The organism is Azospirillum isscasi, assembly GCF_030849505.1.
Taxonomy (GTDB): Bacteria; Pseudomonadota; Alphaproteobacteria; order Azospirillales; family Azospirillaceae; genus Azospirillum; species Azospirillum isscasi.
In genome coordinates this window covers 1-56,741 of sequence record NZ_JAUJFI010000008.1, presented here as the reverse complement: position 1 = coordinate 56,741, position 56,741 = coordinate 1, and the positions used below count along the sequence as shown (strand labels likewise).

Annotated in this window: 50 protein-coding genes and 1 tRNA gene (1 of these 51 running past the window's edge); 22 read left to right on the top strand and 29 right to left on the bottom strand. The window is 69.2% G+C overall.

All coding sequences use genetic code 11. The features are described 5' to 3' along the window. The 3 genes in view from hpnE to QSG27_RS03600 are tightly spaced (at most 45 nt apart) and all read right to left on the bottom strand, a layout consistent with a single transcriptional unit that may run on beyond the window. Positions 1–125, bottom strand: the 5' portion of a protein-coding gene (gene hpnE / locus QSG27_RS03610) for a hydroxysqualene dehydroxylase HpnE (RefSeq protein WP_306703782.1). Its footprint begins 1,186 nt before the window's first position; the window shows 125 of its 1,311 coding nt (coding positions 1–125); it begins with the start codon at positions 123–125; its stop codon lies beyond the left edge, outside the window. Between the two features lie 9 nt (positions 126–134). Next, positions 135–1,055: a presqualene diphosphate synthase HpnD gene (hpnD, locus tag QSG27_RS03605; RefSeq protein WP_306703781.1), complete on the bottom strand. Its 921-nt coding sequence runs from the start codon at positions 1,053–1,055 to the stop codon at positions 135–137. A gap of 45 nt (positions 1,056–1,100) precedes the next feature. Next, entirely contained in the window at positions 1,101–1,973 is an 873-nt protein-coding gene (locus QSG27_RS03600; protein ID WP_306703780.1) for a squalene/phytoene synthase family protein, read from the bottom strand. A gap of 120 nt (positions 1,974–2,093) precedes the next feature. Here QSG27_RS03600 and QSG27_RS03595 point away from each other — a divergent pair, with 120 nt between their 5' ends. After that, positions 2,094–2,948, top strand: coding sequence for a phytoene/squalene synthase family protein (locus QSG27_RS03595; protein WP_306703779.1), 855 nt, complete (start codon positions 2,094–2,096; stop codon positions 2,946–2,948). A gap of 32 nt (positions 2,949–2,980) precedes the next feature. On the opposite strand, the gene QSG27_RS03590 is transcribed toward QSG27_RS03595, so the two are convergent. The 5 genes from QSG27_RS03590 to uvrA form a co-directional block, all read right to left on the bottom strand. Further along, complete coding sequence (locus tag QSG27_RS03590; protein WP_306703778.1) at positions 2,981–5,041, bottom strand: methyl-accepting chemotaxis protein; 2,061 nt, start codon at positions 5,039–5,041, stop codon at positions 2,981–2,983. Between the two features lie 137 nt (positions 5,042–5,178). Next, positions 5,179–6,543 carry a methylenetetrahydrofolate--tRNA-(uracil(54)-C(5))-methyltransferase (FADH(2)-oxidizing) TrmFO gene (gene trmFO / locus QSG27_RS03585; RefSeq protein ID WP_306703777.1) on the bottom strand — a complete coding sequence of 455 codons (1,365 nt, stop codon included), beginning with the start codon at positions 6,541–6,543 and terminating at the stop codon, positions 5,179–5,181. A gap of 142 nt (positions 6,544–6,685) precedes the next feature. Then, complete coding sequence (locus tag QSG27_RS03580; RefSeq protein ID WP_306703776.1) at positions 6,686–7,162, bottom strand: SRPBCC family protein; 477 nt, start codon at positions 7,160–7,162, stop codon at positions 6,686–6,688. Positions 7,163–7,363: 201 nt separating this feature from the next. Then, a complete protein-coding gene (locus QSG27_RS03575) occupies positions 7,364–7,564 on the bottom strand; it encodes a hypothetical protein (RefSeq protein WP_306703775.1) in 201 nt (66 codons plus the stop codon). Positions 7,565–7,679: 115 nt separating this feature from the next. Next, positions 7,680–10,532: an excinuclease ABC subunit UvrA gene (uvrA, locus tag QSG27_RS03570; RefSeq protein ID WP_306703774.1), complete on the bottom strand. Its 2,853-nt coding sequence runs from the start codon at positions 10,530–10,532 to the stop codon at positions 7,680–7,682. A 482-nt stretch (positions 10,533–11,014) separates the two neighbouring features. Between uvrA and QSG27_RS03565 the strand changes: the two genes are divergently transcribed. Then, the gene (locus tag QSG27_RS03565) at positions 11,015–11,506 is read left to right on the top strand and encodes a single-stranded DNA-binding protein (RefSeq protein ID WP_306703773.1); all 492 of its coding nucleotides are present in this window, start codon (positions 11,015–11,017) and stop codon (positions 11,504–11,506) included. A 125-nt stretch (positions 11,507–11,631) separates the two neighbouring features. Here the strand turns inward: QSG27_RS03565 and QSG27_RS03560 are convergent, their stop codons facing one another. The 4 genes from QSG27_RS03560 to QSG27_RS03545 form a co-directional block, all read right to left on the bottom strand. Beyond that, positions 11,632–12,084: a hypothetical protein gene (locus QSG27_RS03560; RefSeq protein ID WP_306703772.1), complete on the bottom strand. Its 453-nt coding sequence runs from the start codon at positions 12,082–12,084 to the stop codon at positions 11,632–11,634. A gap of 138 nt (positions 12,085–12,222) precedes the next feature. After that, complete coding sequence (locus QSG27_RS03555) at positions 12,223–12,849, bottom strand: calcium-binding protein (RefSeq protein ID WP_306703771.1); 627 nt, start codon at positions 12,847–12,849, stop codon at positions 12,223–12,225. A gap of 244 nt (positions 12,850–13,093) precedes the next feature. After that, positions 13,094–13,282, bottom strand: a complete 189-nt coding sequence (locus tag QSG27_RS03550) for a hypothetical protein (protein WP_306703770.1) — start codon at positions 13,280–13,282, stop codon at positions 13,094–13,096. 56 nt (positions 13,283–13,338) lie between these two features. Next, positions 13,339–13,491 (bottom strand): entericidin A/B family lipoprotein, encoded by a 153-nt coding sequence (locus QSG27_RS03545; protein WP_109069550.1) that lies wholly within the window; start codon positions 13,489–13,491, stop codon positions 13,339–13,341. 196 nt (positions 13,492–13,687) lie between these two features. On the opposite strand from QSG27_RS03545, the gene QSG27_RS03540 reads away from it, so the two are divergent. The 6 genes from QSG27_RS03540 (at position 13,688) to QSG27_RS03515 (ending at position 22,888) form a co-directional block, all read left to right on the top strand. Then, a complete protein-coding gene (locus QSG27_RS03540) occupies positions 13,688–15,067 on the top strand; it encodes an MATE family efflux transporter (RefSeq protein ID WP_306703769.1) in 1,380 nt (459 codons plus the stop codon). A 174-nt stretch (positions 15,068–15,241) separates the two neighbouring features. Continuing rightward, positions 15,242–18,052, top strand: coding sequence for a DNA gyrase subunit A (gyrA, locus tag QSG27_RS03535; RefSeq protein ID WP_306703768.1), 2,811 nt, complete (start codon positions 15,242–15,244; stop codon positions 18,050–18,052). Between the two features lie 21 nt (positions 18,053–18,073). After that, complete coding sequence (coaD, locus tag QSG27_RS03530) at positions 18,074–18,622, top strand: pantetheine-phosphate adenylyltransferase (RefSeq protein WP_306703767.1); 549 nt, start codon at positions 18,074–18,076, stop codon at positions 18,620–18,622. 128 nt (positions 18,623–18,750) lie between these two features. Continuing rightward, entirely contained in the window at positions 18,751–18,924 is a 174-nt protein-coding gene (locus tag QSG27_RS03525; protein WP_167525352.1) for a hypothetical protein, read from the top strand. A 241-nt stretch (positions 18,925–19,165) separates the two neighbouring features. After that, positions 19,166–19,729, top strand: a complete 564-nt coding sequence (locus QSG27_RS03520; protein ID WP_306703766.1) for a carbonic anhydrase — start codon at positions 19,166–19,168, stop codon at positions 19,727–19,729. 255 nt (positions 19,730–19,984) lie between these two features. Next, positions 19,985–22,888 (top strand): PAS domain S-box protein, encoded by a 2,904-nt coding sequence (locus QSG27_RS03515; protein ID WP_306703765.1) that lies wholly within the window; start codon positions 19,985–19,987, stop codon positions 22,886–22,888. Between the two features lie 27 nt (positions 22,889–22,915). Here the strand turns inward: QSG27_RS03515 and tyrS are convergent, their stop codons facing one another. The 5 genes from tyrS to QSG27_RS03490 form a co-directional block, all read right to left on the bottom strand. Next, positions 22,916–24,187 carry a tyrosine--tRNA ligase gene (gene tyrS, locus QSG27_RS03510; RefSeq protein ID WP_306703764.1) on the bottom strand — a complete coding sequence of 424 codons (1,272 nt, stop codon included), beginning with the start codon at positions 24,185–24,187 and terminating at the stop codon, positions 22,916–22,918. A 269-nt stretch (positions 24,188–24,456) separates the two neighbouring features. After that, complete coding sequence (locus QSG27_RS03505; protein ID WP_306703763.1) at positions 24,457–26,073, bottom strand: hypothetical protein; 1,617 nt, start codon at positions 26,071–26,073, stop codon at positions 24,457–24,459. Positions 26,074–26,303: 230 nt separating this feature from the next. Continuing rightward, positions 26,304–26,966, bottom strand: a complete 663-nt coding sequence (locus tag QSG27_RS03500; RefSeq protein ID WP_306703762.1) for a metal-dependent hydrolase — start codon at positions 26,964–26,966, stop codon at positions 26,304–26,306. Positions 26,967–27,176: 210 nt separating this feature from the next. Next, positions 27,177–27,596, bottom strand: a complete 420-nt coding sequence (locus QSG27_RS03495; RefSeq protein WP_306703761.1) for a hypothetical protein — start codon at positions 27,594–27,596, stop codon at positions 27,177–27,179. 26 nt (positions 27,597–27,622) lie between these two features. Then, positions 27,623–27,922: a cupin domain-containing protein gene (locus QSG27_RS03490; protein WP_306703760.1), complete on the bottom strand. Its 300-nt coding sequence runs from the start codon at positions 27,920–27,922 to the stop codon at positions 27,623–27,625. A gap of 230 nt (positions 27,923–28,152) precedes the next feature. Between QSG27_RS03490 and QSG27_RS03485 the strand changes: the two genes are divergently transcribed. After that, on the top strand, positions 28,153–30,012 hold the full coding sequence (locus QSG27_RS03485) for a DEAD/DEAH box helicase (RefSeq protein WP_306703759.1): 1,860 nt from the start codon (positions 28,153–28,155) through the stop codon (positions 30,010–30,012). A gap of 90 nt (positions 30,013–30,102) precedes the next feature. After that, positions 30,103–30,486: a response regulator gene (locus QSG27_RS03480; RefSeq protein WP_306703758.1), complete on the top strand. Its 384-nt coding sequence runs from the start codon at positions 30,103–30,105 to the stop codon at positions 30,484–30,486. Between the two features lie 17 nt (positions 30,487–30,503). Here the strand turns inward: QSG27_RS03480 and plsY are convergent, their stop codons facing one another. From plsY to QSG27_RS03450, 6 genes are read right to left on the bottom strand one after another with little or no spacing between them, the layout of a single operon-like run. Continuing rightward, positions 30,504–31,121 carry a glycerol-3-phosphate 1-O-acyltransferase PlsY gene (gene plsY, locus QSG27_RS03475; protein ID WP_306703757.1) on the bottom strand — a complete coding sequence of 206 codons (618 nt, stop codon included), beginning with the start codon at positions 31,119–31,121 and terminating at the stop codon, positions 30,504–30,506. A gap of 4 nt (positions 31,122–31,125) precedes the next feature. Beyond that, positions 31,126–32,430 carry a dihydroorotase gene (locus QSG27_RS03470; protein WP_306703756.1) on the bottom strand — a complete coding sequence of 435 codons (1,305 nt, stop codon included), beginning with the start codon at positions 32,428–32,430 and terminating at the stop codon, positions 31,126–31,128. Further along, positions 32,423–33,385, bottom strand: a complete 963-nt coding sequence (locus QSG27_RS03465; RefSeq protein WP_306703755.1) for an aspartate carbamoyltransferase catalytic subunit — start codon at positions 33,383–33,385, stop codon at positions 32,423–32,425. The genes QSG27_RS03470 and QSG27_RS03465 overlap by 8 nt, the downstream gene beginning before the upstream one ends. Positions 33,386–33,441: 56 nt before the next feature. Beyond that, positions 33,442–33,948 (bottom strand): DUF6644 family protein, encoded by a 507-nt coding sequence (locus tag QSG27_RS03460; protein WP_306703754.1) that lies wholly within the window; start codon positions 33,946–33,948, stop codon positions 33,442–33,444. Between the two features lie 12 nt (positions 33,949–33,960). Beyond that, entirely contained in the window at positions 33,961–34,317 is a 357-nt protein-coding gene (locus tag QSG27_RS03455) for a DUF6152 family protein (protein WP_306703753.1), read from the bottom strand. Positions 34,318–34,334: 17 nt separating this feature from the next. Further along, entirely contained in the window at positions 34,335–35,300 is a 966-nt protein-coding gene (locus QSG27_RS03450) for a transcriptional regulator GcvA (RefSeq protein ID WP_306703752.1), read from the bottom strand. Positions 35,301–35,468: 168 nt separating this feature from the next. Here QSG27_RS03450 and QSG27_RS03445 point away from each other — a divergent pair, with 168 nt between their 5' ends. Both QSG27_RS03445 and QSG27_RS03440 read left to right on the top strand, forming a co-directional pair. Then, positions 35,469–35,699 carry a DUF1127 domain-containing protein gene (locus tag QSG27_RS03445; RefSeq protein ID WP_306703751.1) on the top strand — a complete coding sequence of 77 codons (231 nt, stop codon included), beginning with the start codon at positions 35,469–35,471 and terminating at the stop codon, positions 35,697–35,699. Between the two features lie 59 nt (positions 35,700–35,758). Then, on the top strand, positions 35,759–36,172 hold the full coding sequence (locus QSG27_RS03440; protein WP_306703750.1) for a GFA family protein: 414 nt from the start codon (positions 35,759–35,761) through the stop codon (positions 36,170–36,172). 3 nt (positions 36,173–36,175) lie between these two features. On the opposite strand, the gene QSG27_RS03435 is transcribed toward QSG27_RS03440, so the two are convergent. Beyond that, a complete protein-coding gene (locus QSG27_RS03435; protein WP_306703749.1) occupies positions 36,176–37,093 on the bottom strand; it encodes an AEC family transporter in 918 nt (305 codons plus the stop codon). A 10-nt stretch (positions 37,094–37,103) separates the two neighbouring features. After that, positions 37,104–37,646, bottom strand: a complete 543-nt coding sequence (gene ruvX, locus QSG27_RS03430) for a Holliday junction resolvase RuvX (protein WP_306703748.1) — start codon at positions 37,644–37,646, stop codon at positions 37,104–37,106. A 133-nt stretch (positions 37,647–37,779) separates the two neighbouring features. Here ruvX and QSG27_RS03425 point away from each other — a divergent pair, with 133 nt between their 5' ends. The 5 genes from QSG27_RS03425 (at position 37,780) to QSG27_RS03405 (ending at position 43,886) form a co-directional block, all read left to right on the top strand. After that, the gene (locus QSG27_RS03425) at positions 37,780–38,322 is read left to right on the top strand and encodes a GNAT family N-acetyltransferase (protein WP_306703747.1); all 543 of its coding nucleotides are present in this window, start codon (positions 37,780–37,782) and stop codon (positions 38,320–38,322) included. 109 nt (positions 38,323–38,431) lie between these two features. Continuing rightward, positions 38,432–38,719 (top strand): Asp-tRNA(Asn)/Glu-tRNA(Gln) amidotransferase subunit GatC, encoded by a 288-nt coding sequence (gene gatC, locus QSG27_RS03420; RefSeq protein ID WP_306703746.1) that lies wholly within the window; start codon positions 38,432–38,434, stop codon positions 38,717–38,719. After that, entirely contained in the window at positions 38,719–40,200 is a 1,482-nt protein-coding gene (gene gatA / locus QSG27_RS03415) for an Asp-tRNA(Asn)/Glu-tRNA(Gln) amidotransferase subunit GatA (RefSeq protein ID WP_306703745.1), read from the top strand. Before gatC ends, gatA begins: the two co-directional genes overlap by 1 nt. Positions 40,201–40,221: 21 nt before the next feature. Beyond that, complete coding sequence (gene gatB / locus QSG27_RS03410) at positions 40,222–41,673, top strand: Asp-tRNA(Asn)/Glu-tRNA(Gln) amidotransferase subunit GatB (RefSeq protein WP_306703744.1); 1,452 nt, start codon at positions 40,222–40,224, stop codon at positions 41,671–41,673. A gap of 98 nt (positions 41,674–41,771) precedes the next feature. Next, entirely contained in the window at positions 41,772–43,886 is a 2,115-nt protein-coding gene (locus QSG27_RS03405; RefSeq protein ID WP_306703743.1) for a PAS domain S-box protein, read from the top strand. A gap of 36 nt (positions 43,887–43,922) precedes the next feature. On the opposite strand, the gene QSG27_RS03400 is transcribed toward QSG27_RS03405, so the two are convergent. After that, on the bottom strand, positions 43,923–44,156 hold the full coding sequence (locus QSG27_RS03400) for a hypothetical protein (protein WP_306703742.1): 234 nt from the start codon (positions 44,154–44,156) through the stop codon (positions 43,923–43,925). Positions 44,157–44,353: 197 nt separating this feature from the next. Between QSG27_RS03400 and QSG27_RS03395 the strand changes: the two genes are divergently transcribed. Then, positions 44,354–44,447: transfer RNA gene (locus QSG27_RS03395), tRNA-Ser, on the top strand. Between the two features lie 248 nt (positions 44,448–44,695). Here the strand turns inward: QSG27_RS03395 and QSG27_RS03390 are convergent. Continuing rightward, positions 44,696–46,510 carry a tetratricopeptide repeat protein gene (locus QSG27_RS03390; RefSeq protein WP_306703741.1) on the bottom strand — a complete coding sequence of 605 codons (1,815 nt, stop codon included), beginning with the start codon at positions 46,508–46,510 and terminating at the stop codon, positions 44,696–44,698. 3 nt (positions 46,511–46,513) lie between these two features. Then, a complete protein-coding gene (locus QSG27_RS03385; RefSeq protein ID WP_306703740.1) occupies positions 46,514–46,981 on the bottom strand; it encodes a glycosyltransferase in 468 nt (155 codons plus the stop codon). Between the two features lie 92 nt (positions 46,982–47,073). Here QSG27_RS03385 and QSG27_RS03380 point away from each other — a divergent pair, with 92 nt between their 5' ends. The 3 genes from QSG27_RS03380 (at position 47,074) to QSG27_RS03370 (ending at position 51,592) form a co-directional block, all read left to right on the top strand. Next, the gene (locus QSG27_RS03380) at positions 47,074–47,637 is read left to right on the top strand and encodes a hypothetical protein (protein ID WP_306703739.1); all 564 of its coding nucleotides are present in this window, start codon (positions 47,074–47,076) and stop codon (positions 47,635–47,637) included. 200 nt (positions 47,638–47,837) lie between these two features. Then, the gene (locus QSG27_RS03375) at positions 47,838–49,703 is read left to right on the top strand and encodes a tetratricopeptide repeat protein (RefSeq protein WP_306703738.1); all 1,866 of its coding nucleotides are present in this window, start codon (positions 47,838–47,840) and stop codon (positions 49,701–49,703) included. After that, entirely contained in the window at positions 49,700–51,592 is a 1,893-nt protein-coding gene (locus tag QSG27_RS03370; RefSeq protein ID WP_306703737.1) for an O-linked N-acetylglucosamine transferase, SPINDLY family protein, read from the top strand. The genes QSG27_RS03375 and QSG27_RS03370 overlap by 4 nt, the downstream gene beginning before the upstream one ends. Here QSG27_RS03370 and QSG27_RS03365 read toward each other — a convergent pair. Next, positions 51,570–52,943 (bottom strand): tetratricopeptide repeat protein, encoded by a 1,374-nt coding sequence (locus tag QSG27_RS03365; RefSeq protein WP_306703736.1) that lies wholly within the window; start codon positions 52,941–52,943, stop codon positions 51,570–51,572. The two genes, QSG27_RS03370 and QSG27_RS03365, sit on opposite strands and share 23 nt — an antisense overlap. Positions 52,944–53,352: 409 nt before the next feature. Between QSG27_RS03365 and QSG27_RS03360 the strand changes: the two genes are divergently transcribed. Continuing rightward, a partial coding sequence (locus QSG27_RS03360; protein WP_306703735.1) for a beta strand repeat-containing protein occupies positions 53,353–56,741 on the top strand: 3,389 nt, incomplete at its 3' end.

The window sequence follows — 56,741 nt, the reverse complement described above, 5'->3', positions numbered from 1 at the left end:
GAGCGGCAGCGTCCCCCCGCCTGCGGAGCGGCCTCGTACAGGACGACGCGCCGCCCGGCCTCGGTCAGGCGAACGGCGGCGGACAGGCCGGACAGACCGGCGCCGACGATGTGGACGGTGCCCAAGGACGCCCGTCAGGCGGCGGGCGGGTAGCCGAGCGCGCAGCGCACGGCCACCAGGGCGCATTCGCGTTTGCCGACCCGCACCCGCCGGTCGAGATCCCGCCAGCCGCGGGCCCGCAGCCGCACCAGAAGCCGGTGGTACAGCACCATCATGGCGACCGCCGCCCACAGCGACCCACGCCGTCCGGCGGACTGCCCTTCGGCCAGCGCCCGCCGCGCTTCGGCGAAGCGCTCCTCGGCGAGGTCGGCCAGCGCCTCGCAGGCTTGGGGCAGGTTGGGGTGGGCGAGAACCCCGGCGGGGTCCGAACTGCCGATTCCGGCATCGTCCAGCAGCTCGCGCGGCAGGTAGAGGCGTCCGATTCCGGCATCCTCCGTCAGGTCGCGCAGGATGTTGGTCAGTTGCAGCGCCTCGCCCAACGCCAGGGCGAAAGCCTCGGTGGAGGCGTCGGCCCGGTCGAACACCCGGATCGCCAGCATGCCCACGGCTCCGGCCACGCGGCGGCAGTAAAGCCGCAGGGTCGGCAGCGCCGGGCCGGTCATGCCGCCGCTTTGCCCATCGGCGGGAATGTCCATCGCCATGCCGTCGATCAGCGCTTCCAGTTCGCCGCGCGGCAGGCCGTAGCGCTCGATGGCGCCCTTCAGCGCCGCCCCCAGGGAGCTGGACGGAGCGCCGCCGCCATAGAGGCCGCGGATTTCCCGTCTCCAGGCGTCCAGGGCGGCCCGCTTCTCCGCCGGCTCGCCGGGTTCGTCCGCAATGTCGTCGATTCGCCGGCAGTAGGCGTAGATGGCGAACATCGCCGCCCGCTTGGAGCGGGGCAGAAGCAGCATCGGCCAGTAGAAGGTGCTGCCCGACCGCCCGGTCACCGCCGCCGCCGCGGCAGCCGGACTTCCGGCGGTGTCGCTCTGCGTCGAGTCCAGCGATGGCTGCGGCATACGTCGGTCCTGTGTCGGGTCGGTCTGGGGGCGGGGGAGGGGAGTCTATTTGCTCCCGATGGCGCGCGCCAGTCCGCGTGCGGTGGCGAACAGCTTGTGATGCGTGCCCAGCACCACCCGCTTCTTCAGCGGGTCGCGGGTGCGCAGCCGCTGCGCCAGCGATTCGGCGAGGCTGAGGATCACCGACGCCTCCATCCGCAGGCCCCGGTGCTGGATCAGGCCGGGCAGGGGGGCGGCGCGCTCCAGCAGCCGTTCGGTGTGCTCCAGCGTGCGGTCGAAGATGGCGCGCAGCTTGGCGTCGCTCTCCGTCTCCACCAGCCGCTCGACGCTGATGGCCGAGTCGTCGAACCAGACCAGCGGAATGTAGCAGCGCCCGAGCTGGGTCCAGTCGTCCCGGCAATCCTGAAGATGGTTCAGCACCTGCAAGGCCGTGCACAGCGCGTCCGAGGCCGGTCCGGCGGCCACCCCCTCGCCATGCAGATCCAACAGATAGCGCCCGACCGGGTTGGCCGAGAAGCGGCAGTAGAGCAGCAGGTCGCTCCAGCTGTGGCAGCGCGCCCCCACCGCGTCGCGCCGGAAGGCGCGCAGAACCTGCCGGGGGTGGCGGTCGCTGACCCCCGTCGCCTGCAGGCTGGCGCGCAGGTCCAGCGCCGGCTTCAGGTAGGCGTGCTTGGCCTGACCGGTGGTCAGGGAGCGCTCCAGCGCCTCCAGATAGGCGAGCTTGGTCTCCGGTTCGAGATCGGGATCGTCGGCGATGTCGTCGCCCAGCCGGACGAACCGGTAGAAGGCCATGACGTGCGGCCTGAGATGCTTGGGGAGCAGGCGCGAAGCGACCGGAAAATTCTCCGAGTCCGCGTCCTTGCGGGCGACCGGGCTGGGTTTGCGGGGCTTGGTGGGGGCGATGTTGAAATCGGCCATAGTTCCGCCTGCTGCGCGTCGGGGCTGGTGTGGAGAGCCTGTCTGCCTAATATAAGGCGCAAGCGGGCTTTGCCCCGCTTCCAAACTGTGCCACCCCCATTTTTCCAGAACAGGCATCACATGGCGAAGGCGACCCCCGACCTGTCCTATTGCGGACGGGAGGTGCGGAAATATGACAACGACCGCTTCCTGACCTGCCTCTTTGCCCCGACTGAGCATCGCGAATCGCTGTTCGCCCTCTACGCCTTCAACCTGGAGATCGCCAAGACCCGCGAGGTGGTGACCGAACCGGTGCTGGGCCAGATGCGGCTGCAATTCTGGCGCGACGGGCTGGACAAGGTCTATGGGGGCGGCGCCGTGCCCAAGCACGCGGTGATGGAGCCGCTGGCCGCCGCCGTCCGGGAAGGCGGGCTGAGCCGCAGCCTGTTCGAACGGCTGATCGACGCACGGGAAGCCGACCTGGACGACACGCCACCGGCCAACCTGTCCTGCCTCGTCAATTACGCGGAAGTCACCGGCGCGCCGCTCGTCCAGCTCGCGCTGGAGAATCTGGGGGTGAAGGATGCCGGCGCGGCGGAGGCCGGACGGCAGGCCGGGATCGGCTATGCGTTGGCCGGCATCGTCCGGGCGGTGCCCTTCCTCGCGCGCCAGCACCGCCAGCTTCTCCCCGCCGACCGGATGGAGGCGCACGGCGCCAAGCCGGGCGACCTGTTCGAACTGCGCTCCACAGCGGAATTGCGGCCCGTGGTGCGGGAGGTGGCGGAGGCCGCCCGCGACCATCTGGCCAAAGCCCGCGCGCTTCGCCGCTCCGTGCCGCGCGCCGCTCTGCCGGCCCTGCTGCCGGCGGTGCTGGCCGGGCTGCATCTGGACGCGCTGGAACGGGAAGGCAACGACCCCTTCGCGGCGCGCGTGCTGATGCCGCACCCGCTGCGCCACGCCAAGCTGGTCTGGGCGGCGCTGCGCGGGCGTTACTGAGAGAGGGGGGCGCTGCCGCCCCCCCCCAACGGTCAGGCGGCGCGGATCATCGTCACGAAGCGCTCCACCTCCTGACGGAGCTGGTCGGCCTCCCGCGACAGGTCGCCGGCGGCGTTGAGCGCCTGATCGGCCATGGAGCCGGTGGAGCCCGCCGCCTGCGTCACCCCGCCGATGTTGGTGGACACCGCGGCGGTGCCCATCGACGCCTGCTGGACGTTGCGGCTGATTTCCTGGGTGGCGGCGCCCTGCTGCTCCGCGGCGGCGGCGATGGCGGTGATCGTCTCGTTGATGCCGATGATGCTCCGCCCCACCGCCTGGATCACGCTGACCACCGCGCCGCTGACGGTCTGCATGTCGGCGATCTGCCGGGAAATGTCCTCCGTCGCCTTCGCGGTCTGGTTGGCGAGGTTCTTCACCTCGCTGGCCACGACGGCGAAGCCCTTGCCGGCCTCGCCCGCGCGGGCCGCTTCGATGGTGGCGTTGAGCGCCAGCAGGTTGGTCTGGCCGGCGATGCCCTGGATCAGGTTCACCACGTCGCCGATCTTCTGCGCGGCGGAGGCCAGCCCTTCCAGCGTGCTGTTGGTGCGCTCCACCTCGGCGACCGCTTCCGTCGCCATCTGGGAGGAACGCCCGATGCGCTCGTTGATTTCGCGGATCGAGCAACTCAGCTCCTCCGCGGCGGCGGCCACCGTCTGCACGTTCTGGCTCGCCTCCGCGGCGGCGGTGGACACGGCGGCGGCCTGACGGTCGGTCTGCGTGGCGATGGCGGACAGGTTCTGCGCGGTGGAGCGCATCTCCCCCGCCTGATCGGACACGTTGCGCACGACGCCACCCACCGACGCCTCGAACCGGCTGGCGATCTCCGCGAGGTCGCGCTTGCGGCGTTCCTCGGCGCGCTGCTCCTCGCGGCGGCGCTCCTCCTCCAGGCCGGCCATGCGGATGGCGTTGTCCTGGAAGAGCTTGAGCGCCTTGTTGATGGCGCCGATCTCGTCGGCGCGGTCGGTGTCGGCGATGACCACGCTGCGGTCACCGGCGACCACGGCGTTCAGCGTGGCGATGGTCCGGCGCAGCGGCACCCCGATGATGCTGCGGCTGGCGATCAGCAGCGCGGCCACCAGGGCGGCCAGCAGGACCAGCCCGCCGGCGATGGTGGCGTTGCGCAGATCGCGGACCGGCGCGTCGATCTTGTCGAGCGGCAGGTTGACGAGCAGGGACCAGGGCGTCTGTGTTCCGATAACGGTCACCGGGATGAAGAGCTGCTTCACGGGCTGCCCCTCGGCGACCGAGACCTGTTCGAAGCCTTTGCCGGAGCGGATGGCCGGCTTGGCGGCGTCCATCGCCGGGTTCACCTTCCCGATCGGCTGCCCCATCTGCTCGGCGTCGGGATGACCGGCCCAGACGCCGTCGTTCGAGATCAGTTGGACGGACCCGCTGTCGAAGGGCTTCACCGTCTTCAGCATGGACCAGATGCCGTCGGTGGACAGATCCACGCCGGCCACGCCGATGACCCGGCCGTTCTCGACGATCGGAACGGCCATGGAGACCATCAGCACCTTGCGGCCCGCGACCTCGTAGGAATAAGGCTCCACCACCATGGCGCGCCCGCTGCGCTTCGGGGCTTGGTAATAGATCCCGTCGGGGCCCGGATCCTCATAGCCGACGAGGGATTCCAGCGCGACCTTGCCGGACGCGCGGTTCCAATAGGGGATGAAGCGCCCCGAGGCGTCGGAGCCCGGTTTGCCGGTGAACTCCGCGTCGCGGCCGTCCAGAGCGTTGGGTTCCATCCCCACCCACACGCCGAGGAAATCCGGATTGGCCTCGGCCACGCCCTTCAGCCAGCCGGAAAGCTGCTCGCGGTCGGCGCGGCCCGCGGCCTTGAGGCTGACCAGGGAGGTCGCGACGAAGCGGCCGACCTCCATCGCATTGTCCAGGCGGGCATGCACCATCTCACCGTAGCGGTGGCCGAGCTGTTCACCGCTCTTGAGCGCCAGGGCTTCGATGTCGGAACCACTTTTGGTGGTAAGGGCCGCAACCCCTACCGCCAGGGCAAAGACGGTGACCATCACGATGACGATCACCTGTTTGACAACCAATGATTTTGTTCGAATCATATACCAGACCCGCCGTAAGACTATCCCGTTCTTGGAGGGAAAGTGTTTCACGACGTTGGTTAAGTGTCACTTATGACCTTTATTATAGTTTTATGATATCCGTCCGAGTCGCCCGGGGTTCAAGCGGCGACACCGGGTGCGGCCTTTAGCCACTCCCCCAGATCCTCCATGGCGCGGCGGGTGTAGGCCAGCTTGCGGTCGCGCCCGCGGATGCGCTCGTCCACCGGCGGGAACAGGCCGAAATTGACATTCATCGGCTGGTAGGTGTCCGCGTTGGCACCGCCGGTGATGTGGCCGAGGATGGCCCCCAGCGCGGTGGTGGCCGGCGGAGCGGACGGCTCCCCGCCCAGCCGCTCGGCGGCGGCGAAGCGTCCGGCCAGCAGGCCGACGGCGGCGCTTTCCACATAACCCTCGCAGCCCGTCACCTGTCCGGCGAATCGGATGCGCGGCTGCGCCTTCAGCCGGAGCGCGCCGTCCAGAAGGCGCGGGCTGTTCAGGAAGGTGTTGCGGTGCAGGCCGCCCAGCCGGGCGAACTCCGCCTTTTCCAGGCCGGGAATCATGCGGAAGATCCGCGCCTGTTCGGCGTGGCGCAGCTTGGTCTGGAAGCCGACGAGGTTGTAGAGCGTGCCCAGCGCGTTGTCCTGGCGGAGCTGCACCACCGCGTAGGGGCGGCGTTCCGGCTTGTGCGGGTTGGTGAGTCCGACCGGCTTCATCGGGCCGTAGCGCAGCGTGTCCACCCCGCGCTCCGCCATCACCTCGATGGGCAGGCAGCCTTCGAAATAGGGGGTGTTCTTCTCCCACTCCTTGAAATCGGTCTTCTCGCCGGCGATCAGAGCGTCGATGAAGGCGCGGTACTCGTCCTTCTCGAAGGCGCAGTTGATGTAATCCTTGCCGGTGCCGCCGGGGCCGGGCTTGTCGTAGCGCGACTGGAACCACGCCTTGGACAGGTCCACGCTCTCCAGATAGACGATGGGGGCGATGGCGTCGAAGAAGGCCAGCGACTCCTCGCCCGTGAAGGACCGGATCGCCTCGGCCAGCGGCGGGGAGGTGAGGGGGCCGGTGGCGATGACGACGCTGTCCCATTCCTCCGGCGGCAGGCCCGCCACCTCGCCGCGCTCCACGGTGATGAGCGGATGTCCGGTGATCGCTTCGGTCACGGCGCCCGCGAAGCCGTCGCGGTCCATGGCGAGCGCGCCGCCCGCCGGCACCTTGTGCGCATCGGCGCAGCGCAGGATCAGCGAGCCGCAGCGCCGCATCTCCTCATGCAGCAGCCCGACCGCGTTGTACTCCGCATCGTCCGACCGGAAGGAGTTGGAGCACACCAGTTCGGCCAGCTTGTCCGTGCTGTGCGCTTCGGTCGGGCGGACAGGCCGCATCTCGTGCAGCACCACGGGCACGCCGCGCGACGCGAGCTGCCAGGCGGCCTCGGAACCGGCGAGGCCGCCGCCGATGACGTGAACGGGGGAAAGGGACGTGTCGACCATATCAGCAGCTTTCACAAAGTTGCCGAACAAGTAGACCGTCATCGTTCCGGCGGCAAGGCCAACCCGGACCGCGGCGCGGAATCGCGAACACGATCGCCCCCACGTTCCGGCGATCGTGTTCGCTGCGCCGAGAGGCGGTGATTTACCGGGAGGCGAGCTTCTGCTTCAGGCCATCGAAGCCGGAGGTGAAAATGCCCGAGATCGCCTTGCGTGTTTCCTCGTCGCTGGCGCCGTTGGAGGTGTAGCGCGCCTTCCACACGACGCGCGTGCCCTTGCCGGCGGGTGCCGCCGACAGGGAGGCCGAGTAGTCCTTGACCGGCAACGGGCTGGCCAGGATCGAGTACCGGATGCGGTGGCTGCTGGCGGAGGAGGAGAGCAGGCGCTCCTCGATCGCGCCGCCGCCCTTGAGGGCCAGCACGCGCTCCTGCGCACCGTCCCTCTGCCGCAAGGTGCAGCTTTCCACCGCCGGGTGCCAGGCGCCGACGTTGCAGAAGGGACCGATCTGTTGCCACACCTTGTCCACGGGGTAAGGCAGGGTGACCGATTCCGTGACTTCGACGGCCATGGCCGGGCTTGCCAGCGCGATCAGCATGGCGGCGACCGCGATCAGGGTGCGCATGGGTTTCCTCCGTTTTTCGGCTGTTCCGGCGCGCGTCATGGAATCGCGCGCCTTGAAAGCGTAGCCGAGCGGGGAGGGCTTGAAACCTGTACGTTGGTAGGACGGAGCGCCGGGTCCGGCGGGGCGGGTGGGCATCCACCAAGACAAAGGCCGGTCCCGCCCTTGCGGAACCGGCCATTTCTCTTTGGACGGCGTGCGCCCTTACTCGGTCTTGGTCGTCGTCGAGCGCTCGGTGGTGGTCGAGCCGCTGACCGGCGGCGTGGTCAGCGTGGAGCCATAGCCGGGCGAGGTGGTGGTCGTGGTGGTCGTGGTGCTGCTGGTGGTGTCGTCGGTCCCGCAGGCGCTGACCAGCAAGGCCGCGCCGAAGGCCAGCGCCACACCGGACATCATGGTCCTGGACATGCTCCGTCTCCATCCTGATTGGCGAAAGATGGAATAGGAACGCGCGTCCGCGGGCTTTGTTTCCGGGGCAAAAAATGGACCGGAGAAAAGGGCTGGGGATGCCCCCGGCCCGTCTTCACGCCCTCTTCCGGCTTTTCGGCTTCGCCTTCAGGTAGGGGGCCAGATACTGGCCGGTGTAACTCCGGGCGACCTTCGCCACGTCTTCCGGGGTGCCCTCCGCGACGATCTCGCCGCCGCCGGTGCCGCCTTCGGGGCCGAGGTCGATGATCCAATCGGCGGTCTTGATGACCTCCAGATTGTGCTCGATCACCAGCACCGTGTTGCCCTGGTCCACCAGCGCGTGGAGCACCTCCATCAGCTTCTCCACGTCGGCGAAATGCAGGCCGGTGGTCGGCTCGTCCAGGATGTAGAGCGTGCGGCCGGTGGCGCGGCGGCTCAATTCCTTGGACAGCTTCACGCGCTGCGCCTCGCCGCCGGACAGGGTGGTGGCGGGCTGGCCGATGTGGATGTAGCCGAGGCCCACCCGCTCCAGCGTCTCCAGCTTGTCCCGGATGCCGGGCACGGCCTTGAAGAACTCCTTGCCCTCCTCGACCGTCATGTCGAGCACGTCGGCGATGGTCTTGTCGCGGTAGGTGACCTCCAGGGTCTCGCGGTTGTACCGCTTGCCGTGGCAGACGTCGCAGGTGACGTAGACGTCAGGCAGGAAGTGCATCTCGATCTTGATGACGCCGTCGCCCTGGCACGCCTCGCAGCGCCCGCCCTTCACGTTGAAGGAGAAGCGTCCGGGGCCGTAGCCGCGGGCCTTCGCCTCCGGCAGGCCGGCGAACCAGTCGCGGATCGGGGTGAAGGCGCCGGTGTAGGTGGCGGGGTTCGACCGCGGGGTGCGCCCGATGGGCGACTGGTCGATGTCGATGACCTTGTCGAGATGCTCCAGCCCGAGGAGTTCGTCGTGTTCCGCCGGATGCTCGCGCGCACCCATCAGCTTGCGCGCCACCGCTTTGTAGAGCGTCTCGATGATGAGGGTGGACTTGCCGCCGCCCGACACGCCGGTGACGCAGGTGAAGGTGCCCAGCGGGATGCGCGCCGAGACGTTCTGAAGGTTGTTGGCGCGGGCGCCCTTCACCTCCAGGAACTGGTCCTTGTGGCCGGGACGGCGCTGGTCGGGGACCGGCACGAAGCGGGTGCCGGTGAGGAACTGGGCGGTGACGCTGTCGGGGTTGGCCTGCACCTCCGCCGGGGTGCCCTGGGCGACCACGGTGCCGCCGTGCTGGCCGGCGCCGGGACCCATGTCCACCAGATAGTCGGCGGTGCGGATGGCGTCCTCGTCATGCTCCACCACGATCACGGTGTTGCCGAGGTCGCGGAGCCTTTTGAGGGTGGCCAGCAGCCGGTCGTTGTCGCGCTGGTGCAGGCCGATGGATGGCTCGTCCAGCACATAGAGCACGCCGGTCAGGCCGGACCCGATCTGCGAGGCGAGGCGGATGCGTTGGCTCTCGCCGCCGGACAGCGATCCGGAGCCGCGGCTGAGCGTCAGATACTCCAGCCCCACCGCGTTGAGGAAGCCGAGCCGCTCGTTGATCTCCTTCAGGATGCGGTAGGCGATCTCCTTGTCCTTCGGGCGCAGATGGTCGTTCAGCGTGCTGAACCACGCCGCCGCGTCGGCGATGGACATTTCCGCCGCCTGGGAGATGTGCTGGCCGTGCACCTTCACGGCCAGCGCCTCCGGCTTCAGGCGGGCGCCCTTGCAGGTCTCGCAGGGCTGGGAGGACTGGTACTTGGACAGCTCCTCCCGCATGTAGGCGCTTTCCGTCTCGCGATAGCGGCGCTCCAGGTTGTTGACGATGCCCTCGAAGGGCTTGTGCGTCTGGTAGCTGCGCAGCCCGTCGTCGTAGGTCATCGTGATCGGCGCGCCGTCGGAGCCGTAGAGGATGGTCTGGCGGACCGTCTCCGGCAGCGTCTCCCACGGCGTGTCCATGGCGACGCCGAAATGCTGGGCGATGCTCTCCAGCGTCTGCACGTAATACTGGGAGGAGGAGCCGGCCCAGGGGGCGATGGCGCCCTTCTTCAGCGACAGCCGCTCGTCCGGCACGACCAGCATGGGGTCGAAGTAGATCTTGCTGCCCAGCCCGTCGCAGGCCGGGCAGGCGCCGAACGGGTTGTTGAAGGAGAACAGCCGCGGTTCGATCTCCGGGATCGTGAAGCCGGACACCGGGCAGGCGAATTTCTGCGAGAAGACGGTCTGCTCGTGCGACTCGGCGTTCTCGACGAAGACGATGCCGTCGGCGAGGCCGAGCGCCGTCTCCAGCGAATCGGCCAGACGGTTGCCCAGCCCCTCGCGCACGACGATGCGGTCCACCACCACGTCGATGTCGTGCTTCAGCTTCTTGTTGAGCGCCGGAACCTCGTCGATCTCGTGCATCGCGCCGTCGACGCGGACGCGCTGGAAACCGCGCTTGCGGAGGTCCTGGATCTCCTTCCTGTACTCGCCCTTGCGGCCCCGGATGAGCGGCGCCAGCAGCAGCAGGCGCGTGCCCTCCGGCATCGCCAGGATGCGGTCGACCATCTGGCTGACCGTCTGGCTTTCGATGGGCAGGCCGGTGGCCGGCGAATAGGGGATGCCGACCCGCGCCCAGAGAAGGCGCATGTAGTCGTAGATCTCCGTCACCGTGCCGACGGTGGAGCGCGGATTCTTGGAGGTCGTCTTCTGCTCGATGGAGATGGCCGGCGACAGCCCCTCGATCGAATCGACGTCCGGTTTCTGCATCAGCTCCAGGAACTGGCGCGCGTAGGCCGACAGGCTCTCGACGTAGCGCCGCTGGCCTTCCGCGTAGATCGTGTCGAACGCCAGCGAGGACTTGCCCGATCCCGACAAGCCGGTGATGACGATCAACTCGTCCCGAGGCAGATCGACATCGACGTTCTTGAGGTTGTGCTCCCGCGCGCCGCGGACACTGATGTGCTTGTTCATGGAGTGTTCTTAGCCGAAACGGGTGGGGAAGGGAAGCCGCCAGAGAAGATCCAGGAAGGGCGTTGAAGCCCGGACAGATATGTGCCACGCGCAGGCGCATTGCCACCAGCGCGCGTTCGTTTCCATCCGTGCGGGCCGTGCGGGCCGTGCGGGGTGTGGGCCGCCCATGGGAATGCAGGGGAACCGCCAAGGAAACTGTTTGCACCGCGGACTCTCCCTGCTATATTTGTTCATGGAGTGTTCTCTTTCGCGCGGGCCGGGCGGGTGTGACCGGGCGGAAGAGGCGAAGCGCTCCGGTGGCGGCGGTTGACCCGTGCCTGTCCCCCGTGCTTTGTGAGGCGCGGGCGGGGCAGGGGACATGGACCGATCCATGAATCAAACCGGCCCTGCGAACAGACATCCCCGGTATCCGGACGCCCTTCCGCCGGGCGCCCGAACGGGTCGGATGGGGTACCGGGAACCCGCGCTAGGAGACACGTGCGATGAATGTATGGACGTTTACGGGGCGCCTCGGCGCGGATGGCGAGCTTCGCTCCACGCAGAGCGGCGAGAAGGTTCTGGGCTTCCGCGTCGCCAACGACGTCGGATTCGGCGACCGCAAGACCACGCAGTGGGTGGACTGCTCCATCTGGGGCCGCCGTGCGGAGGCGCTGGCGCCGCACCTGACCAAGGGCAAGGCCGTGGTCATCTCCGGCGAGGTGACGATCCGCGAGTTCGAGAAGCGTGATGGCACCCGCGGCGCCGGCCTGTCGGTGCGTGTCAACGAGATCGACTTCACCGGCGGCGCCCGCGAGGGTGAAGGCGGCGGCGGTTACGGCGGTGGCGGCGGCGGTTACGAATCGCGCGGCGGCAGTGGCGGTGGTGGCGGCGGCTACGGCGGCGGCGGCGGTGGCTATGGTGGCGGTGGTGGTGGACGCAGCGGCGGCGGCGCCCCGCCCAAGCACGACGATCTGGACGACGAAATTCCGTTCTGAAGCGCACGGGAATTCGTCGCCCGGTTCTTGTCAGCCCGGTTAAGTGTGAGGGAGGGGGTGTTGTCCCCTCCCTACCTGCCGTTGCCCGCTCAACCGGATCGGCAGTCCGGTGGCAAAGCCTCCGCTCAGCGCGGGGCGGTGGCGCGGTTCCAGTTGGTGGCGTTTGCCGGATCGCCGGGGAGAGGGGTGAGGACCGGGACCGCGGCGGCGGGCGCGGCGAACAGCGCGTCGAATTGATCCGCCGTCATGCCGGTGAGCACCAGCGCCTGCCGCTCGCCCGAATAGCGCAACTGGCTGGATTCCAGCGTCACATGACGCTTTACCGGGTGGACCGGCGCGCCGCTTGCCACGACGAGCTGGACCGGTTCGCGGTCGGGTGTGAGGACGACGTCCTCCACGGCACCCAGGATGCGGTTTTCCGGGATGGATTGCACCGTCAGCCCGACCAGCTCCAGCGGCGACATCCGCGCCATGGGCCGTTGCGGGTCGCCGGTCTCCGCGCAGGCGCCGAGCGCGGCCAGCGCGCAGACCGCCAGCAGCCGGATGGCGGGGCGGGGGGTGGGACGTGGATGGTTCATGCGTGGGCTCCTCCGTCGCGTGGGCAAGGCTATAACGCGGCAGCGGAGCGGCGGGACCGTGGGAGGAACGGAAAAGGGCGCGGCCAGCCGCGGCCACGCCCCTTGCGCCGTCAGACCCTCATGCCCGCGGTACTTCGTTCAGGTGAACACATAGTCCCGTCCGGAGACCAGACCGACCGCGTCCACGGTCAGCGACGACCCGTCGCGGAAGCCGAAGGCCGTGCCGGTGGCGGTTGTGGAGACGGTCAGGTCGGCGGCGGCGAAGCCGCGGAACTCGATCCGGTCGGTCCCCGCCTCGAAATAGCCGACGTCGTCCGTCCCGAAGCCCCCCGCCACCACGTCGAAGCGGAAGATGTCCGTAGCACCGTCGTGGTAGCTGACCATGTGGTCGTTGCCGGCACCGGGCAGGAAGATGTCGGACCCGTCGTCGCGCAGCGTGTCGATCAGCCAGTCGTCGCCGGTGTTGCCGACCAGCGTGTCGTCGCCGCGCCCGCCCTTCACCGTGTCGTTGCCCGACCCGCCGTCCAGCCAGTCGTCGCCGGCCCCGCCGAAGAGCTGGTCGTCGCCCTGGCGCCCGTGCATGTGGTCGTCGCCCGGATCGCCGGCGTAGGGATCGCCCAGCCAATCGTTCCCAAGCCCGCCGTCCAGGGAGTCGTTGCCGAGACCGCCGGACAGCGAATCGTTCCCTCCGTTGCCATAAACGGTGTCGGCGGAGTCGGTGCCGAGATAGCGTTCGGCGGCGCTGGTTCCCGAAAACCTGGCCATGATTGCCTCTCCTCATTGGTTAAAGAATTGTTAACATCGAGGCGGAGAGAGGAAAAGGTGAAAAAACACTTAACGCCGTTCCGCCGAATTTTGCCACGGTCCCTTGGCTGTTGTTGCCCTTGTGTTTCGGTGTTGTTTCCAGATTCGAATCTTCGACTTCCAGGTACGGGTGTCGGGGGCATGAAAAAAGGCCGGCGCTCTGTGGCGCCGGCCTTTCCTGACGATGGTCGCCGTGTCCGGCGCCTTACGCCTGGGTCGGCGACGGCATGCCGGGGACCGGCTGCTCCGCCGGCGGCGGCATTTCAGGCGGCGTGTCCGGGTTCGGGGGAACGGGGTAGGGGTCCGGCGTGGTCGGACGGTCCGGCTGGGGCGTGCTCGGGGTGGTCGGAGGCGGCACTTCGGTGGGGCGCTCCGGCTTCATGGGGTCGCTCATGCGGATTGCTCGTTCTGGTTTAACGGATTGGGGTTTGAACGGAATGGGGCCGCGCGTCACTCGGCGGCGCGTTCGACGGCCCGTCCGCCTGCCTGGACGTCCTGCCCGGCTCCTTCGATGGTGTTGCAGCCGGCCAGCAGGGCCGCGAAGGTCAGAACGAAACTGGCGAGGGCGATCTGGCGGACGGGGAACGGCATGGCGCGGCTCATGATCCCGAACTCCTCAATGGATGCTGTTGTCTCGTCAACGCGGCGCCGCGGGCGTTGGTTCCGGTCCGTTCGGCGGATTTGCAACAGGGCGGAAGGAGAATCCGCCGCCACTTGACGTGGTACGCCGCAAGGTCAAGATGGCCGGCTCCGCCCGCGGCGGGGACGACCTTTCAAAAGAACCACCGGCACCGTTGTTATGACCGAACGCGCGATTCCCGCCCTTCGCCTGACCGACCGTCTGCGCACCCACGCGGGCGACCTGCTGCGGCTGGCGGCCCCGGTGATCGTCTCGCGCGCCGGGCTGGTCGTCATGATGGCGGTGGATACGGCCATCGTCGGCCGCTACAGCGCGCAGGAACTGGCCTATTACGGGCTGGCCCATCTGCCGGCCAACCTGCTGGTCACCACCGGGGTGGGGCTGATGATGGGCGTGGTCGCGGTGACCGCCCACGCCCTGGGCGCCGGTCAGGACGCGGAGTGCGGGCGGGCCTGGCGCCGGTCCGTTCCCTACGCCCTGCTGCTGGGCATCCTGTTCGCCCTGGCCTCGCTGGCCGGGGAGCCCTTCTTCCGCCTGACCGGCCAGTCGCCGGACCTGGCGGCGGGCGGCGGGGAGGTGATGGCGGTGCTGGGCTACGGCATGCCGGGCATGATGCTGTACGTTGCCACCGGCTTCTTTCTGGAGGGGCTGAAACGGCCCGTGCCGAGCATGGTGGCGATGATCCTGGGCAATCTGGCGAACGCCCTGCTGGCCTGGGCGCTGGTCTGGGGGTACGCCGGATTCCCCGCGATGGGGGCGGTCGGGTCGGCCTGGGCGACCACCGCGGTGCGCTGGGCCATGGGGCTGGGCCTCGTCCTCTACGCCTGGAGCATGAGCGACCACGCGCGCTGGGCGGTGCGGGAGCCGGTCCGCGACTGGTGGCGCGGCAGCCGGAAGCAGCGCCATCTCGGCTACGCCGCCGGGGTCAGCCTGGGGGTGGAGAGCGGGGCCTTCGCCACGCTGGGGCTGTTCGCCGGGATGATCTCGCCGTTGGCGCTCGGCGCCTACACGGTCGGGCTGAACCTGACGGCTCTGCCCTTCATGGCGGCGGTCGGGCTGGGCTCGGCCACGGCGGTGCGGGTGGGGGTGGCCTATGGCCGGCGCGACCCGCTGGACATGGCGCTGGCCGGCTGGACCGGGCTGGGCGTCACCAGCCTGATCCTGGCCGGAGTCGGGGTTCTGTACCGCTGGATGCCGGAAACGCTGGCCTCGATTTACAGCGCCGACCCCGCGCTGATTGCCGCAGTCGCCCCGCTGATCGCCTTCACCGCCTGGGTCCTGGTGGCGGACGGCGGACAGACGGTGATGGCGAACGCGCTGCGCGGGCGCGGCGACGCCTGGGTTCCCACCGCCTTGCACTTCATCTCCTACGCGGTGGTGATGATTCCGGTGTCGGCCTTGCTCGCCTTCGGACTGGAGCGCGGCGCCCGCGGTCTTTTTGAGGGAATTCTGATCGCCAGTGTGGTATCCGTGACCGTCCTTTCGCTGCGCTTCGCGCTGTTGAGCCGCCCCCGGCCAGCAAAGGCCGAAGGCCGTTGACCTGCATAAGGCCAAAGAACGTTGGACCGCCGGAGCGTTGTGTGCACATGCGAAAGCTGATAGGAATTCTTATATTACATGCAGCGGCCCGCAGGGCCGTGCGGAAGTGCCACCGTTGAACAGCAAGCGTTGGACTCTGAGCATCGCCGCAGCCCGTAGAATGAGTTTGTCTCCTTGAGCACGACGCCCCTTCCTCCCGCCTCCGACATCGCGCCGGTCACCATCGAAGACGAGATGCGCCGGTCCTATCTCGATTACGCGATGAGCGTGATCGTGAGCCGCGCCCTGCCCGACGTCCGCGACGGGCTGAAGCCGGTGCACCGCCGCATCCTCTACGCGATGAAGGAGGGCGGGTACGACTCGACCAAGCCCTACAAGAAGTCGGCGCGCATCGTCGGCGACGTGATGGGTAAATACCACCCGCACGGCGACAGCGCGATCTACGACGCCATGGTCCGCATGGCGCAGGACTTCTCCATGCGCCTGCCGCTGATCGACGGGCAGGGCAACTTCGGTTCGATGGACGGCGACCCGCCCGCGGCCATGCGCTACACTGAGGCGCGGCTGGCGAAGGCGGCGGAGGCGCTGCTCGACGACATCGACAAGGACACCGTCGATTTCCAGGCCAACTACGACGATTCGGGCAAGGAGCCCACGGTCGTCCCGGCGCGCTTCCCCAACCTGCTGGTCAACGGCGCGGGCGGCATCGCCGTCGGCATGGCGACCAACATCCCCACCCACAATCTGGGGGAGGTGGTGGATGCCTGCTGCGCCTACATCGACAACAACGACGTCACCGTCGAAGAGCTGATGGAGATCGTGCCCGGCCCGGATTTCCCGACGGGCGGCATGATCCTGGGCCGGTCGGGCGTCCGCTCGGCCCTGATGACTGGCCGCGGTTCGGTCATCATCCGCGCCAAGACCGAGATCGAGGAGGTGCGCAAGGACCGCCTCGCCATCGTGGCGACGGAAATCCCGTACCAGGTCAACAAGTCCAAGCTGATGGAGCGCATCGGCGAGGTCGTCAACGACAAGACGATCGAAGGCATCTCCGACCTGCGCGACGAATCCGACCGTGACGGCGTGCGCGTGGTGATCGAGCTGAAGCGCGACGCCGTGCCCGACGTGGTGCTGGCCCAGCTCTTCCGCCACACCCAGCTCCAGACCTCCTTCGGCGTCAACATGCTGGCGCTGAACGGCGGCCGTCCGGAGTTGATGAACCTGAAGGACATCATCGCGGCCTTCGTCCGGTTCCGCGAACAGGTCATCACCCGGCGCACCGAGTTCCTGCTGGGCAAGGCGCGCGAGCGCGCGCACACCTTGGTCGGTCTGGCCGTCGCCGTCGCCAACCTGGATGCCATGATCGCGCTGATCCGCAGCGCCCCGGACCCCGTCTGGGCGCGCGAGCAGATGATGGAGCGCGAGTGGCCGGCGCTGGACGTCGCCCCGCTGATCGCGCTGATCGACGAACCGGGCCGCGGCGTGTCGGAGAACGGCACCTACCGGCTGTCGGAGGAGCAGGCCCGCGCCATCCTGGATCTGCGCCTGCACCGCCTGACCGGGCTGGAGCGCGACAGGATCGGCGCCGAGCTGAAGGACGTCACCGACCAGATCGCCGATTACCTGGAGACTCTGGCCAACCGCGTGAAGCTGCTGGGTATCCTCCGCGAGGAACTCGTGGAGATGAAGGAGCGGTTCGGCACCCCGCGCCGCACCGAGATCCAGGAGCTGGAGTTCGAGGCCGACATCGAGGACTTGATCCAGCGCGAGGACATGGTCGTCACGGTCAGCCAGTCCGGCTATGTGAAGCGCGTGCCGCTGTCCACCTACCGCGCGCAGAAGCGCGGCGGCAAGGGTCGCTCGGGCATGTCGATGAAGGCGGAGGACGCGGTCAGCGACCTGTTCGTCGCCAACACCCACACGCCGCTGCTGCTCTTCTCGTCCCGCGGCATGGTCTACAAGCTGAAGGTCTACCGCCTGCCGCTGGGCAACCCGCAGGCGCGCGGCAAGGCTTTCGTGAACCTGCTGCCGCTGATCGACGGCGAGACGATCACCACCGTCCTGCCGCTGCCGGAGGACGAGGCCGTGTGGGCGGACCTGCACGTCGTCTTCGCCACGTCGAAGGGCAACGTGCGGCGCAACCGTCTGTCGGACTTCGCCAACATCCGCTCCAACGGCCTGATCGCCATGAAGCTGGAGGAGGAGGGCGAGCGTCTGATCGCCGTCCGCACCTGCTCCGAGGCGGACGACGTCCTGCTGGCCACCGGCGGCGGCAAGTGCATCCGTTTCGAGGTGGCCGACGTGCGCGTCTTCGCGGGCCGCACCTCGACCGGCGTGCGCGGCATCCGTCTGGCCGACGGCGACGAGGTCATCTCCATGACCACGCTGCACCATGTGAACGCCACGCCGGAGGAGCGCGCCGCCTTCCTGAAGAGGAAGCGCGAGGAAGGCGTGGACATGGAAGGCGAGGCGGCGCCGGAGGCCGACGAGGTGCCGACCGAGTCCGTCACGCTCAGCCCCGAACGCTACGAGGAGTTGAAGCGGCAGGAGCAGTATGTGCTGACCGTGACCGAGCGCGGCTATGGCAAGCGCACCTCCTCCTACGAGTACCGGGTGACCGGCCGCGGCGGCCAGGGCATCTGGAACATGGAGATGGGCGACCGCAACGGTGCCATCGTCGCGGCCTTCCCCGTGGAGGACACGCATCAGGTGATGATGGTCACCAACGGCGGTCAGGTCATCCGCATGCCGATCCACGACGTGCGCATCGCCGGCCGCAAGACGCTGGGCGTCACCCTGTTCCGCGTGGGGGCGGAGGAGCGCGTGGTCTCCGTCGCGTCCATCGCGGAGGACGACGACACCAACGGCAACGGAAACGGCGGTCTGGGCGGCGGCCTGGGCGGCGGTTTGAACGGTGGCGATCCGAACGCTGCCGGGGACGATGCCGGCGGTGGCGATGCCGGCGCCGGGGACACGATCGAATAAGAAAAGGCGGAAGGTACTCCTATGGCCAAGCGCCGCATCGGTGTCTATCCCGGCACCTTCGACCCGATCACCAACGGGCATATGGACATCATCCAGCGGGCCTCGCGTCTGGTCGATCACCTGATCGTCGGCGTCGCCCGCAACGCCGGCAAAGGCCCGCTCTTCTCCACGGACGAGCGGGTGGCGATGGTCCGGGAGGACATTGCCGCCCTGAACAACGGCGGGGCCAGCATCGAGGTGCGGGCCTTCGACACGCTGCTGATGCATTTCGCGGTGGAGGTGAACGCCACCGTCATCATCCGCGGCCTGCGGGCGGTGTCGGACTTCGAGTATGAGTTCCAGATGGCGGGCATGAACGCCCGCCTGAATCCGAAGATCGAGACCATGTTCCTGATGGCCTCGGAAAAGAGCCAGTTCATCTCCTCCCGCTTCGTGAAGGAGATCGGGCGGCTGGGCGGCGACATCCGCGGCTTCGTCAGCAGCCGCGTGGCCGACCATCTGGCCGAGCGCTTCGCCCTGGAGGCGGGCAACGGGGACGCCAGCAAACAGGTGCAGACGCTGAAGCAGTGACGCGCCCTGCCGACGCCCGCGGCCGTTCGGTTGTGCCGGCCTGTACGGGCGGTATAAGGCGTTGACTCGCGCCGGATCATCCTCACATGCTGTTGCGGTGGTCAACAATTCTGAAAGGAGGTGATCCAATGTCTCATGGAGCCAAGCCGGTAGCCGTTCTGTTCGGTCTCGCCGCCCTCCTGACGGCGGGGATCGCCAGCGCGGAATGCTCGTCCAGCCACAGCGCCAGCGCCGGAACGCAGAAGCCGGCCAGCGACACGGTTGCCACCGGCGACCGGGCACCGGGCAGCACCCGCGGCTGATACCGGCAGCGAAACACCGGCAGCACCATGCCGAACGGGCCGTTCCCCACGAGGGGAGCGGCCCGTTTCTTTTTGGCGCTGCCTGTCGGATGAGGAAACATTCAAAATAGAAGTGTGATCAATTCGTTCTATTTTGTTCTGTGAAAAGAATTCCCCTTGCGTGATGTTGCGTGTGGCGAGAGGGTGTGTGACATCCAAATCGGGCACATCGCTCCACAAACCTCAACGCGGAGGGGATTCCATGCAGAACGAATCCGGTCACGGCCATGGCTGCTGCGGGGGCATGCCCCACAATTCGCGCCGCGCCTTTCTGAAGATCGCCGCTCTGGGCGCCGGTGCCACGCTGATGGCCCCCCTGATTCCCGGCACCGCCCGCGCCGGCGGGGAGGTGGAGGCGCTGCTGCTCTCCTGCATGGATTACCGGCTGGTGGACGACACCGCCCGTTACATGGACGGGCGCGGAATGACCAACAACTACGACCATGTGATCCTGGCCGGCGCGTCGCTGGGCGCCCTGACCGACAAGAAGAAGGCGTGGGGCGAGGCGTTCTGGGACCATGTGGCGGTGGCCAAGCAGTTGCACCACATCAAGCGCGTGATCGTCATGGACCACCGCGACTGCGGTGCCTACCGCGTCTTCCTGGGGCCGGACGCGGTGTCGGACCCGGAGAAGGAAACCGCCGTCCATGCGGCGCAGCTCCGCGCGCTGGGCGCCGAGATCAGGCAGCGGCACCCCGACCTTGGCGTGGAACTGCTGCTGATGGCGCTGGACGGCAGCGTCGAAACCATCACCGGGACGGCCTGAGAACGGGCGGTCGGCGCTGCGGCGCCGGAGCCTCGGAAAGCCGATGCTCCGGCTCCGTTATGATTCGTATGCGAAATAGTCGATTGAGGGCCGTCGCTCCATTTGGTAAATGCAAGGTAAGGATGTGGCCGGAGGGGTAGCGGGGCACCGCTGCCACGGGTATGACGGCGTGCATCGGACCCGGGGACACCGTCCGTTCCTTGGGAAGTGCAGGGTATTGCCGTCCCTTTCCGCCGTGCTGTTTCCGGGCCGCCGATGAGCATTCTCACACGCCTTGTCCTGCTCGTTCTTCTCGCCAGCCTGCCGGCCATCGGCATCCTGGCCCACAACAGCCTGACCGCCATCGAAGCGGGGGAGCGGCAGGCCGAGGCGGAGGCCCGCCGCCTTCTGACGCTGATCCAGGACGAGCAGCAGCGCGTCGTGGACGGCATGCGCGGCGTGCTGGTGACGGTGGCCGAAATGGCGCCGCGACTGGCCACCGACCCGCAGCAGTGCTCGACCATCCTGGGCCGTCTGCGCGGCCGTCTGCCGCGGGTGAGGGGCATCGCCCTGACCGATCTCGACGGCTCCATCCGCTGCGCCAGCGACGCCCGGCTGAACGGCCAGGGGGTGGCGACCCTGTCGCACATCCGCATGGCGCTGTTCGGGCAGGGGTTCGTGATCGGCGATTACGCCGTCCGGCGGCTGGACGGGCGCCCTGTGCTGCCCTTTGCGGCGCCCTACACCGACGCGGCGGGCCGGATGGCCGGGGTGGTGTCCATCTCGCTGGACGCCGGGTGGCTGCGCGACTATCTGGCGGAGAAGCCGCTGCCGCCGAACGCCATGCTGGTGCTGGCCGACCGCAACGGCACGCTGCTTGGCCGCTTCCCCGGCGGCGAGGACCAGCGGGTGGGCAAGCCGCTGCCCGAGCCGCTGATGGGTCTGCTGCGGGCGCCCGCCGAAGGCGTCGCCGAACTCTCCGGGCTGGACGGGGAGCCGCGGATCCTGGCCTACGCTCCGGTGAGCCACCCGGTCCGCGACCTGTTCCTGGCGGTCGGGCTGGACCGGGCGGAGGCGCTGCGCCCCGTCACCGCGGCGGCGGAGCGGAGCGCTTTCCTGCTGGCGCTGGCCGCCGCGCTGTCGCTGGCCGCGGCCTGGGTCGGGGTGCGCCTCTTCGTGCTGCGCCCGGTGGCCCGGCTGAAACGGGTGGTGGAGCGCTGGAGCGCCGGGGACCGGGACGCGCGGATCGGTCGCCCGGACGACCGGTCCGAAATCGGCGCGCTGGGCCGTGCCTTCGATTTCATGGCCGAGGAGCTTCAGGCGCGGGAGCGCGCCCGTGACGCCGCCCATGCCGCCGAGCACCGCATGGCCGCGATCCTCGCCGCTTCCACCGACGCGGTGGTCGAACTGGACTGCGAGGGCCGCGTGACTTTCGCCAACGAGAAGGCGGCCCGGCTGTTCGGCGACGGCGGAGACCTGCAGGGCCTCGTCTTCGTCGCCCTGCTGCCTCCGGGCGCCGTGGAGTCCTTCGCCCAGCGCTTCCGCGACGCGCTCGACCGGCGGGAGCCGGAGGAATTCGAAGTCCGGCTGGACGGCTGCGGCGAATGGCACGCGCTGCGCCTGTTCGCCACCGGCGACCGGCTGGCCGTCTATGCCCAGGACGTGACCCGCCGCAAGCAGGACGAACGCGCCATCCGGCAGGCGGTGGAGCGCCACCGCTCCCTGCTGGAGACCGCCGCCGACGCCATCCTTCTGGTGGACGCGAACGGCACGGTGCACACCTTCAACCGCGGGGCGGAGCGGATCTTCGGCCATACCCCCGCCGACGCCGTGGGGTCCGACGTGCGCCGGCTGATTCCGGGCGGCCTCATCCCGGAAACACGCGATCCGGACAAGCAGGCGCACGGCGCCGCGCGCGAGGTGGAGGGGCGCCGCCGCGACGGGCTGGCGGTCCCGCTGGAGTTGTCGCTGTCCGCCTGGAGCGACGGCGGCGAGCGCTTCTTCACCGCCATCCTGCGCGACATCACCGAGCGCAAGCGCACCGAGTCGGCGCTGCGCCGGGCCAAGGATCAGGCGGAACGGGCCAACCGGGCGAAGTCGCGTTTCCTGGCCGCGGCCAGCCACGATCTGCGCCAGCCGGTGCAGTCGCTGTTCTTCCTCACCTCCGCCCTGGACGAGCAGACCCGCGGCGGCCCCGGCCACGGCACGCTGAAGACGATGCAGCAGGCGTTGGAGGCGCTGAAACGCCTGCTCGACGGGCTGCTGGACATCTCGAAGCTCGACGCCGGAGTGGTGGAACCGGTGGCCACGATCGTGCCGATCCAGCCCATCTTCGAACGCCTTGCTGCCGAATACGCGCCGGAGGCGGCGCGGCGCGGCTTGAGCCTGCGCATCGTCCCGACCTCGCTCCATGCGCGCAGCGACCCCATGCTGTTGGAGCGGGTCATCCGGAACCTGCTGGACAACGCGCTGCGCTACACCGGGCGGGGTGGGGTGCTGTTGGGCGTGCGGCGGTCGCGCCGCCGCTTCCACATCGCGGTGTGCGACAGCGGCATCGGCATTCCGCCGGACCGGCAGGAGGACATTTTCGAGGAGTTCACCCAGCTCGGCAACCCGGAGCGCGACCGGGAGAAGGGGCTGGGCCTCGGACTCGCCATCGTGCGGCGGCTGTGCGCGCTGCTGGGCCATCCCGTCGCCCTGCGGTCGCGGCCCGGCAACGGGTCCATCTTCCTGGTCACCGTGCCCGCCGCCGAACCCCCGCGTCCCGCCGCGGCGGCGGTTCCCGCGGTCGGCAGGACCGAGGGCGGCGGGAGCCGGCTCGTCCTGATCATCGACGACGAGGTCATCATCCTGATGGGCCTGCGCGCGATGCTGGAGGGTTGGGGCTACGAGGTCATCGCCGCCACCGCGGAGGACGAGGCGATCCGCCTGCTGGACGAGGCCGGGCGCCGGCCCGACGTGATCCTGGCCGATTACCGGCTGCGCCACGGCAAGACCGGGCCGGAGGCCCTGCGCGCCATCCACGCCCATTGCCGGACGCCGATCCCCAGCATCATCCTGACCGGCGACACCGCCCCCGAACGCATCGTGGAGGCCCAGCGCAGCGGCTTCGCGATCCTGCACAAACCGGTGTCGTCCCATCACCTGAAGCAGGTGGTGGCCGAGGCCGGGGGGCGCTGAGGGCGCCCCCGCTCCCCCGTCGCCCCTCTATCGGGCCTGGACCAGCGCATGGCGCTTGCGCCCGGCGGACAGGCGGATGAGGCCCTCGCCGTCCAGGTCGGCCAGGGTCAGCAGCGCCGCCTCGTCGGTGATGGGGGTGCCGTTCACCCGCGCCCCGCCGTCGCGGATCAGGCGGCGCGCCGCCCCCTTGGATTCGGCCAGACCGGCGGCGGCGAGCAGATCGGCCAGCCGGACGCCGGCGGCGAGGTCGGCGCGGGCGGCCTCCACCATGGGCAGGCCGCCGCCGGCCCCGGCCTCCTCGAAGACGCGGCGGGCGGTCTCCCCGGCCTGGGCCGCGGCCTCCGCCCCGTGGCAGAGGGCGGTCGCCTCATGGGCCAGGATCTTCTTGGCTTCGTTGATCTCCGAGCCCTGGAGCGCCTCCAGCCGGGCGATCTCGTCCAGCGGCAGTTCGGTGAACAGGCGCAGGAAGCGGCCCACGTCCGCGTCCTCCGTGTTGCGCCAGAACTGCCAGAAGTCGTGCGGGCTGCGCCGGTCGGCGTTCAGCCACACGGCACCCGCCGCCGTCTTGCCCATCTTGGCGCCGGACGCGGTGGTCAGCAGCGGGGTGGTCAGGCCGAACAGCTCCGTCCCGTCGACGCGGCGGGCCAACTCGATCCCGTTGACGATGTTGCCCCACTGGTCCGACCCGCCCATTTGCAGCCGGCAGCCGTGGCGGCGCGACAGCTCCAGGAAGTCGAAAGCCTGGAGGATCATGTAGTTGAACTCCAGGAAGGTCAGCGGCTGCTCGCGGTCGAGCCGCAGCTTGACGGAATCGAAGCTCAGCATCCGGTTGACGGTGAAGTGCCGCCCGATGTCGCGCAGCATGGGGATGTAGCGCAACTCGTCCAGCCAGTCGGCGTTGTTGACCATGGCGGCATCCGTCGCGCCATTCCCGAAGGTCAGGTATGGACCGAAAGCCCGCCCGATGCCGGCCATGTTGGCGGCGATCTGCGCGTCGTCCAGCATGGGGCGGCTGGTGTCGCGGAAGCTGGGGTCGCCGATGCGCGTGGTGCCGCCGCCGATCAGCACGACGGGCCGGTTGCCGGTCTTCTGGAACCAGCGCAGCACCATGATCGACATCAGATGCCCGACATGCAGGCTGTCCGCCGTGGCGTCGAAGCCGATGTAGGCGCCGACCGGCCCCTGGCGCAGCAGGGCGTCGAGGCCCGACAGGTCGCTGCCCTGATGCAGGAACCCGCGCTCGTCGAGCACGCGCAGGAAATCGGATTGGAAGGGGCTGGAAGCGGCGGGGTTCGCCATATCGAAAAATCTCCGGAAGGGAAGAGCCGCGTCCCGGAGATCATCTGTCGAAGCACATGCCGCCGGTCCGCGGCGGCATGGTTCCTGTGGTCAAGACCGAACGCGCCGCCCTATGGGAGCAGCGTATAATAGCGGCTGATGCTGTGCGTGCGCGTCGTCATGGCTGGAAAGCTAGGCGTCGGGCGGCACGCCGTCAAGGGCGCCGTGTTGCGCGGGAATGTCGGGCGTAGAGAGGTCACGACGGGGGGATGGCAAACCGGGGGCCGACGTCAGCGCCTGGGCGCCGTACCGGGGATACCGGATTTCTCCGCGGCGTCCAGCAGGGTGACGACCTCCGGTGCCACCCACCAGCGGCAGCGCCTGCGCTCGTCGCTGGACACGGCGATCACCCGGTCGATCAGGCGGGTTTCGCAAGCGTCGAAGGTCCTCTGCTGCCGCAGGGCGGCCTCGATCACGCCGGCCAGGGCGATGTCCAGCGCGGTGATCTCGATGGGATAGCTCAGCATCTCGGCCAGTTCGGCAAGCTGCCCCAGCGTCTTCAGCCCGTCCGCGGAGCCGGTGGACGACAGGCGGCGGAACACCGACGCGACATGGTTGCCATCCTCGGCCCGCCACGGCTTGCCGGACGACACGATGCCGCGCCGCGCCAACTGCGCCTGGAACTCGTTGACGAAACGCACGCGCTCCATCAGCGGTTCAAGGACGCTGTGCATGGTCAGCGCCTCGATCCGCCGCGCCAGAACGGGGGCGAGATCCTCGTGCACCGCGTTGCTCAACTCCCGGAACGCCTGATGGACCATGTTGCGTTCGCGGTCGGTCGTGTCCAGCTCCAGCGCGTGGACGGCGTCGTACCACGCCAGGAAATGCTTCAACTGGGACGAGGGGTGGTCGCGGTCGTCCACCGCGTCGGCCACCAGAAGGCCGGGCTTGCTGAGGAAGCTGCCGGTCAGCGTGGCCTTCAGCGTCTCCGCGGCCACCAGCAGGCGTCCGATGATCGCGTCCTTCGCCACGGGCACCGGGAAGGTTTCGTACAGGCGTGCCGCCAGAGCGGCATCGTCGTGCCGGTGCAGGCCGGCCACGGCGAACATGGCGGCCCCGTCGCGGCTGCAATCGCCGCGCCGCGCCATGTCCAGCGCCAGACGCACCGGATCGCCGCGCAGCAGCGAGGTCAGCGGCTGGTCCGCCCAGGCGGGGGCCGCCTGGAGGATCGTTTCCATCCGCTCCAGTTCGGTGCGGGAGACGCCTTCGCGCTGGCGGATGCCGTGGCGTTTCAACATCTGCGCGCGGAAGCCCGACACCTCGGACAGGAAGGCGGTCGTCTCCGCCGGTGTGGCGCGCAGACGGGCCAGCACGGCGAGGCTGCGCTGGCGCAGGTCGTCCGCCCAGCTCTGCGCCTCGGCGGAGGCGAAGATCTCGTTCAGCGGCTGTTCCTTGGCGAGCCGGGCCACCGTCTCCTGAACGCGGCCGACCTGCGGTTCCATGCGGGGCGCCAGGGCGAACCACCAGGCGCTGACGTCCGCCAGATGCACCGCGCCGGCCAGCCGGACCCCGCTGCTCAGCACGGAGTCGTCGCGCAGGATCAGCGCGTCGAACAGGCCGGTCCAGACGCGGCGCGCGTGCTCCGACCGCCGTCCGTTCAGCATGGTGACCAGCATCTGGGCGACCGGCTCGGCCATGTCCTCCAGATACCCGTCACGGATCATCTTGTAGAGCTGAAGCTTCTGGACGTGGTCCAGCGGGGCCAGCACGTCGGACACACGCTTCAGGCTCTTGTCCTGTCCGCCGGGCAGGTCGGGCAGGGCCAGATGGACGGGCATCGCCGCCACCGCGTCGGGCGGAACGCCTTCGCCAGTCTGCGTCTCTTTCGACATCCGGAGCTTTGCCATGGTCGGACCCATCCGCGCGAAGCGTGTGGAAATTCAATCGAAGACCGATCGGATATGGTCCCTAGGATGTGCCTAAAAAGCCTAACGAATCACTAAACGGTGACAAAGATGAAATTTGACGGTCTCTATGACGAAATGTGACGGAATCGGCACAGCGTAGACTTGGGGTAACCTATTGACCGTAACATTTATCACACAATCCCTGCGGTAACGGCCTTTGCGTCAGCGGTTCAGCCTTTCAGCGGGCGGCTCCGTCCGGGCGCTGCCGGTTCCGGGGGCTTGCGGGCGGGGATGGGGGGTGCGCTGCGCTCCCGGCCTTCCTCGCCGAGGAAACCCTGCGCGGCGACCACGGCGGAGCGCCATGGCCGCTCCACCGCCACCAGACGGTCGAAGGGCAGGCGGTCGAAGGGCAGATCCGGCCAGGAGCCCGGGAACAGGCCGGAAATCATCCATCCGGCCAGCAGCGTGACCGCCAGCTGTTCGGAGAAGCCGCCGGTCTTCAGGATGGGCAGCGCGAAGTTCCGCCGCCGCTTGACCGGCCAGAGCAGCGGCAGTCCCGCCGGGGTCAGCAGGTCGCCCGCCAAATGGGTGAGGTAGCCGATCAGAAAGGGCAGGGTCAGGTGCGAGTAGTCCGCATACTCGTGCAGAACCCACAGGCATCCGGCGATGGCCAGCGTCGAATGGGTGATGCCGCGGTGCCCGAAGATCGCGGAGATCAGGTTGGACAGGGGCCGCATCAATTGGCCCAGGGTCGATTTGGGGTGGTCGATGTCCGGCGCCAGCGATCCGACCACCGCCGCCCCGAAGGCCACCGCGTCAAAGGGCAGGCCGAAACGCGCCGATGCGTAGAACCACGCCGCTCCGCCGACGATCATGTGGGAGGAGGCCATCATGGACGGTCACCGCAAGACGGGCGATGCGGCACAGGGCGTGTGAACGCGCAACGGCTGTGCCTCGATGACGGCCACTCTGTCGGATGCTCCCGGATTCCTGGTTCCTAACATTAGGACGAAAGTCGCGGGCACACAATCCAAGCCTGATCAAGAGGGATTCCGAAAAGACATGGCGCCCATGCGTTCACGCCGGAGCGGCGTGGGTGGCCATCAGCCCGCCGGGCCGCGGCTGCAGGTGGCGCCGATGGCGCGCAGGGCGTTGCGCACCCGCCCGACGCTCTCGCGGTCGGGCAGGCTGTACCATGTGATGGTGAGCGCGACCGGCGCGGCGCGGCGCAGGCCGTGCACGTCGCCGGGGGCGGCCTCCACGACGCGGCCCTGGCTGCCGACGAACCAGCGCCAGCGCTGCCCGTCGCCATCGGCCAGCGATTGCCAGATCTCGCGGGAGTCCCGGTAATAGGCCCCGCCCCCCGCGTCCGCCGCGTCGGCGTAGAGGTAGAGCGGGTTTTCCGGCGACAGGGACAGCAGGAGGTGCTGAACGGACCGCGGCCCGCCGGTGCGGATGACGGCGTCGGGAAGCGGCTCGTCGCCGTCCTGGCCATAGTCGAACATGGTGGAGCCGCGGTTCATCGCTCGGTTCGATTGCGCCTTGACGATCAGCCGGGCTGGAGGAACTCGACCTCGACGAAGACGATGTCGCTGTCGCCGTCGTTGATGACGTTGTGGCTGACGCCGGCCTTGCGGAAGTAGGAGCGGCCCGGCTCCAGCGGGAACTGGCGGGCGGTGCCTTCGGGATCGACGATGGTGAAGGCGCCCGCCGTGACCGGCACGATCACATAGTCATAGCCGTGCACATGGGCGCCGGTCTCGGCCCCCGGAACCAGACGCCATTCGGTGACCCGGGTGCGCTCGTTCTCGACATGCTGGGTGGAAACCGCCTGCGGACGGGTGCTCATCTCTTGTGCCCTCGTTGGCTTTCTTGTTGGAACAATTCGTGTACCACGAAGCCCCGCCCTCGCCCAGACGGAAGCGCGCCGGGCGCCACTCCTTCGGGTTCCTTTGGCGAACAGCCCCCCTCTTCCGGAGGATGTCTACCTACGATTGAATCCGTGACCCGGCGACTCCCCGCACCTTAGGCTTGCCGGTCCGTAGCGCGGAAACCGTGGGGAAGGGGCGACAGGCCGGCATGCCAGCGTTGAGGAGCCACCAGACCATGGTCGCCGGCATCGCCGCGGCCATCGCGCAGCGGCAGACGGAGGTGCGGGACGTTCTGGCCGCGGTGACGCCGGGTGGGGGCAAGTCCCTGCTGCCGGTCATCATGGGAGCGGCGCTGATGCGTGCCGGGCTGATCGACCGCATCTGCTGGATCGTGCCGCGCGACAGCCTGCGCCGGCAGGCGGAGGAAGCCTTCGCCGACCCGCGCTGGCGCGAGGCGCTCGGCCACGGGATCGCGCTGCGGGCGGCGGAGAACGGGCGCGATCCCTGCCGCGGGCTTCAGGGCTACGTCACCACCTATCAGGCCGTCGCCGCGGCCCCGGGCCTGCATCTTCAGGAGTTCCGCCGCCACCGCTACCTGCTGGCGGTGGACGAACTGCACCATCTGCCCGCCGTCTTCGACACCGACACGGCGACCGCGGCGGAGGACGAGACCTCCTGGAGCCGGTCGATCCTGCCGCTCCTGGAAAGCGCTGCCGCCCGGCTGCTGATGAGCGGCACGCTGGAGCGGGCGGACGGGCGTCCCATTCTGTGGCTGCCCTACCGCGCCCCGCAGGGCGTCCGGCGGGTGCGGGAGATCGATTTCAAGGCGCCGGGCTGGGCCATCGTCGGCTATTCCCGCCGTCAGGCGCTGGCCGAGAAAGCCATCCTGCCGGTGACCTTCGGCGCCATGGACGGTTCCGCCACATGGCTGGACGCCGAGCGGACGACGCGCAGCGTCGATGCGCTGTCCCGTGCCGGAGAGAACACGCGCGACGCCCTGTTCACGGCGCTGCGCACCGGCTTCGCCCAGGCCATGCTGCGCGAAGCCTACCGCTCCTGCCGGGAACACCGGGCGAAGCGGCGGGCGGCGGGGAACGGTCATGATGGCGCTGGACTGGGCAAGCTGCTGGTGATCGCGCCGGATCAGGAGACCGCGCGCAACTACCTGGACACGCTGCGCGGCTGGATGCCCGGCGCGCAGGCCGGGCGCATGGCGCAGATCGCCATTTCCGAACGGCGCGACGCGCAGGAGGTGGTGGCCGCCTTCCGCCTGCGCCCGGAACCCGCCGTGCTGGTCTCCGTCGCCATGGCCTATGAGGGGCTGGACGCACCGGCCATCTCGCACGTCGCCTGCCTGACGCACATCCGCTCCCGCCCCTGGCTGGAGCAGGCCATCGCGCGGGCCACCCGCGTGGACCCCCACGCCGGCGCCTACGAGCAGCAGAGGGCGCTGATCTATCACCCCTCCGACGCGCTGTTCGAGCGGTTCCGCCAGATGGTGGAGACCCAGCAGGGCACGCGGGCCATGGTGAAGACCCGCCGCCAGCACGAACTGCCCTTCGACCGGACGGCGGACGCGGAGCCGGAGATCATTCCGCTGGAATCCAACGCGACGGCCTTGCGTTTCGCCGTGGTCGCCCCCGGCCCGGACTTCGGCAGCCCGCCGCCCCACGGGACGGGCGGAAAAGCTGCGGAGCGCGAACCGCGCACCCCCAGCGTGCTGGAGCACCATCTGCGCCAGCGCATCGGCCAGATCGTCGCCGCCCAGGTGATCGAGGACCAGGACAACAACCTCGTCGCCGAGGGGCCGGTCAGCTACCACACCTACAACGCCGTGCTGAAGCGCTGCATGGGCAAGGCACGGTCGGAGATGACCCTGGCGGAGCTGGAGGCGACCGTCGGCTGGCTGGAGCGCAACCGCATCTCCGACCATCTGCACCTGATCGCCGACGACCCGCAATACCGATGGTCCAGCCGCCGCAAGACCCGTGGCGCGGGTTCGGTCACGGCCTTTTCGAAGCCCTCCCGTCGGGGGCCGCCCTCTGGCACTGTGAAACCGGCGTCCTAGATAACGAGGTCCGCTACACTTTTTTGCAGCAGCGAAACAACCGGCGTTCGTGGAAAGTGTCGACCCGTCCACCACCTTAGGAGGTTACCGGTGCGTTTTGCGAGGCCGCTCAAGATTCTTCTCGTGGAGGACGATTCGCTCACCGCCATGGCGATGGCTCGCATGCTGGAAATGGCCCAATGCACGGTCACCACCGTGACGGATGGGGAGGCCGGGCTGCGCGCCCTGGCCGATGGGGCCTTCGACGCGCTCATCACCGATCTGGTGATGCCCCGGCTGGACGGCGAGCGGATGATCCGGCGTTTGCGCCTCGACCAGCCCGACCTGCCCATCGTCGTCCTGTCCGCGTCCCCGCCCGCGGAGGGCACCGCGGCGTTGCAGGACGGGGAGTGCGGCCCGCTGGTGATCCTGAAGAAGCCCGTCCTGGCGGGGGAATTGCTGACGGCGATGGAAGAGGTGTTTCCGCGGGCCTGAGCGGGTCGGGGCCGCCTTCAGGCTTGCTTCTTGCCGGCCCCGATCTTCGGCTCCTCGCCCTTCAGCAGGCGTTGGATGTTCGCGGCGTGGCGGACATAGACCAATCCTGCGATGAACAGGCACAGCCCCGCCACCAGCGGCCCGCCGAAGAACCAGCCGGCGATCGGGCTGAGGCCCAGAGCGGTCAGGGCGGACAGCGAGGAGATCCGGAACAGGTAGGCCATGGCCAGCCACGTCGCGCAGGCGATCACGCCGACCGGCCAGGACACCGCCAGCAGCACGCCGAGCGCCGTCGCGACCCCCTTGCCGCCCTTGAAGCCCAGCCAGACCGGGAAGCTGTGGCCCAGCATGGCGCCGCCCGCGGCGAAGACCGCGGCCTCCGGCCCCGCCCAGGCGTGGGCGAGCAGGGCGGCGATGGCGCCCTTGCCGCTGTCCAGGATCAGGGTGGCGGCGGCCAGCGGCTTGTTGCCGGTGCGCAGCACGTTGGTGGCGCCGATGTTGCCGGACCCGATCTTGCGGATGTCGCCCAGGCCGGCCAGCCGGGTCAGCACCAGCCCGAAGGGGATCGAGCCCAGCAGATAGCCGAGCAGCGCCGAAACGAGGGCCGGAATGAGGGCCGGAATGAGGAACGTCACCGCGTCAGCCCTCGAACTGCCAGACGGTGCGCCCGTCCACCACGGTGCGCAGCGGACGGCCCTGGACGGGGCGGTCCTCGAAGGGGCTGTTCTTGGACTTCGACTTGAAGGCCGTCACATCCACCTTCCACGGCACCTCCAGGTCGAAGGCGGTCAGATCGGCGGGCGCCCCCTTGGCGATGCGGCCCAGCGGCAGGCCCAGGATCTCCGCCGGCTTCACGGTCACGCACGCCAGCGCCTTCAGCAGCGGCATGGCGCCCTTGTGCACCAGTTCCAGGGTCAGCGGGAACAGCGTCTCCAGCCCGATCACGCCGAAGGCGGCCTGGGCGAAGGGCAGGCGCTTCTCGTCCTGATCCTGCGGAATGTGGTCGGACGCGATGGCGTCGATGGTGCCGTCGGCCAGACCTTCCACGATGGCGCGCCGGTCCATCTCGCCGCGCAGCGGCGGGGAGACCTTGGCGAAGGTGCGGTAATCGCCGACGTCCGTCTCGGTCAGGGCGAAGTAATGCGGGGCGGTGTCGCAGGTGACCTTCAGCCCGCGCGCCTTGGCGCGGCGGATCAGGTCTACCGACTCGCCGGTCGAGATGTGGGCGAAGTGCAGCCGTCCGCCGGACAGCTCCAGCAGGCGCAGGTCGCGCTCGATCATGATGATCTCGGCCTCCCGCGGGATGCCGACGAGGCCGAGGCGGGTGGCGCGCTCGCCCGAGTTCATCATGCCGCCGCTGGCGAGGCTCGGTTCCTCCGGATGCTGGACGATCAGCTTGTCGAAGGTGCGGGCGTAGCTGAGCGCGCGGCGCATCGCCTTGGCGCTGGCGATGGCCTTGGTGCCGTCGGTGAAGGCCACGGCCCCGGCACGGGACAGCAGCCCCATCTCGGTGATCTCGTTGCCGTCCGTCCCACGGGTCGCGGCGGCATAGGCGAAGACCTTGACCAGACGCACCTCGCGGGCGCGCCGCGCGATGAACTCCAGGCTCGCCACCTCGTCGGTCACCGGGTCGGTGTTGGGCAGCAGGGCCATGGCGGTGATGCCGCCGGCCACCGCGGCGCGCGACGCGCTCTTGATGGTGTCCTTTTCCTCGTCGCCCGGCTCGCCGATCAGGACACGCATGTCCACGAGGCCCGGGGCGAGGCACTGGCCCTGGAGGTCCACCACCTCGATCCCCTCCGGCACGCCGCCGGCGAACAGGGACGGGCCGAAATCGGCGATCTTCGCGCCTTCGGTCAGCAGATCGCCCCGCTGGTCCAGGCCGCTGGCGGGGTCGAGCAGGCGGGCGTTGCGGTAGGCGACGCGGGCGTTGGCGTTAGGCATCGGTGCCCCGGCGGTCTTTGGTGAGAAGGTCGAGCACGGCCATGCGGACGGCCACGCCCAGCTCCACCTGATCGAGGATCATGGAGCGCTTGAGGTCGTCGGCGACCTCCGAATCGATCTCGACGCCGCGGTTCATCGGGCCGGGGTGCATCACCACCGCGTGCGGCTTCGCCACGGCGAGCTTCTCGTAATCCAGGCCGTAGAAATAGAAGTACTCGCGGGTCGAGGGGACGTACTGGCCGCTCATCCGCTCTGTCTGGAGGCGCAGCATCATCACCACGTCGGCGTCCTTCAGGCCGGTCGCCATGGAGTGGTGCACCTCGACGCCCAGCCGGTCGATCTGCGAGGGGATCAGCGTCGGCGGCGCAACGCAGCGCACCCGCGCGCCCATGGCGTTCAGCAGGTGGATGTTCGAGCGCGCGACGCGGCTGTGCAGGATGTCGCCGCAGATCGCCACGATCAGCCCGTCCAGGCTCCCCAGCCGGCGGCGGATCGCCAGCGCGTCCAGCAGGCCCTGCGTCGGGTGCTCGTGGTGGCCGTCGCCGGCGTTGATGACCGAGCAGTTGACCTTGTCGGCCAGCAGCTTCACCGCCCCCGAATCGGCGTGGCGGACCACCAGCGCGTCGAGGTGCATGGCGTTCAGCGTCATCGCCGTGTCGATCAGCGTCTCGCCCTTCTTCACCGAGCTGCCGTCCGACGACATGTTGATCACGTCGGCGCCGAGCCGCTTGCCGGCCAGCTCGAAGCTGGTGCGGGTGCGGGTCGAGTTCTCGAAGAAGAGGTTCACGATCGTCCGCCCGTCGAGGAGCGACGACTTCTTCGAAGGCTGGCGGTTCTGCTCGACATAGCCGTCGGCCAGGTCGAGGATGGTGGTGATCTCGCCAGCCGTCAGCCCCTCGATGCCAAGGAGGTGGCGGTGCGGGAAAACCGTCGTGGAATGGGGCGATCCGGTCATGGGCCGGGACTATAGGAGCGGTCCCGGACGCCCGCAAGCGCGCCCTATGGCTTTCGCTACACGTATGCGATGAGCCGCCCGCAGGCCAGGACGGCGACCCACAGCGCGAGCGATGCCGCACCGGCGAAACGGGCGCCCGGCGGTGGCCGGTCCGACAGGCTCCAGCCCGCGATGCGCCGCCCGGCGAGGGCGTGGAAGGCGATGATGTTCAGCAGCGCGAGCCCGATCAGCGCGAGCTTCGCGAGGAAGGCCGGGTTGCGGGCCAGCGCCGTCGCCTCGGTGGTGAAGAGGAGGAGGCCGGTGGGCACCGCCAGCGCGAACCCGGCCACGGCGACCGGCAGGAGCAGCCGCGACAGCGTGTCCGCCGGCAGCAGCGGCGCCCGCACCCCCATCAGCCGCAGGTCGAAGGCCAGGATCGACCCCACCAGAAGCGCGAATCCGAGGATGTGCGCGATTTCGACCAGCGGGTAGAGCCAGATCGACTGCCGCAGCGACTCGCCGAGCCCGGACGTCTCAAGCGCCACGAGCCAGCCGGGGCCGGTGGGACCCAGATCGTGATCCATGGGCGGGGGCCGTCAGCGCAGCTCGACGGTCTTGCCGGCGGCGGTGATGCGCTCCGCCCGCAGTTCCGCCGGGTCGGACTTGGCCGGGTAGCCGACCACGGTCACCGTCTGGCCGGGCGTGATGGTGCCGGCGGGAAGACCGCGCGCGCTCATGCGGCTGGGCGGGGCGAGCACGACGTGCCAGACCTTGCCGTCCGCCTGGAGGTTCAGCATGGCGTGCGGGTTGTCGAAGGCGAACTGCTGCACGGTGCCGGTCAGCGTCAGCACCTGCCCGGAATCGTAGCCGCCCCAGCCATGGTGGGCGGCGGCGGGCCATGCCAATGAAGCGGACAGCAGGGCGGCGAGGGCGAATGGGCGGGCGGGCATCATGGCGCAACCTTTCCCGTTCAGGCGTCTGGGCGGGCGTCTTGGGAAAAGGTTGTGACGGACTCGGCGGCGGACAAGGCCCGGCTGTGGCCGGCGGCGGGGTCGGCGGCGGCTTCCTCGAACAGCCAGTCGCGGAACGCCTTGACCTTGGGGCGCGAGAAGTAATGGGGCGGGGCGGCGACGTAATAGGCGTAGTTGCCCGGCAGATGGACGTCGAACAGCCGGACCAGCCGTCCGGAGGCGACGTCGTCCGCCACCAGCACGCCGCGCGCCAGGGCCACGCCGCCGCCCTCCGCCGCCACCTGGAGAAGCAGCGCCGAGTCATCGAAGCGCGGGCCGCGGGCGTGGTCCAGCCCGCCGACTCCCGCGGCCTCGCCCCAGGTGCCCCAGGTGATGAAGTAATCGTCGTGCAGCAGCGTGTGGTGGCGCAGATCCTCCGGGCTTCGCAGGGGGCGGGGGCCGGTCAGGAGGGTGGGGCTGCACACCGGGTAGATGTCCTCGGTCATCAGGCGGTCGCAGCGCAGGCCGGGCCAGTTGCCGGCGCCGAAGCGGATGCCGATGTCCACGTCCTGCTGGGTGAAATCCACGAGTTGCGGCGTGGTGTGCAGCCGCACCTCAAGCTCCGGATGGCGGGACTGGAAGCGGCCCAGCCGCATGACCAGCCACTTCGCGGCGAAGCTGGGCATGGTGGAGATGGTCAGCGTGCCGGACCCGTCCATGCGGAACAGCCGCTCCGTCGCCTGCGACAGCGTGTCGAGCGCGTCGCGCACCGGCGGCAGATAGGATTGCCCGGTCTCCGTCAGGATCAGCGCGCGGTTCATGCGGCGGAACAGCGGCATGCCCAGCCATTCCTCCAGCCCCTTGATCTGGTGGCTGACGGCGGCCTGGGTGACGTGAAGCTCCTCCGCCGCCTTGGTGAAGGACAGGTGGCGGGCGGCGGATTCGAAGGCGCGCAGCGCGTTCAGCGGCGGCAGGCGGCGGGACATGCGGGTGCCTCCGGGAAGCGGACTTCGGATTAGTTTTCCTAATCCAAACTATGAGAAAGCATCGTTTGTGCGCAAGGACCGGGTGGCCCATCCTCCAGCCACGGAACACAGTTCGGAACGTCGGGCGGAACGCTTCGACGGCAACCGGAAGCAAGAGGAGACGCGGTCATGGCCCAGAGCATGAAGAGCGGCGTGAACACCCGCACGGACACGAGCGCGCGGACCGGCGAGGGGATCGGCGGCGCGCTGGTCGTCCTGTTCGACATGGTGGCGACCTGGAGCGAGCGGCGGCGCCAGCGCCGCGCGCTGGAGGCTTTGCCCGATCATCTGTTGCAGGACATCGGCCTGTCCCGCGCCGACGCGGCGACCGAGGCCGACAAGCCCTTCTGGCAGGGCTGACGCGGCCCTGGGAACGGGACCGCCGGACCTTTTTTGAAGAAACGGACGGGAGCGGGCCGATGAGCGACAAGGAGGTTCTGACCGGCGGCTGCCTGTGCGGCGGCGTCCGGTACCGGGTGACCGAGCGGCCCATGGGGGTGGTGAACTGCCACTGCGGGCAGTGCCGGCGCTTCCACGGCCATTTCGGCGCCTACATCACCATCCCCCGCGAGGCGGTGGTGATCGATGCGCAGGACACGTTGTCCTGGTACCGCTCCTCGGCGAAGGCGCAGCGGGGGTTCTGTGCGCGCTGCGGCTCGTCGCTGTTCTGGAAGGGCGACGGGGAGGCGTTGCTGGACATCGCCGCCGGAAGCCTGGACCAGCCGACCGGGCTGACGACGCTGCGGCACATCCATGTGGCGGACAAGGCGGATTATTACGCCATCGACGACGGGCTGGAGCGCTTCCCGCAAGGCGCGCCGGAGCCGCCCTGACCGCTATCCCGCCAGCGCCAGGACGAGGGGAAGGGTCAGCGCCGACAGCAGGGTCTGCACCGTGATGATCCCGGCCATCAGCCTGTGGTCGCCCCCCATCTGGCGGGCCAGCGCGTAGGAGCTGGCGGAGCAGGGCAGGGCGTTGAACAGCACCGCCACGGTCAGCATCGGACCGCCGAGCCCGAGGGCCAGCCCCGCGGCGGCGGTCAGGCCGGGAACCACCAGCAGCTTGAGGGCGGCGGACAGGGCCACCCCCATCCCGGCCCCCCGCGCCGCCCCGAGGTCGAGCCCGGCGCCCACCGACAGAAGGCCCACCGGCAGGGCGGCGCGGGCCAGGATGGCCACGACGTCGCCCATCACCGGCAGATGCCCCAGCCCGCCCGCGTTCAACGCCGCCCCCAGAGCGACGGCGATGATGATCGGGTTGCGGACGATTCCGTTCGCCACGGCTGCGGCGCCGGTGCTTCCGGCGCCGCGCCCGTAACGCACCATGGCCGGGACGCACAGCAGGTTGACCAGCGGCACCACCACGGCGATCCCCACCGCGGTCAGGGTCAGCCCTTCCGCGCCGTAGAGCGCGCTGGCGGCGGCCAGGCCGACATAGGTGTTGGGGCGCATGACCCCCTGGAAGACGGAGCTGAAGGCCGGGCCGTCCAGCCCGATGGAACGGCGCAGGGCGAGAACCAGACCCGCCGCGGCGAGAACGCCGGCGGCCATCGCCGTCCCCATGGGCAGCGCGGCGATCCGCCCCAGATCGGCGCGGGCCAGCTCGTTCACGATCAGGCAGGGGAAGAACAGGAAGTAGGTCATCCGGTCGATCCCTGCCCAGACCGGATCGGCGACCAGCCCGCCGCGCCGCAGACCCTGCCCGAACAGGATCAGCAGGAAGATCGGCACCAGCGCGCCCGCGAAGGTCGCCATGGCGGGGCGGTCAATTTTCGTCCGGGACGTCCTCGTCGTCCCGTTCCGCCCGCTCCCGCTCCTGTTCCATCCTGCGGATGTGGGCGAGCGCGTCCAGCGCGCCCTGAAGGATGTAGGCGGCGGCCATCTTGTCCACCACCTCGTCCCTGCGTTTGCGGGTCATGTCGGCCTCGCCGATCATGAAACGTTCCACGGCGGAGGTGGACAGCCGCTCGTCCCAGAAGGCGATCTCGGCGTCCCAGCCCAGCAGGTCGGGCCGCTCCATCAGGTTCTTGGCGAAGGCGCGGGTGGATTCGGCGCGCGGCCCCTCCGACCCGTCCATGTTCAGGGGCAGCCCGATCACCAGCCCGCCGATCCCGTAATCGCGGAGCGTCCGCGACAGCTCGCGGGCGTCCTGGGTGAACTTCGTGCGTTTCAGCGTGCCGATGGGCGACGCGACGACGAGGTTCGGGTCGGACACGGCCATGCCGACGGTCTTGGTGCCGACGTCGAGGCCCAGCAGGCGCTGGCCCCGGCCCAGACGGGCGGCCAGTTCGGGAAGCGTGTGGATCATGCCGCGAACCATAGAAGCCCCGTGCCGGAACGGCAAGGCTGCTGGGCGGCGGGGACATGGGACGGTGGCCGGATGCCGCTTGAGTTGTTTGCCTTGATACTTATTCTAGCGCGCACAAGTTTGGAGCGCCCCGATGCTAAGCCTCATGTCCGTCACCGCCCACGGCCATTGCCACCGCCACCGCCCTCTGGCCGAAGCCGACATCCCGCGCATCTGCCGGTTCCCCCGCGACCGGGAGGAGCTGTATTTCCTGTTCCCGCGCGCGGCGTGGCCGCTGACGCCGGACCAGGTCCGGGAATCCCTGGCCGTGCGCCGCGATCCTACGGTGGTGCTGAGCGACGGTGAGGTGGCCGGCTATGCGAACTTCGCGACCTTCGAGGAAGGGCGCAGCGCCAGCCTGGGCAACGTCAGCGTGGCGCCCTGGGCGCGCCGGACGGGGGTGGCGAAGCATCTGGTCGGCGTGATGATGGATCGCGCCTTCGGCCATCACGGCCTGCCGGAGCTGCTGCTGCGCTGCTTCAACACCAACACGCCGGCGCTTCTTCTCTATGCCGCGCTGGGCTTCGTCCCGGTCGCCATCGAGGAGCGGACCGCCCCCTGGGGCGACCGGCTCGCGCTGTTCACCCTGCGCATGGACCGGGCGCGCTGGGATGGGGGGAGCCACGCCGAGGGGTGACGCGGCGTTGCCGGCACCGGAGCGGATATCCCTGAATCATTGCGGTAATAGAATTCGGGTGATAGCTTCCAAGCCGTTTTTCCAGACGTTTCGGAAGAGAGTGGAAGGCATGTCGCTCGACAAGGCCACCGTGGCCAAGATCGCGCATCTGGCCCGCATCAAGGTGCCGGACGATGAACTGGATCACCTGGCGGGTGAGCTGAGCCAAATCCTGACCTTCGTCGAACAGTTGGGCGAGGTGAACACGCAGGACGTGCCGCCGATGACCAGCGTGGCCGCGCAGACGCTGCGCCGCCGCAAGGACGAGGTGACCGACGGCGGTTACCGCGACGCCGTCCTCTCCAACGGCCCGGAGACGGCCGAAGGCTTCTACGTCGTTCCGAAGGTGGTCGAGTGATGACCGGTCTTACGCATCTGACCATGGCGGCGGCCCTCGACGGCCTCGCCAAGAAGGACTTCACCGCGGTCGAACTGACCGAGGCCCACGTCAAGGCGGTGGAGACCATCCGCCCCCTGAACGCCTTCATCACCGAGACGCCGGAGCAGGCGCTGGCGATGGCCAAGGCGTCCGACGCCCGCCGCGCGAAGGGCGAGGCCGGGCCGATGGAGGGCCTGCCCATCGCGGTGAAGGACCTGTTCTGCACCAAGGGCGTGCCGACCACCGCGGCCAGCCACATCCTCGACGGCTTCAAGCCGGAGTACGAGTCCACCGTCACCTCCAACCTGTGGCGCGACGGCGCCGTCATGCTGGGCAAGGTGAACCTGGACGAGTTCGCCATGGGCTCGGCCAACATCACCTCCTACCACGGCAACGTGGTCAGCCCGTGGAGCCCGGGCGAGGTCGGCAACTGGTCGCGCCAGCTCGTTCCCGGCGGCTCGTCGGGCGGGTCCGCCGCGGCGGTTGCCGCGCGCGCCGCGCTGGGCGCCACCGGCACCGACACCGGCGGCTCGATCCGCCAGCCCGCCGCCTTCACCGGCATCGTCGGCATCAAGCCGACCTACGGGCGCTGCTCGCGCTGGGGCGTGGTCGCCTTCGCCTCCTCGCTGGATCAGGCCGGCCCGATGACCCGCACGGTCGAGGACGCGGCGATCATGCTGCGCTCCATGTGCGGCTTCGACCCGAAGGACTCCACCTCGGTCGACATGGCGGTGCCGGACTTCCGCGCCGCGCTGACCGGCGACATCCGCGGCCTGAAGGTCGGCATTCCGAAGGAATACCGGGTGGAGGGCATGCCCGCCGAGATCGCCGCGATCTGGGACCAGGGCATCGCCTGGCTGAAGGAGGCCGGCGCCGAGCCGGTGGAGATCAGCCTGCCGCACACCAAGTACGCGCTGGCCACCTACTACATCGTCGCCCCCGCGGAAGCCTCGTCCAACCTCGCGCGCTACGACGGCCTGCGCTACGGCCTGCGGGTCGAGGGCGCCAGCCTGAAGGACATGTACGAGAACACCCGCGGCGCCGGCTTCGGCAAGGAGGTCCGCCGCCGCATCCTGATCGGCACCTACGTGCTGTCGGCGGGCTATTACGACGCCTACTACAACAAGGCCCGTCAGGTGCGCACGCGCATCAAGTGGGACTTCGACGAGGCGTTCAAGCAGTGCGACGTCATCCTGACGCCGACCGCGCCGAGCACCGCCTTCGCCATCGGCGAGAAGATGGACGATCCGATCCAGATGTACCTGAACGACGTGTTCACGGTCCCGGCCTCGCTGGCCGGCCTGCCGGGCATGTCGGTTCCGGCGGGCGTCGGATCGGACGGGCTGCCGCTGGGGCTCCAGCTCCTGGGCCGGCCCTTCGATGAGGAGACCGTGCTGCGCGTCGGTCAGGTCATCGAAAAGGCCGCCGCCGTCACCGCCACCCCGCCGTTCATGGCCTGAGCCGGACGAGAGAAGAGACCGATGTCGTACATTCAGGGCGAAACGGGCGATTGGGAAATCGTGATCGGGCTGGAGGTCCACGCCCAGGTAATTTCGAACGCCAAGCTGTTCTCCGGCGCCGCCACCGCCTTCGGGGCGGAGCCGAACAGCCAGGTCAGCTTCGTCGACGCCGCCTTTCCCGGCATGCTGCCCGTCATCAACGAGCATTGCATCGAGCAGGCGGTGCGCACCGGCCTGGGCCTGAAGGCGCAGATCAACCTGCACTCGGTGTTCGACCGCAAGAACTACTTCTACGCCGACCTGCCGCAGGGCTATCAGATCAGCCAGTTCCAGCAGCCGATCGTCGGCAAGGGCGAGATCGTGCTGGATCTGCCGGACGGCTCCTCCCGCACGGTCGGCGTGACGCGCCTGCACCTGGAGCAGGACGCCGGCAAGTCGCTGCACGACCAGCACCCCGCCAAGACCTACATCGACCTGAACCGCTCCGGCGTGGCGTTGATGGAGATCGTGTCGGAGCCGGACATGCGCACCGCGGAGGAGGCCGGCGCCTATGTGCGCAAGCTGCGCTCCATCCTGCGCTACCTCGGCACCTGCGACGGCAACATGGAGGAAGGCTCCATGCGCTGCGACGTCAACGTGTCGGTGCGCAAGCCGGGCGCTCCCTTCGGCACGCGCTGCGAGATCAAGAACGTCAACTCGATCCGCTTCGTCATGCAGGCGATCGAGTACGAGGCGCGCCGCCAGATCGAAATTATCGAGGAAGGTGGGAAGATCGACCAGGAGACGCGGCTGTGGGACACGACCAAGTTCGTGACCCGCTCCATGCGCTCCAAGGAAGAGGCGCACGACTACCGCTACTTCCCCGATCCGGACCTGCTGCCGCTGGAGCTGGACCCGGAGTGGGTCGAGGCCATCAAGAGCACCCTGCCGGAACTGCCGGACGACAAGAAGGCCCGCTTCATCGGCGAGTACAAGCTGTCGCCCTACGACGCCAACGTGCTGGTGTCGGAAAAGGCCCGCGCCGATTTCTTCGAGACGGTGGCCAAGGGCCGCGACCCGAAGCTGGCCGCCAACTGGGTCACCGGCGAGCTGTTCGGCTATCTGAACAAGGCCGGCAAGGAGATCGAGGAAAGCCCCGTCTCGGCGGAGAATCTCGGTGGCCTGATCGACCTGATCGCCGACAACACCATTTCCGGCCGAATCGCCAAGGAGGTGTTCGAGGCGATGTTCGAAACCGGTGAGAAGGCCGCGGACATCGTCGAGAAGAAGGGGCTGCGCCAAGTCACCGACACCGGCGCCATTGAGGCGTCGATCGATTCGGTGCTGGCCGCCAACGCCGACAAGGTGGCCGAGTTCCGGTCGGGCAAGGACAAGCTGTTCGGCTTCTTCGTCGGTCAGGTCATGAAGGCGACCCAGGGCAAGGCCAACCCGGCCCTGGTCAACGAAATCCTGACCGCGAAGCTGAAGGGCTGACAGGGGAGGGTTGTGACGCGGCGCCGTGCGACGGTGCGGCGTCATAACCGTTGATTTTGTTCTCCCGCCGGTTTCAAGTGGGGCCGGCGGGAGGCCCTATGATTGCAAGTTCGCTGACGGTGGCGCTGGTTGCGCTGTTCGCTGGTCTCCTGGCCGGATTTCTCGCCGGCTTTGTGGCGGCGCGGCGCGTGGGGCGGAAAGCCCCGGCGGACGGTGCCCCCACCCCCTCCGGAGTGACGGAAGCGCGGCTGCGCTCCATTCTGGACACCGCCCCCATCGGCGTGCTCATCAACACGCGCGAGGGGGACAACCTCTACCACAGCCCCAGCGCCGCCACCTGTTTCAAGGTCAGCGGGGAGCAGCTCCAGCGCGACGGCATGTGGCCGCTCTATCTCGACCCGCGGGACCGCCGGGCGGCCATCGACCGTCTCTACGCCGAAGGCGTCTTCGAAGGGCAGGAGGTGCTGCTGCGCCGCGGCGACGGTGAAACCTGCATGGGATCGCTGAGTTCGACCGTCATCGATTTCGAAGGGCAGCGCTGCCACATAAGCTGGTTCTACGATCTGACGGAGCAGAAGAAGGCCGACGCCGTCCGCCGCGATCTGGCCGACCGGCTGGAGATGGCGCTGGACGCCACCGGTGCGGCGGTGTGGGACACCGACATCCCGCGGGGCACCTGCTGGTGGTCCGACAGCTTTCCGCGGATGCTGGGGTACGCCGAGCCTCCGCCGATGCCGGCCGATTTCTGGGAAGTGCGCCTGCATCCCGACGACCGCAGGCGCGTGCTGGCCACCATCGACGCCCATCTGCGGGGCGAGACCGCCGCCTATGCCTATGATTACCGGCTGCGCCGCGCGGACGGCGGCTGGATGTGGATCGCGGCCCAGGGGCGGGCCATCCACGACGCCGGGGGACAAGCCGTCCGCTATGTCGGCATCATGAGCGACATCACCGAGCGCCGCCGCCAGGAGGAAGAGGTGCGCGCCGGGAAGGAGCGGCTGCTGCGGATCCTGGAAGCCAGCCCCATCGCCGTGAACATCACCCGCCGCGACGGTCTGCTGGTGTTCTGCAACACGCAGTCCGAGGTCATCCTGGGGCGGTCCCGCGATGACCTGCTGCCGATGCCCGCCGAGCGGCTGTACGCCGACCCCGCGGACCGTCAGGCCCTGATCGCGCGGTTCGAACGGGAGGGGCCGTTCCGCGACGCGGAAGTCCGGTTCCGCAAGCCGGACGGGACGGTCGTCTGGGTGCTGTCGAGCTGGGGCGAGATCGAGATGGACGGCGAGCCCGCGCTGTTGACGTGGCTCTACGACATCAACGACCGCAAGGCGGCGGAGGCGGCCATGTCCGCCGCCCGCGACGAGGCGGAGCGCGCTCTGGCCGAACTGCGGGCCGCCCAGGAAAGCCTGATCCAGGCGGAGGCCATGGCCTCGCTGGGTCAGCTGGTCGCCGGGGTGGCGCACGAGATCAACACCCCCATCGGCATCGGCCTGACCGCGGCCAGCCACATCGCCGAACAGGCCCGCGACCTGCGCGGCCACTTCGACTCCGGGACGCTGAAGAAGACCATCCTGGCGGAGCATCTGGACACGGTGACGGAGGCCGCGCGCCTGCTGGTGTCCAACATGAACCGGGCGGCGGCTCTGGTGCAGAGCTTCAAGCAGGTGGCGGTGGACCAGACGTCCGGCGAGCGGCGGTCCTTCGACCTGCGGACCTACATCGACGAGGTGCTGTTCTCGCTGCGGCCACGGCTGAAGCGCACGCTGGTGACGGTCGAGGTGGAGTGCCCGGAGTCGCTGGAGATGGACAGCTTCCCCGGCGCGCTGAGCCAGGTGCTGACCAACCTCGTCATCAACGCGCTGATCCATGCGTATGGCGACGACCAGCGGGGAACCATCCGGGTCGCGGTGCGCCCGGATGTCGGCGACCATGTGATCATCGACTTTTCCGACGACGGGTCCGGCATACCGGAGGACCATCTGCCGAAGGTGTTCGAGCCCTTCTTCACGACCAAGCGCGGCGAGGGTGGTTCGGGGCTTGGCCTGCACATCGTGCACAGCACGGTGACGGGCGTGCTGGGCGGCACGGTGGCGGTGCGGTCGGCGACCGGGCAGGGCACCCGTTTCACCTTGCGCCTGCCGCGCCGCATCGCGCGGGAGGCGGTTCAGCCGGTGGCGCTGCCGCCAGAGCCGAGTCCGGTGGTGCCGGTCTGAGGAACGATGGCCTGACGGGCGGCGGAGAGGCCGGTGTCAGGCGTGCAGGTCCTGGAACTGCAAATGCTTGGGCCGCCGGCCGCGGCGCTTTGGTGCCGCGAAAGCGGCCGCGGTCCCATTCTCGCCGCGCAATTCGGCGTTCAACTCCTGAACGCAGCGCAGCAGAAGTTCCTTCTCCCGCATATCCTCGCGGTCGGTGACCTCCAGGCAGCTCAGCTTGATTTCGACCAGATCGATCAGCGTTTCGGCGCAGCGGCGTGACAGGCTCATGGCGTCCCCCCGACCAAAGATTGGTATCGCGTTCTGGTGGTATGCTACCGCTAATTTTCTAAAAAATATATAAAATTTTATACAGATTTTGTTCTTTCTGGGTTTGCTTACATTTTTGATGAGTAAGCGTTGACAGGCCCCATCCGGATCGTTAGAACGCACCCACGCCAGCGGCGCCACAGAGCGCCGACCCGGTAGGAGGGGTGGCCGAGAGGCTGAAGGCGGCGGTTTGCTAAACCGTTATAGGGGCTCAAACCCCTATCGTGGGTTCGAATCCCATCCCCTCCGCCATTCCTTTCAAATCAAATACTTAGCTGGCTGATTTGGCGGTTTCCCGGGGCTGCAACCCAGGAGAAACCGTTATAGCCGTGCCAGCTTCTACGACACCCCACTTCCGGCACGCATCACCCGCTGGCGTTTTCCCGTCCACGTCCGTTCATGTCCGACAGGGCGCTCACGCTGGTCTGGGATGAGAACGCGCAGGTCCGTTGGGTTCGCCGCCACGCGATCAACCAGCCTCCCGGAACGTCCGGCGCGGTTCAGTGCTCGCTGTCCGGCGGAGCGGGGCGGGGTCGGGCGATGGCCTGGAGTGCGTTCCGGACACGGGCCATGACCGGCGCCCAGTCGCCGCGCCGGTCCTGGCGGAACAGGCGCATGGTCGGGTACCACGGGGTGCAGAGGCCGGCGTCCAGCCAGCGCCAGTCCGGGGCGAAGGGCAGCACCGTCCACACCGGGCGACCGAGCGCACCCGCCAGATGCGCCGGCGCCGTGCAGGAGCTGATGACGAGATCCAGGTTGGCCATGATCGCCGCGGTGTCAGCGAAGTCGGCAATTTCGCCACCGAGATCCAGGAAGGACGACGGCAACGGCCCGCAGCTTTCCAGATCCTGACGGCCCGGCCCCTTCTGCAGCCCGAAGAACGTGACGCCGGGAGTTTCCAGCAGCGGAAGAAAACCCTTCAGACGAGGCGAGCGGATGCGGTCGGCCTTGAATTCGGGATTCCCCGCCCACACCAGCCCGACCCTGAGCCCCTTTGCGCGCGCCATGCGCTCCGCCCACGCCGCCGTCAGCGCCGGTTCGGGGCGCAGGTAGGGAACGTCGGCGGGGATCGTGTAGAGCATGGTGCCGAGCCGGTGCGGCAGGCTCGCCAGGGCGACGTGGGCGTCGTGCGGAGGCAGCGCGTCGAAACGGCCGACCACGCCCTCGATGCCCGGCATGGCGGAGAGCAGGCGGACGAGCTGGGTGTTGCATTCGACGACCACGCGGATGCCCTTTGCCTGAAGCAGCGGGGCGTAGCGGGCAAGCATGATGGTGTCCCCCACACCCTGCTCGTCGTGGATCAGCAGCGTCCGGCCCGAGATGTCGCGCCCGTCCCAGGCGGGCGACGAAAAACTGCGCCGGGGCGACGGGAAGTCGGCCATCAGCGAGCGCCATTCGTATTCCGCGAACCCCTCTTCCAGGTCGCCCCTGAGCAGGAGCCCGAAACCGAGGGCGGTGTGGGCTTCCGCAAGCGCGGGGGCCAGCCGCACCGCGGTCCGCGCCGCATCGACCGCCTCATCGACCCGCATCGCGTCACGCGCCGCGAGGCCGAGGTTGAGATAGGCGTGGGCGGCGTCCGGCTGGGCCGCGATGGACCGGCGGAAGCAGGCGGCGGCCTCGTCCAGCCGTCCCAGATCCTGAAGCGTGACGCCGAGGTTGTTGAGCACACCCGCGTCGCCCGGCCCGAACCCGAGCGCGCTCCGGTAATAGCCCTCGGCCTCCTCCAGCCGGCCGAGGCGGCGGCAGGCCAGCCCCAGGGTGGCGTAGGCGGCGACCGACAGCGGCGTCATGCCGAGGAGCGTCATCAGTTCCTCGACCGCCCTTTCGGCGTGGCCGTCCAGGATCAGCGCCTGGGCGAGCTGCAACCGCCGTTCGGTCAGGAGCGGCTTGAGGCGGAGCAGCCGGCGGAGCGCGGTTGCGGCTTCGGCGTGCCTGCCCTGGTCGGTCAGGACGTTGGCGAGGTTGTTGAGGACATCCCCGAAACCAGGCTCCAAGGCCAGGGCGCGCCGGCAGCAGGCCAGCGCCTCCTCGCGCCGGCCAAGCCGCCGCAGCGCGCTGGCGAGGTTGGAGAGGCAGGCCGGGTTGCCCGGATGGTGGCGGATGGACCGCAGCATCAGATCGGCCGCCGCCGCCGGCTTGCCGTCCTGGAGCGCCAGCACGCCCAGCAGGTGCAGAGCGTCGGGCTGGCCGGGCCGGGCTGCCAGCACCCGGCGGTACATCGTCTCCGCCTCGGCCCGCCGGCCGGCGTTGTGATGGGCGAGGCCCGCCGCGAGGAGCGTTGCCGGGTTGCCCGCTTCCATCGTCTCCCCCACCATGGTTCAGGCCACCGCCGCCACGAAGGCTTCGGCGAAGGCGCGCCACGTCCGTTCGCCGCGCAGGAACGCTTGCGCCGCCTCGGCGCGGGAGCGGGCCGCGGCCCGGTCGGTGTAGAGGGTTTCGAGCAGCTCGACCGCCTCCTCGACGGACGATTCGCCCCAGTGCCGGCGCCGGCCCGTGGGATCGGCCACCGCGGACTGGCGGCGCAGCGGCAGGCAGTTGCCGTCCTGGATCAGGTCCAGATGGCCGGTGTTGGCCGACAGGATGACCGGAACGCCGCAGGCCATGGCCTCCATGGCGACGAGGTTGGTGGCGCCTTCGCAGCGGTTCGGGAAGATCGCGGCGTGGCACTCCGCCAGAACGGCGGGAATCCGGTGGCGCTCCAGAAAGCCCATGTCGACGAATCCCTCCGGGGGCAGGCCGTTGGCCATCGCCCACTCCACGATGCGCAGCTTGCCGTTTTCTCCCATAGCGGGGCGGCCGGCGTCAAAGGCGACTCCGCGATGTCGGAGGACGTGTGCGGCCAGGGGTTGTGCCATGCGGTGACCAGAAGCGCGTCGCTATGGCGCTCGTGGAAACGGCGGACGGCGGCCAGCACGATGTCCTGCCCCTTGCGGAACTCCAGCTTGCTGCCCGAGAAGACGACGAAGCGGTCGCCGAAGCGCTTGGCCGGGGGCACCGGGCGCAGCTCGTCGAGGTTCACCCCCTGGAAAACGCAGGCGGTTCCGGTGATGCCCTGTTCGGTGAGCAGGTCCCTGTCGAAGGTCGAATGCACCACGAGCCGGTCGTATCGGCGCGCACGCTCCAGTGTGCCCCGGTCGAACAGGGTGTTTTCGAAGGCGATGACCCCGACGTTGCGGTCGCCGCGGAACCGCTCGGAGAGGGGACCCGCTATGAAGCCGTTGCCGAGCGCATGCAGGACCGTGCAGCCGTTGATGCCAAGCGTAGGTCGTTGGAGCGGTCGGCGATGGCGGCGACCTGCCGGTGGCCGTCGAGCAGGACATTCAGCCTTTCCCGGTTCTCCGGCCGCAGGGAGGACATCATCGGCTTCTCCAGAAGAAGCGGAGGGCGGCCCAGCGCGACCAGATGGAGTGCCGTGTGGACGCCGACCAATCCCCAGCCGTGAATCTCGGAAAGCTGCCAGGTCAGCGCCAGAGTCTGTTCCACGCACGGCCTTTCGACGCACACCGCATCCGGCCTCGCGCCCAGAACCTCGCCATGCGCCGCCGGTGGCGCTAGGATAGCAGAAGGCGGGCGCCGATCCACAAGGGGCGATCCACAGGGGTCGATCCATAAGGAGCCTGCCGCCTTCAGCGCCGGACACGCATGGCTTCCGAAACTGCTTTTCCCGATCCGGCGGGCGCTTCCCGAGCGCCGCTGCTTCCGCGCCGCGCGGATGACCTGCATGAGGCGGCCCGCCACTATCACGCCGGACGGTTCGGGGAGGCCATCGGCGCCTGCCGGGCCATCCTGGTGACCGATCCCGGGCATGCCGACGCGCTCAACCTCCTGGGTGCCGCGTTGTTTTCGTCCGGGGAGGGCAACGCCGGCGGTGCGTCCGTGGCTCTGAACGAAGCGGTCCGGATCGCCCCCGGCCACATCGCGGCGCTGACCAATCTGGCCGTCCTGCTGCAGCACCGGCGGGAGTGGGCGGGGGCCGGGCGGGTCCTGCGCCGGCTGGCGGCGTGCCGGCCCGAGTCCCTTGAGGCGTGCAGCCGGTTGGGCGCGGTGTCGGCGGAGGCGGGGGATCTGGACGCTTCCCTGCGGTTCTTCCGGCGGACGGCCCGCCTGGACCCGCAGACCAGCCTGCACTGGTTCAACCTGGGGACGGTGCGAAGTCTTGGCGGCGACGTCGCGGGGGCCATCGGCGATCTGCGCCGCGCCATCGCGAGCGCTCCGGACGACGCCCATGCCTACATCCGGCTTGGCGAAGCGCTGCTGGGCCTTGGCCGGGTGGCTCAGGCCGCGGGCGTGTTCCGCCGCGCGCTTCGGCTCGATCCGGCCGCTTCGGGCGCGGCGGACGGGCTGGTGCGCTGCCGGCGCTATCAGGCGGCGGCTGCCTTTTCGGGCGGCTCCGCCGCGTCTGCGGAAGGCGGGCTGGCGATCCGCGGCGCCTTCGTCAACAGCTCGGGCTATGGCTACGCCTGCCGGCGCGTCATCCAGACGCTGCGCGCGCGGGGCGTGCCCCTCCAGGCGATCGGGATCAAGGGGCCGGATTCCTGGCCGGGCGAGGACCTCGACCGCCCGGTGCCGGCCAGGGCCATGGTGAACTTCCTCATTCCGCTCGCGACCGAGCGGGTGCCCGGCTTGGCCACGGTGACCTTCTCGATGTTCGAGGGAACCCGGATACCGCCGGCCTGGCGGCGGCTGAGCGACCTCAGCGACCTGATCGTCGTGCCCTGCGAATCGTCCCGCATCGCCTGGGCGTCGCAGGGCTATCCGGAGGACCGCCTGCGGGTCTGTCCGCTGGGCGTCGATCCGGGCGAATCGAACGGCGGGGGACCGTTGACCCTCGCCGATCCGCAGGGGCGGCCCGTGTCCAGCTACCGGCACCGCTTCCTCAACATTTCGGATTTCATCCCCCGCAAGAACATCGACGGGCTGCTGCGGGTCTGGCTGCGGAGCACGACGCGGGCCGACGACGCGGTGCTCGTCCTGAAATTGGGCAAGGGCGGCAATCCGGCCCTGCCGGCGGAACTCACCACCCTGGTCCGGCGGTCGGAATCCGCCGTGGGCCGGCGGTTGGCGGATGCGGCGCCGGTGGTGCTGGTCGATCACGCCCTGACCGACGCCGGCATGACGGCGCTGGTGCGCACGGCGACCCATTACTGGAGCATGTCTCACGGCGAGGGCTGGGACCTCCCCATGACCAGGGCGGGAGCCCTGGGGGCGAGCCTGATCGCGCCGCGCCATTCGGCCTATGTGGATTACCTTGACGACCGGATCGCCCGCCTGATTCCGGCCAGGGTCGGGCCGGCGCTTCTGCCCTACAGCGATCAGCCCTTTCCTCCGTTCCACGGTCTCGACTGGTGGAACCCGGACGAGGATGCCGCCACCGCCATCCTGGCCGGCATCGTCCGTGGCGACGGTGTGGGCGAGCCGTCCGCCCGCGACCACCTGTTGCAGCGCTTTTCCTGGAATCTCGCGGCGGACCGGCTGCTCGCCATTCTCGACGAGGCGGGCCTGCGGTGACGACGGGAACCGATGCAGCCTTCGCCGCCGCCCTGGCGGATCATCGGGCCGGCCGGCTCGACGCGGCGGAGGCCGGTTACCGCGCGGTCCTGCGCGGCGATCCCGGCCATGCCCACGCCGGCAACAACCTGGGCATTTTGTTGCGCGCCGCGGGGAGGGGGAGCGACGCCGTCGCCTGTTACCGGCAGGCCATTGGTGCGGCGCCGGAGGACGTGGCGATCCGCAGCAACCTCTCCTGCGCGCTGTCCGACCTGGGCCGGGACGAGGAAGCGGCGGCTGCGGTGCGCCTGGCGCTGTCCCTGAACCCGGCCTATGCCGACGCCTGGTTCAACGCCGGAAATCTGCGGAACGCCGCCGGCGATTGTGCGGGGGCGGCGATGGCGTACCACCGGGCGCTCCGGGTGAATCCCGGCATGGGCGAGGCTCTCAGCAATCTGGGCGACGTCCATAAACGGCTGGGGGAGTCGAGCCGCGCCATCGACTGCTACCGGGCGGCGATCGCGGTGCGGCCGGACCTGCCGCAGCCCTTCGTCAACCTGGGCGAGGCCCTGAAGGGGCAGGGGCGGGTCGAGGAGGCCATCCAGGTCCTCCAGGACGGATTGGAGCGCCATCCCGGTCTTTCCCTGCTGCATTCCAACCTGTTGTTCGCCCTGCATTACACGCCCTGGGTGCCACCCGAGGTCATCGCCCGCGCCCACGCCTTCTGGAACGAGCGGCACGCCCGCCCTTTGGCGCCGCAGGCCAAGCGGTTCGCCAACGACCGGAGCCCTGGCCGCCGGTTGCGGGTGGGCTATGTCTCGCCGGATTTCCGCGCCCATGCCTGCGCCCATTTCATCGAGCCCCTGCTGCGCGGGCACGACCGGGCGGCGGTGGAGGTGATCGGCTACGACATGTCGCGGCGCCATGACGCCGTTACCGACCGGATGAAGGCGCTGGCCGATGGATGGCGGCCCCTGGCCGGTCTGGACGACTCCGCCGCCGCCGCGCTGATCGAGCGCGACCGCATCGACGTCCTGGTCGATCTGGCCGGCCACACCGCCGGAGGCCGTCCGCTGATCTTCGCCCATAAGCCGGCCCCGGTGCAGGTCGCGTGGCTGGGCTATCCCGACACCACCGGCATGCCGGCAGTCGACGCCCGCCTGAGCGACGGTGTCGCCGATCCCCCAGGCGCGACCGATGGCTGGCACGCCGAAAGGCTGATCCGCCTTCCCACGGGGTTCCTCGCCTACCAGCCGCTGCCGGGCATCGACGCGCTGCCGGTCCCGCCGGCGCTGGCCGACGGATTCGTGACGTTCGGCTCCTTCAACAACGCCGCCAAGGTGACGCCGGAGGTGGTGCGGGTCTGGTCGGCCATCCTGAAGCGGGTGCCGTCCGCCCGGCTGCTGCTCAAGAGCGGCGCCTTCGCGGACCCGCCGACCCGCGCCCGCTACGTCCGCCGATTCGCGGATCACGGCATCGCGCCCGACCGGATCGACCTGCGGCCGCACCTGCCGGAGGTCGAGGATCACCTGCGAGCCTACGACCGCATCGACATCGCCCTCGATCCGTTTCCCTACACCGGCACCACCACCACCTGCGAGGCGCTGTGGATGGGGGTGCCGGTGATCACGCTGGCCGGGCGTCATCATGTGTCGCGGGTGGGGGCCAGCCTGCTGACCCGGTGCGGGTTGCCGGGCCTGATCGCCACGGACGAGGCCGGCTATGTCGAGACCGCTGCCGCCCTGGCGCGCGATCCGGCGCGCCTCGCCGCGCTGCGCCGCGGCTTGAGGGGCATGATGGAGCGCTCCCCTCTCCTCGACCACCGGGGGTTCGCGGCGGCGGTCGAGGCGGCTTACCGCGGCCTGTGGCGCTCCTGGACCGGGGCGGCTACCGGCCCGTCCGCCGCCTGACCTCCTCGTGCAGGGCCGCCGCCGCCGCCGCGAACACCGGCCCCCAGTCCAGGTCGCGGCCCTGGCGGAACAGGCGCATCGTCGGGTACCACGGCGTGTGCTCGCCGGAAAACCCGTAGATCCAGTAGGGGACGTGCTGCACGAGGTTCCAGACCGGCGTGCCGAGCGACCCGGCGAGATGCGCGACGGCGCTGTCGGTCATGATGACGAGGTCGAGCTGTTCCAGCATCGCGGCGGTGTCGGCGAAGTCGTCCAGGTCGGGGCCGAGCGGCGTCACCAGAGCGCCGACCGGTCCGAGAGCGGCGACTTCGGCTTCCGGCGGCCCTTTCTGAAGGCTGTAGAGCCGCACGCCCGGCACCTCGGCGAATCGCAGGAAGCGGGCGAGGCTGGTGGCGCGCCGGCTGTTGTCGGCAAAGGTCACCCGGCCCGACCACACGATGCCGACGCGCAGAACGCCGGGTTCCCGCGGGCCGAGACGGCGGGCGGCCTTGTCGCGGGAGTCCTGCGGAATGGTGAGGACCACCGGGGGCGGAACCGAAGCCAGCGTGGTGCCGAACAGGCCCGGCAGGCTCATCTGCGATGCCTCCACGTCGAAGGCCGGCAGGGTCGGCGAGGGGGCTCCCGGCGCGACGACGGCGTCCACCGGCAGCCCAGACAGCACCCGCCGCAGTTCCGGGTGGCATTCGTACAGCACCCGGCCACCCCGCGCCCCGACCAGCGGCACGAAGCGCGCCATCAGGAGCGCGTCGCCGAATCCCTGCTCGGCGGACAGGAGAATGGTGCGTCCGTCCAGCGGGCCGCCGTCCCAGGCCGGCCCCGACGGTGGACGGCCATGGTAGGCGGACAACCCCCGGCGGGACTCGTAATCCACGAAACCGTGGACATAGTCGCCGATCTGAAGCCGGGCGAGCGCCCGCTCCCATCGCAGGTCATGAGCCGCGGTTCGTCCCGCCGCCGCCTGACGGCTCATCGCCCGGTCGATCAGGGCGAGCGCCTCCGCGAAACGCCCCGCCTTGCGCAACGTCACGGTGGCGTTGTGGAGGACGGTCGCGTTGTCCGGACCGAGGCGGAGCGCCTCGCTCTGCGCGGCCACGCCCTCGTCGAGCCGGCCGGCATCCGTCAGGGCATTGCCCAGATTGCTCCAGATGCCGGCGTTTTCCGGCGCGAACTCCAGGCCCCGCCGGTGGCAGGCGATGGCGGCTTCCGGCGTCCCCGAGCGGCGCAGCAGGAGGCCGAGCGTGCTCCAAGCGCCGCCGTCGCGGGGATTGGCTGCGAGAACGGCGTCCAGCGCGGTCTTCAGTTGGGCATCGGTGAGGCCCGAGTCGGCGCGGTGGCGGCCGTCAGACGGCATGATTCACACTTTCGTTATCCGGGGCCACAATCGAGAACGGGCCGAAGCCCGGTCCGCTGCCCGGCTTTGGCCTCCGATCGTAACGTCTGTCCCGGCGGCAAGCCAACGGGCGGTTCGGCTTTGCTTCCGTGCCGGTGGGGCATCGAGCCGTTTTTGTGGAAACCTAAGGTTTCAATTCAATCCTAAAGCATCAGCGATCCGCGCAGGGCGCGCTGCGGCGGTGTATGTTTGCGGGTTTTCAAGGGCGACAGGAAAATATTAGCTGGCTATGGACTCATGCGAGCTTGGGTGCGCGCAACCATCCAACGATTTTGCTGAAGAGCGTCCTATATACTGATAATTAGGTACTGGTGATGCAATGATTCATCCGCGGCCTGTGCCGGTCGTGTGACGTGAGGGCTGAAAGAACGTGGCGAATCCGACCTTCACATTGATCGGCACCAACAGCTTCGGCCTCACCGTCAGCGGGGGGGAGGGCGCCCTGACCCTGGCGGACATCGACGGTGACGGCGATCTCGATCTCCTCGTCGGCACCGCGGGCGGAAGCACGGTCCTTTTCCGCAACAACGGAACGTCGCTGGCGCCGACCTTCTCGCAGGACGGCTCCAACCCCTTCGGCATCATCAACCTGACCCAGGGCGGGGCGCTTCCCGCTCTGGTGGACATCGACCACGACGGCGATCTCGACCTGTTCGTCGGCAACCATGCCGGCTCCGTTCAATTCTTCCGCAACAACGGAACGTCGCTGGCGCCGACCTTCTCGCTGGAAGGCACCAATGCCTTCGGCATCCAGCCCAGCGGCAGTTTTGGGACGCCGAGCTTCGCCGACCTGGACGGCGACGGCGATCTCGACCTTGTGATCGGCAATGCCGCCGGCAATTTGTTCTTCTATCGCAACAACGGGACGTCGCTGGCGCCGACCTTCTCGCTGGAAGGCACCAATGCCTTCGGCATGGTTTCCGCTGACGACTACGCGTCCCCGGCGCTGAAGGACATCGACGGGGACGGCGATATCGACCTCCTCAGCAAGGGCGTCGTCTTCATCAACACCGGGACGACGGCCTCGCCGACCTTTTCGCTGGTCGGAACGAACGCCTTCATGGCGGGCGGCCCGGGGGCGTATCCGCGGCCGGCTTTGGGCGATCTCGACGGCGACGGCGATGTCGATTTGCTGTTCGGGCTCGATGACGGCAGCATCCAATATTTCCGGAACGTCGTACCGGTCATCGTGACGCTGGGCAACGCCGGCAACACGATCACGCTGTCGCAGATCAACACGCTGACCGGCGGCACCGGCACCGACGTGGTGAGTCTGTCCAACATCGGGGCGACGTTCCTCGTCACCGGGGTCGAAACGCTGACCGGCAGCACCGGCACCGACATCGTGACGCTCGGCAGCGGTGGCAACACGATTCTGGTGAGCCGCGTCGAAGCCCTGTACGGCGGCGCCGGCGCCGACGCGGTGACGCTCGGCAGCGGCGGCAACACCGTGACGATGGCCCTTGTGGAAACGCTGACCGGCGGTTCCGGCACCGACGTGGTGACGCTCGGCAGCGGCGGCCAGATGGTGGTGACCGGCATCGAGACGCTGACCGGCAGCGCCGGCACCGACGTGGTGGCACTCGGCGACAGTAACGGCAACACGCTGACGGCCCGGGCGTTGGAGACGCTGACCGGCAGTGTCGGCACGGACGTGGTGACGCTCGGCGCCGGCGGCAACATGCTGCTGCTGAACGAGGTCGAAACGCTGACCGGCGGCAGCGGCACCGACGCGGTGACGCTCGGGAGTGGCGGCAACACGATGCTGCTCCGGTTGGTGGAGACGCTGACGGGCGGTCTCGGCACGGACGTGGTGACGCTCGGCACCGGCAACAACACGCTGAGGGTGTTGTCCATCGAGACGCTGACCGGCGGCGCCAACACCGATGTGGTGACACTGCTCACCGGCGGCAACACCATGCTGGTGTCGGCGGTGGAATCGTTGACCGGCGGCGCCGGCACGGACGTGGTGACCCTCGGCAGCGGCGGCAACACCATCCTGGTGACGGCGCTGGAGACGGTGACCGGCAGCGCCGGCACCGACCTGGTGATGATCGGCTCCGGCGGCATAACCGCCCTGGTGACCGGCATCGAGACGCTGAACGGCAGCTCCGGCGTGGATGTGGTGACGCTCGGCGACAGCGGCGGCAACACGATGATGGTGTCGCGGCTGGATCGGCTGACCGGCGGCGCCGGCACCGACGTGGTGACCTTCATCACCACCTTCGGCAACACCACGACGGTGACCGGCATCGAGACGGTGATCGGTGGCAGTGCCCTTGACATCGTGACTCTGGGCAGCGGCGGGAACACCATCCTGGTGTCGTCGCTGGAGACGGTGACCGGCGGCATCGGCACCGACGCGGTGACTCTGGGCAGCAACGGCAACTCCACGCTGGTCCGGCTGCTGGAGACCCTGATCGGCGGCTTCGGCACGGACGTGGTGACGCTCGGCACCGGGAGCAACAGTCTGCTGGTGGGGGGCGTCGAAACGCTGACCGGCGGCAGCGGCACGGACTTGGTGACGCTCGGCAGCGACGGCAACACGATGACGGTGTGGCGGCTGGAGACGCTGACCGGCGATCTCGGCACGGACGTGGTGACGCTCGGCACCGGGGGCAACAGCCTGCTGGTGAGGGGCATCGAAACGCTGACCGGCAGCAGCGTCGGCACCGACCTGGTGATGCTCGGCAGCGATGGCAACACCATGCTGGTCCGGCTGCTGGAAACGCTGACCGGCGGCATCGGCACGGACGTGGTGACGCTCGGCACCGGGGGCAACAGCCTGCTGGTGGGAGGCGTCGAAACGCTGACCGGCGGTACCGGTACGGACGTGGTGACGCTCGGCAGCGATGGCAACACGGTGACGGTGTCGCTGCTGGAGACCGTGACGGGCGGTATCGGCACCGACGTGGTGACCTTCTCCCCGCCGGGCAACCAGGGGACGCTTTTCGTTTCCGGCGTCGAGACCGTCTATACGCCGTTCCAGACGTTGACGCTCAACGGCACCGACACCTTGATCGTGATTTCGGCCAGCCCCTCCGCCCCGGCGCTCAGCCCGGCGTCGGACAGCGGAACGTCCGGCGACGCGGTGACGAACGCCTCACTGCCTGTGCTGACGGGTACCGCCGAGGCTGGCAGCGTCGTCCATCTGTACGGAAACGGCGTCGATCTGGGGTCCGGGACGGCCGATGGCACCGGTGCCTGGTCGGTGGCCCCCGGCACGGCGCTCGCCGACGGTACATGGACGCTGACCGCAAAGGTAATCACGTCCGGCGTCGAGAGCGGTTCCTCCGGGTCTCTCCTGCTGACTGTTGATACCACGGCGACCGCTCCGTCGGACTTGGCCCTGGCGGCGGTGTCGAACAGCGGTTCGACCGCCGACACGCTGACCAACGTGGCGACGCCGGCGATCACCGGGACGGTGGGCGAGGCGGGGGTGGTGGTGCTCTACGAGGGCGCGACGGCTGTCGGGACGGCGACGGCCGCGGCGGCGGGCGCCTGGACCATCACCGCGGCCTCGCTGGGCGATGGTGCGCACACGCTGACCGCGACGGTGACCGATGCGGCGGGCAACACCTCCACAGCCTCGACCGCGCTGACCGTGACCATCGATACGGGCGCTTCGGCCCCGACCGGGCTGGCCCTGGCGGCGGTGTCGAACAGCGGGTCGACCGCCGACACGCTGACCAACGTGGCGACGCCGGCGATCACCGGGACGGTGGGCGAGGCGGGGGTGGTGGTGCTCTACGAGGGCGC

Excerpts from the sequence above, each read along its gene's own strand:
- QSG27_RS03600 (WP_306703780.1), bottom strand. The coding sequence starts at position 1,973 with ATGGCCGATTTCAACATCGCCCCCACCAAGCCCCGCAAACCCAGCCCG.
- tyrS (WP_306703764.1), bottom strand. The coding sequence starts at position 24,187 with ATGGCGAACCCCGCCGCTTCCAGCCCCTTCCAATCCGATTTCCTGCGC.
- QSG27_RS03555 (WP_306703771.1), bottom strand. The coding sequence starts at position 12,849 with ATGGCCAGGTTTTCGGGAACCAGCGCCGCCGAACGCTATCTCGGCACC.
- trmFO (WP_306703777.1), bottom strand. The coding sequence starts at position 6,543 with ATGGTCGACACGTCCCTTTCCCCCGTTCACGTCATCGGCGGCGGCCTC.
- QSG27_RS03485 (WP_306703759.1), top strand. The coding sequence starts at position 28,153 with ATGCCAGCGTTGAGGAGCCACCAGACCATGGTCGCCGGCATCGCCGCG.
- QSG27_RS03525 (WP_167525352.1), top strand. The coding sequence starts at position 18,751 with ATGTCTCATGGAGCCAAGCCGGTAGCCGTTCTGTTCGGTCTCGCCGCC.
- QSG27_RS03580 (WP_306703776.1), bottom strand. The coding sequence starts at position 7,162 with ATGCGCACCCTGATCGCGGTCGCCGCCATGCTGATCGCGCTGGCAAGC.
- QSG27_RS03500 (WP_306703762.1), bottom strand. The coding sequence starts at position 26,966 with ATGATGGCCTCCTCCCACATGATCGTCGGCGGAGCGGCGTGGTTCTAC.
- ruvX (WP_306703748.1), bottom strand. The coding sequence starts at position 37,646 with ATGATCCACACGCTTCCCGAACTGGCCGCCCGTCTGGGCCGGGGCCAG.
- QSG27_RS03460 (WP_306703754.1), bottom strand. The coding sequence starts at position 33,948 with ATGGATCACGATCTGGGTCCCACCGGCCCCGGCTGGCTCGTGGCGCTT.
- QSG27_RS03390 (WP_306703741.1), bottom strand. The coding sequence starts at position 46,510 with ATGGTGGGGGAGACGATGGAAGCGGGCAACCCGGCAACGCTCCTCGCG.
- QSG27_RS03495 (WP_306703761.1), bottom strand. The coding sequence starts at position 27,596 with ATGAACCGCGGCTCCACCATGTTCGACTATGGCCAGGACGGCGACGAG.
- QSG27_RS03435 (WP_306703749.1), bottom strand. The coding sequence starts at position 37,093 with ATGGCGACCTTCGCGGGCGCGCTGGTGCCGATCTTCCTGCTGATCCTG.
- QSG27_RS03540 (WP_306703769.1), top strand. The coding sequence starts at position 13,688 with ATGACCGAACGCGCGATTCCCGCCCTTCGCCTGACCGACCGTCTGCGC.
- QSG27_RS03375 (WP_306703738.1), top strand. The coding sequence starts at position 47,838 with ATGGCTTCCGAAACTGCTTTTCCCGATCCGGCGGGCGCTTCCCGAGCG.
- QSG27_RS03545 (WP_109069550.1), bottom strand. The coding sequence starts at position 13,491 with ATGAGCCGCGCCATGCCGTTCCCCGTCCGCCAGATCGCCCTCGCCAGT.
- QSG27_RS03425 (WP_306703747.1), top strand. The coding sequence starts at position 37,780 with ATGCTAAGCCTCATGTCCGTCACCGCCCACGGCCATTGCCACCGCCAC.
- gatC (WP_306703746.1), top strand. The coding sequence starts at position 38,432 with ATGTCGCTCGACAAGGCCACCGTGGCCAAGATCGCGCATCTGGCCCGC.
- QSG27_RS03470 (WP_306703756.1), bottom strand. The coding sequence starts at position 32,430 with ATGCCTAACGCCAACGCCCGCGTCGCCTACCGCAACGCCCGCCTGCTC.
- QSG27_RS03575 (WP_306703775.1), bottom strand. The coding sequence starts at position 7,564 with ATGTCCAGGACCATGATGTCCGGTGTGGCGCTGGCCTTCGGCGCGGCC.
- QSG27_RS03385 (WP_306703740.1), bottom strand. The coding sequence starts at position 46,981 with ATGGGAGAAAACGGCAAGCTGCGCATCGTGGAGTGGGCGATGGCCAAC.
- QSG27_RS03445 (WP_306703751.1), top strand. The coding sequence starts at position 35,469 with ATGGCCCAGAGCATGAAGAGCGGCGTGAACACCCGCACGGACACGAGC.
- QSG27_RS03505 (WP_306703763.1), bottom strand. The coding sequence starts at position 26,073 with ATGGCAAAGCTCCGGATGTCGAAAGAGACGCAGACTGGCGAAGGCGTT.
- QSG27_RS03405 (WP_306703743.1), top strand. The coding sequence starts at position 41,772 with ATGATTGCAAGTTCGCTGACGGTGGCGCTGGTTGCGCTGTTCGCTGGT.
- QSG27_RS03380 (WP_306703739.1), top strand. The coding sequence starts at position 47,074 with ATGGCGCTCGTGGAAACGGCGGACGGCGGCCAGCACGATGTCCTGCCC.
- QSG27_RS03455 (WP_306703753.1), bottom strand. The coding sequence starts at position 34,317 with ATGATGCCCGCCCGCCCATTCGCCCTCGCCGCCCTGCTGTCCGCTTCA.
- QSG27_RS03560 (WP_306703772.1), bottom strand. The coding sequence starts at position 12,084 with ATGAACCATCCACGTCCCACCCCCCGCCCCGCCATCCGGCTGCTGGCG.
- QSG27_RS03400 (WP_306703742.1), bottom strand. The coding sequence starts at position 44,156 with ATGAGCCTGTCACGCCGCTGCGCCGAAACGCTGATCGATCTGGTCGAA.
- QSG27_RS03515 (WP_306703765.1), top strand. The coding sequence starts at position 19,985 with ATGAGCATTCTCACACGCCTTGTCCTGCTCGTTCTTCTCGCCAGCCTG.
- QSG27_RS03490 (WP_306703760.1), bottom strand. The coding sequence starts at position 27,922 with ATGAGCACCCGTCCGCAGGCGGTTTCCACCCAGCATGTCGAGAACGAG.
- QSG27_RS03550 (WP_306703770.1), bottom strand. The coding sequence starts at position 13,282 with ATGAGCGACCCCATGAAGCCGGAGCGCCCCACCGAAGTGCCGCCTCCG.
- QSG27_RS03595 (WP_306703779.1), top strand. The coding sequence starts at position 2,094 with ATGGCGAAGGCGACCCCCGACCTGTCCTATTGCGGACGGGAGGTGCGG.
- QSG27_RS03440 (WP_306703750.1), top strand. The coding sequence starts at position 35,759 with ATGAGCGACAAGGAGGTTCTGACCGGCGGCTGCCTGTGCGGCGGCGTC.
- gatA (WP_306703745.1), top strand. The coding sequence starts at position 38,719 with ATGACCGGTCTTACGCATCTGACCATGGCGGCGGCCCTCGACGGCCTC.
- QSG27_RS03565 (WP_306703773.1), top strand. The coding sequence starts at position 11,015 with ATGAATGTATGGACGTTTACGGGGCGCCTCGGCGCGGATGGCGAGCTT.
- QSG27_RS03365 (WP_306703736.1), bottom strand. The coding sequence starts at position 52,943 with ATGCCGTCTGACGGCCGCCACCGCGCCGACTCGGGCCTCACCGATGCC.
- hpnD (WP_306703781.1), bottom strand. The coding sequence starts at position 1,055 with ATGCCGCAGCCATCGCTGGACTCGACGCAGAGCGACACCGCCGGAAGT.
- QSG27_RS03520 (WP_306703766.1), top strand. The coding sequence starts at position 19,166 with ATGCAGAACGAATCCGGTCACGGCCATGGCTGCTGCGGGGGCATGCCC.
- uvrA (WP_306703774.1), bottom strand. The coding sequence starts at position 10,532 with ATGAACAAGCACATCAGTGTCCGCGGCGCGCGGGAGCACAACCTCAAG.
- coaD (WP_306703767.1), top strand. The coding sequence starts at position 18,074 with ATGGCCAAGCGCCGCATCGGTGTCTATCCCGGCACCTTCGACCCGATC.
- gatB (WP_306703744.1), top strand. The coding sequence starts at position 40,222 with ATGTCGTACATTCAGGGCGAAACGGGCGATTGGGAAATCGTGATCGGG.
- QSG27_RS03450 (WP_306703752.1), bottom strand. The coding sequence starts at position 35,300 with ATGTCCCGCCGCCTGCCGCCGCTGAACGCGCTGCGCGCCTTCGAATCC.
- QSG27_RS03465 (WP_306703755.1), bottom strand. The coding sequence starts at position 33,385 with ATGACCGGATCGCCCCATTCCACGACGGTTTTCCCGCACCGCCACCTC.